Source organism: Alicyclobacillus herbarius DSM 13609, from assembly GCF_000430585.1.
Lineage (GTDB): Bacteria > Bacillota > Bacilli > Alicyclobacillales > Alicyclobacillaceae > Alicyclobacillus_G > Alicyclobacillus_G herbarius.
This window is the reverse complement of record NZ_AUMH01000006.1, coordinates 1-57,671: the sequence shown is the minus strand read 5'-3', so window position 1 is coordinate 57,671 and position 57,671 is coordinate 1. Positions and strand designations below refer to the sequence as shown.

Sequence of the window (57,671 nt, the reverse complement as noted above, 5' to 3'; positions counted from 1 at the left end):
CATGAGTCCCCCAGTTTAACGTGGGCCACGGTCATCTCGTCGAGCGTTTCGAGAATCGAAACGCCCGTTTTCGAGATCAGATATCCTACCGTGCTATACAGCAGTAAGGACAGCAGCATCAAGGACGCGAACGCATTGACATGTCTTCTTTCTCCCGCGAAGCCTGCACCTGTGCGTCTGCTACAGCTTTTCATGCGAGTTGAGTCTCAGAGAACAACGATGAAACATTTTTACCATTGACCGCATCTATCGGTGAAGAAAGGGGGTGACCGATCACTTGGACCATCGTTTGGAATTTGAGCAATGGATTCACAAGTACGTTGATCGGCTGTTGATCGGCTTACTAGATTGGCATACACCTACCTTCGAGACTGGTCTGCTTCTGAAGATGTCGTTCAAGAGGCCTTCATCAGGGCTTATGAATCTAGAAGCCAACTACGAAATGCTGAAAATCCATTTCCATGGCTCGCCCGGATTGTTGTCAACCAATGCAAGACACTTCACCGAAAAACATGGAGAGAAGTGATCACGGACCTTCTTCCAGAGCGGATGACCTTAGGCACAGAAGACACGTTGCTCACCAAGGAAAAAACGAGCACTATTCATCATGCAATCATGGCACTTCCGGAATCATTGAGAACGCCGCTGTATCTATATTACTTTGAAGAAATGCCGACTAAGGAGATTGCGCACGTAATCGGTATCAGTGACGGAGCTGTCAGAATACGCCTGACGCGCGCAAGGGAGCGCTTTGCAGCCGAACTGAAAAGGAGGGAAGAGGATGAATATCGAGGAGAAGTTAAAGCAAGCAAAATCCCAATTTCCACCCCACACCGTCGATAAGGAGAAGTTTATTGAATCGTTTTGGGCCAGGGTTGATCGACTAGAGAAAGTCCCTAGGGTTAAGCCTGCTGAATGAGGCCCGTGAGAAGTTGGAAGACATCATTGACACTCTCCATCGGCTACACAAAGGAAAGCTGAAGAAACCCAGGGACCGGCGGCAACAAGCTCGGAGAGACTATTTTCGGGGCAGCTAATGGACCCTTAGAGGGTCGCATTGGTTGGACATTCGGGAATTCATATATAATATATCTATTCCAGAATCCAGGACCGCTAGTTTCCTGCCACCGCACACTACGTATCGCCTACAAATGGCGGTGCAGCTTGTGGAGGTGATGGTGGGTGTCCCACCGAGAACTCGTCATCCACGAATCCTGGTTGCGAAGCCGGCAATATGGCGTCGATGCCGAGGTTTTGGTGGAAGATATCCTGGAACCAACGCAATTGAGGATCCTTAAGAAAGAGAACGAGTGGCTGTTGCAAGTCGCCACGCCGACTGTTGAACGACTCTACGGATGGGTACGCTCCCAACACTCGACGGTTATCATTTCTCATGCGAATGGCCACATCCTTTGCAGTATCGGCGATCCTCAGTTTATGAACGACGCGGAGAAGGTTCATCTGCGAGAAGGCGCCGGTTGGTCAGAACATTCGAGGGGAACAAATGCGATTGGCACCTCTATCGCCGTCCAGGAACCCGTTTCTGTCGTTGGTGATGAACACTTCTGCGCGGTCAATCGATTCCTGTATTGTGCCGCGTCCCCTGTCTTTGACATCTCGGGTGAGCTTGCGGCGGTCATCGATGTTAGCGGTTACTGTAAGGAATATCACCCTTCCGTGGTACATCTCGTCGATTTCGTCTCGCGACAAGTCGAGGACGAACTCCTCGTGCGGAATACGGAGCGTGCGGTCATCCTTGAACTGCGCCCTGACGAGGATCGCACGGTGCGAGGCCTCATTGCCTTCAATGAAGACTGGCAGGTGATCGGCGCCAACCGGGAAGGACGTCGTGTGTTGAACCTTATCGAGCCGACATATCCATGCGAGATACCGTACCATTTGAGAGAGCTGAAATTGATCTTTCACTCCGTTCATGGTCGAGCCATGGATTCAAAGCGCATCTATCTGGAAGCGTCTGGACGTGAACCGCAGTGGTGGACGGTTTCAGTCTTTTTGGACAATCGGCCGATGAAGCTGCCGACTGGGGTAACCGTACGGGAAAAACAGCGTAAAACCCACGCGGCTCGCCGAATGCCGTCCAAGGAACTTCATTACACATTTGCTGACATCTACTGCCGTGATCCTGCGCTGTCCGCTACTCTGGAGGCGGCGCGTAGGGTGGCTGAAACCGATTATACTGTACTCATCACTGGTGAGAGTGGCACAGGCAAGGAAATGTTAAGTCAGGCGATTCACGCGGCAAGCCTCAGGCGGCATGGGTCTTTTGTCGCCATCAACTGCGGAGGGATAGCCCCTACGCTTCTACACAGTGAGTTGTTTGGATACGAGCCTGGAGCCTTCACCGGCGCGGGCCGTTCTGGGCGACCGGGTAAATTCGAGCTCGCACATGGCGGGACCTTGTTCTTGGACGAAGTGGCGGAAATGCCGGAAGACATGCAGGTCGCGCTGCTGCGCGTCCTCCAGGAAAAAGTAATCACCCGACTCGGAGGGACCAAATCGACTCCGGTCGATGTGCGCATCATCGCCGCAACGAATCGAGACCTGTGGGAACAAGTGCAACAGGGCCGTTTCCGCGAAGATCTCTATTTCCGACTGCTCGGTGTTGAACTGAGGCTACCGGCCTTGCGAGAGCGGACGGACCGCGTGGAACTTGCGGAGCATTTTCTAGAGCGCATTGGGGACGAACGAGGAACGTCCGGTCTCAGACTTTCTTCCGAGGCTAAGCGTTGGGTTGAATCATATGCGTTCCCAGGTAACGTGCGCGAGCTCTATGCGGTGCTCCGTCAAGCTGCGTTTTTTGCGGAAGACGGCGAAATACGCCTCGAACACTTCCCAGCACACGTCGTCAACCAGCGTAAGCAGGAACTTGAACCGAAAGAGTCTGCGACCAGGCTGCCATCTTTGCAGCAGGTAGAATATGCGGCCATCTTACAAGCGCTGCGGACCACGGAGGGCAATATCAGCCGCGCCGCACGCCTTCTTGGTATCGGTCGTAATACTCTATACCGCCGATTGCGGAAGTTGGAGGGGCAACAGGCTTCAGCCGGCCTCGAGTAGGTATTGGTGGATTTCCACCTATGTTTCCCCTATAGGCCGAATGTGCCCCGCCCGGCCCGGTTCTGTTGCCGAAGCTCCCCGGGCGGGGCGCCGCGTTCTCACCCACGCCGCGAAAAAAAAAGAAGGCCCCCAGAAGGTGACTAAAAGGGGCATCGAACATACGCCGTTGGCGTGGGCCATCACTCTGCCTGGTTTCGGACAGCATCCCACTCTTCGTCAGTAAACGCTCGCGAACGGGTGATGAATCGCAAGCCTGCTGGACTCTCTAAAGAAAATCCGCTGCCTCGTCCTGGCACCACATCAATGATCAGTTGCGTGTGGCGCCAGTACATGTATTGCGCCTTGCTCATGTAAAAGGGGCAGCCACCGACGTCTCCCAGGTGCACGTCTTGGCTGCCTACCTTAAACTCTCCAAGTGGATAACACATCGGGGCACTGCCGTCGCAACACCCGCCTGACTGATGGAACATGAGCGGACCGTGGATGGATTTGAGTTTGTTGATCAGGGATAGGGCGGCGTCTGTTGCGACGACTCTCCGTGTATCCACCGCTCTTGACTCTCCTTTCTGGAGCCGGTGCCAATTCGCTGTCAGAACAGGCCGCGGCTTTTCGTGCTGTAGCTGATCAGCAAATTTTTCGTCTGCTGGTAGTGTTCCAGCATCATCTTGTGGTTTTCGCGACCGAAGCCGGAGTGTTTGTATCCACCAAAGGCGGCGTGTGCAGGATACATATGATACGTGTTCACCCATACCCGGCCTGCCTGGATGCCACGGCCCATGCGGTACGCCGTGTTGATGTTTCTCGTCCAGACGCCTGCACCGAGTCCGTATAGCGTATCGTTGGATATCTCTAGTGCATGGTCCATATCCTTGAAGGAAGTCACCGACAAGACCGGTCCGAAAATTTCTTCCTGGAAGATTCGCATCTTGTTATGACCCGCAAAAATGGTCGGCTTGACGTAATATCCGTCGGCGAGGTCTCCGGGCAGGTAATTTCGCTCGCCACCAAGAAGCAACTGTGCGCCTTCCTGTTTTCCGAGATCGATGTAGGACAGGATTTTTTCGAGCTGATCCGTCGAGGCCTGAGCGCCAACCATTGTTTCGGTATCCAACGGGTTGCCTAGCTTCACCGCCTGGGTGCGCTTGATGGCACGGTCCAGGAAATCATCGTAGATACTTTCTTGGATAAGGGCTCGAGACGGGCAGGTGCACACCTCTCCTTGGTTGAAGGCAAACATGGTGAATCCTTCAAGCGCTTTATCGAGAAACTCATCCTCCTCAGCTAAGACGTCCTCGAAGAAGACGTTCGGCGACTTACCGCCCAACTCCAATGTGACCGGAATAATGTTTTCGGAAGCATACTGCATGATCAGTCGCCCCGTGGTCGTTTCACCGGTGAAAGCCACCTTGTTAATTCGCGGATTTTGTGCCAGAGGCTTGCCTGCTTCGACTCCGAATCCGTTGACCACGTTGACAACGCCAGGCGGAAGGAGGTCGCCGATGAGTTCCATGAGAACCATGATGCTGGCGGGCGTCTGTTCCGCCGGTTTCAACACGACGCAGTTCCCCGCAGCAAGAGCGGGAGCGAGCTTCCATGCGGCCATGAGAAGAGGGAAATTCCACGGGATGATCTGGCCGACCACGCCGATAGGTTCATGAAAATGATAGGCAACAGTATCGTGGTCAATTTCGCTGATAGCCCCTTCTTGAGCGCGAATAACCCCGGCAAAATACCGGAAGTGATCAATGGCGAGCGGAATGTCAGCCCCCAATGTCTCACGAATGGGTTTTCCGTTGTCCCATACTTCCGCGACCGCCAACATCTCCAGGTTCGCTTCCATGCAATCCGCAATCTTGTTCAAAACCTCGGCCCGTTTGGCAACTGATGTCCGGCCCCACGCCTCTTTGGCCTTATGGGCAGCATCGAGAGCCAACTCGATGTCTTCCGCTGTTGACCTTGCCACCTCACAGAATGGCTTGCCGTTGACCGGAGATATATTGACAAAATAGTTCCCCTTGACTGGTGACACCCATTTTCCACCAATGTAATTGTCGTAGCGGCTCTTGAAGGTGATCTTGCTGCCTGGTTGTCCGGGTTGTTCATAAAGCACGGTTACATACCTCCTTGGGAGAATTTCACGTAGATCTGTTTATGCAAGATCCGTGCCAATGGCTGAATACGGACCGTCCAGGGGCTTCTCACTTGGATGGGGGGAGCGCTTTCAACAAGCAGTGCGCCAATCCGGTACATAAGTTCCATCTTGGAACAACAACGGGTGAACCCGTCCCCCACGGGGACCATTGATCCCCAATCGGTTCAACATCACTCTCGAAGGACGAGTTGTCCAACAGAGAGCCTGGTCCTGTCCTCTTGATCACGCTCGCCGCCGCGCTCCCTCTGCCGCGCGGATGAACTCGGTCAACTGGATCGTCAACTCGTAACGCAGAAACGGCGTAATCAGGTAAATGCCGTTGAAGTGGAGCAAGGCCTCGGCAGTCAGCGCCTCTGCGATGCGCAGCCCCTCGTCGTCGGCGGCCGCCTCTGGCGGAGCGGCGTTCATCCGTTCCTGCACGTGCTCTGGGATGCGGATTCCAGGCACGTCGTTGTGCAGGAACTGGGCGTTGCGGGCGCTCGTCAAGGGCATCACGCCAACAGACACTGGCACGCCAAACGCCTCCGTCGCCCGGGCTATGCGCTCGAACATCCTCGAATCGAACATCGGCTGCGTCATCACGAAGTCGGCGCCGGCGTCCAGTTTGCGCCGCAAGCGGTCGATGGCCTTGTCGAAGTGCAGCACGTGGGGGTTAAACGAGGTCCCGACGATAAATCGCGACGGTTGCGGTCGGCCCTCAAAGACGGCGAGGGCAGAACAGACACGGATTAAGAGACAGGACGCAGTGGAACGAAACGAAATTGAAGGGAAGTTCGGCGAAGGCAAGCGTCTGTACGGTCTAGGCTTGATTCGGGTGCGCCTGCGGGCAACGAGCGAGACGGTTATCGCGCAGCAAATGCTAGTGATGAACTTGGAGCGGCGACTCCATATGGTGATAGGTGCCAATAATTGAACACCTAGAGCGGATAGTATCAGAAACGATCGTTTTTAGAACACTATAGCATCTCTCTTCTCATGATTCTCAACGCAGACGTTTTGGTAGGCGGGCGCAGCCCGTTTATTTCACCCTTGAAATTGCCTAAGCCGAACGGCCATCTTGCCAGCTTGGTATATGTGAGCGACCGGACCGGAGACCTGCGGTCACTTCAAGCCGGCGACTGCAACACCGAAGCGGCCTTCGAACACCGTCTCTGCCAGTGGCCGCCGGTCGGACGGCTTTTCGCGTTCCCGAAACTCCTCCGGCAGGTTTTTAGCATCACCTCGATAGCCGATGGCAATCACAATCTGCGGTTCATACTCCTCGGGAATTCCCAACACTGTGCGGGCCTTGTCTGTGTCAAAGGCGCCCATCGCGTGTGTAGTCAGTCCCAGTTCCGTCGCTGCGAGTGCCAACGATGCCCAAGCCGCTCCAGCGTCAAAGGCGTGCTTGCGATTGGGGAGCCCATCCTTTATACGTGTGTACGATACGAGCAGGGCCAGTACCGGCGCGTTTTGACACCAGACGACATTACGCGGGTTGATGAACTCGCAGAACAACCTCCGGTTTTCCTCCGTGCGCGCGATGATGAAGCGCCACGGCTGTTCATTGTAGCTCGACGGCGCCCAACGCGCCGCCTCGAGAACCTGATACAGCAACTCGTCGGCCACCGGTCGTTCGGCAAACGCCCGCGGTGACCATCGGTTTAGAAAGACGGCAGGAACTTCATATGATGGCTTGCGATGTTGAGCCACCTCTTCTGTCAGACCATCCACTACTTTCTGCATCGGTCGTCCCTCCATTGACGAAGTATCTCTCTGATCGGATGAGCGGTCGAACCAACCTCAATCATACACGTAATTGCGCGTTGCTCTAAAGTAATGGAACCGTGATGAGGAATCTTTTTACTCCCGAACACTCACAACCCCATCTGTCGTAGAAGTGGACTTCTGCGCACAGCATGTTGCCTGAGGACGTAAGGAGTGCCGGCGGACGCGCCGTCAATTACTATGACAGCGTTCCCCGATACAATAGCCGAAAGGAGATCCGAAAAGTTTTGACAAACTAGCGATGCTAGATTTACCTTTACTTTTAGACCAAGAGTTAGTGGGTCAGCAATTCCGAACCTGTTTGCACTTTCACAGTAAAGCAGCGTGGAATTGCAGGAACGAGCGACCCCTATCCATCGTGTGGGGGTCATCCTGCGTGAAAGCGCTGTCAATGATCGACATGCCATTGAATGAGAAAGGAGAAACGGTATGATTGAAACCTGGGGTTTTTACTTGCCCCTTCCGCAAAGGTATGCACCAATCACTGAACTCACACCAGATGACATTCAGGTATCGTATGACCGCTACCTGGACCTCTGGGTGAATTGCGAGCGCTGGGGTTTTGACGGCCTTGCCTGGGGCGAGCACCACTTCGGCCCGGTCCTCTTGCCCTCACCACACCTGTTCGTCGCAATGGTCGCGGCGCGGACCCAGAGGCTCCGGTTCACGACGCTGGGAAGTGTGCTGTCGATGCACGACGGCAGGCGGTATGCCGAAGAGTGTGGCATGCTCAACTACCTCACTCACGGTCGCTTTGAGCCTGGGGTTTCGCCCAGGTGCCGGACCAAGCGAGGCCGTTATGGCCGGTGTTCCAGCGGAGCAGGTTCGCCCGCGCTACTACAGTGCCATTGAGGTGCTCGCCAAGGCGCTCGCAGAGCCTCTCGTCACCCATCACGACGCCTTCTCCAACCTTGAACAAGTCCCGATCGTGCCCCGCCCGCGCCTGCATCCGGGGCAGTCAGTGTGGGTGACGGTCACGTCGCCGGATTCGGCGGCCTGGTGCGGCGAACGCGGCTACAAGCTGTGTACCGCGTGGTCGCCCACGCCGGTAGCTGCCGCGCTCGCCGCCCGTTACCGCGAAGCGGCCGAGGCGGCAGGGAAGCCGACCAGTCCCTCCATGCTGGGTCTGCGACGCAGGGTCTTCGTCGCAGATTCTGACGCCGAAGCCCGGGAGAAGTACGAAGCCTCATTTGACCTGATTCGTGACGGTGCGGCTATCGCAAACCGGACGCGCAACGACGGTGCGACGGCGTTCGAGACGGCTGACCCGAATATTCAGCGCATGTTGATGCACCCGGACGACTTTGTCATCGGTTCACCTGAAACGGTTGCCGAACAACTGATTGAGCAGTGCCGCGCGGGTGGTTACGGCGTCGTCATGGCCTGGGTCGATTTCGCGATGTTTTCTCACGACGATCTCACTCACTCTCATGAACTGCTGGGCACCCGTGTTGCCCCAATCCTGCGCGCCGCAGAGGTTGGCACAACTGCCCTTTAACGACGCTCGCCACATTTGGAGCATGCACAACGAAGGAGGGTGTATTTATGAGCATTCGATTTGACGTCTTGTACGGGACCCGTAAGGATCGCGAAATGCACGTCGATATCTACCAGCCGACAGGCTCCCTGAACCACCGCACGGCCGTTCTCGTCCTTCACGGCGGTGGGTGGAGGGTAGGTGATAGAAAGTTGATGCAGTCTCGTTGCGAAGCCCTGGCCAATCGTGGGTTTAGCGTTCTGGCCGTCGAGTATCGGTTGCTCAACGAGATCCCATGGCCAGGCCAGCTCCACGATGTCAAAACGGCCATTCGCTGGACACGCGCCCATGCCAGTGAACTCGGCATTGATCCAAACAGGCTCGTGCTACAAGGCCACAGCGCAGGTGCCCACCTGGCCCTGATGGCCGCGGGCACCTCTGGCAGGCCAGAGTTCGATCCCGATTTTGCTGGCTCGCCTCCGGCTGGCCCGATCTCTGCCGTCGTCGCCTATTACCCAATAGTGCGTCTCGATGCGGGCCGGGCGATGCCCGACTTGAGCGCCGGGCATTTGGAGCCGGAGGCCCTCCAGGCGATTCGAGGGGCCGATGGTTCGATTCCTGCGGCGATGCTCTTAGGGCAAGCGGCCACAGATGAAGAGGCTGCGTCGGCAAGCCCCATCAATTATGTCACCGAGGTGTTTCCTCCCACGATCCTCTTGCACGGCACCGCTGACATGCTGGTGGCGCACGCTGGCTCTCTGAGCCTCTTCGAGAAGCTCCAGGCGGCGCAGGTACCGTCCGAACTGCACCTTTTCTCAGGGGTCAACCACGAATTCGATATCACACCGAGTTTGACCGAGGCCAGCGCCACGGTCGTCGCGTCGTTCCTCAAGCGCTACGTCGTGGACCCCGAGAAATTCGCAGAGGAGGTCGCACGGACCAATCCGCTGGCTGGCAGGGCGCACTAGGATCGATTGTTTCCTTTAATGCTCAGGCAGGCGGCTCGGCGCGGCACTCTTGGGCGCCGAAGCCTGCCTCGTGTACTCAGGTTGCAAGAGTCCGAGGATTACTACGGCTAGCAAAGCAAGACCGGAAAGGGCGACAAACGCCAATCGCCAACCCAAGCGGCTTCCCAGCCAGCCCCCAAAGGGTACCCCAAGGATCAGAGCCAACGACCATCCGGACATGACGACACCCATCACCCGCCCTCGCTGCTCAGCTGGGACGATATCCCCGACATACGCATACGTGGACGGCACGATACCGCCTGCTGCCAAGCCAGACAAGGCTCGTGCCACAAGGAACATGGCAATGCTCTGGCTCGTTACACAGCGCCAGCCGTTGCCGAGCGTGTGCGGCGTATGGAGGAAGCAGGAATCATCAAGGGGTATTGTGCGGTGGTGGATCCGTACAAAGTCGGGGCAGCAATGCTAGTCATGATACGCATGACCGCAACCAGCGGGCAGTATCAGCGACTCATCGACACCATCCAGGAGATGGAAGAGGTCCTGGAGTGCCACAGGCTCACCGGAACAGACTGCCTGCTGATGAAAGTTGCCGTCTCGTCGGTCAGGCACTTGGAGCAGGTTATCCAACAACTCTCTCCGTTCGGCACAGTGAACTCATCCGTAGTTCTGTCATCTCCGGTGTCATACCGCCCGTTCACCCGGCCTATAACTGACAGCGTCTCTTGATGCTGGAGCAGCAGTGCCACATAGCACCACCAGCGAGAAGGCCTACATCGCTATTCCGCAGGCTGTCTTGAAGGAATCTATCTCCTTCGTCTCGCTGTAGTTGTTGGCCGTGACGTAGAAGAGGCTTTCTACGCAATTACACGCCAAGCAGGCATTTAGCGCCAAGCAGGCGTATCGCCACTCTTATCTTTCGAACATGCATGCTCGTTCAACCTTACATACTCTCACGGCGTAATGTTCGTACCATATCTCCCGACCAAGTTTCTGGGCTATTCGGTGTCTCGTATGTTCTCGCCACCTACGAATGGCTAACTCCGACTCCCAGACTAACTCCAAACGAGGGTCTCCATAATCGTTGAATAGATGGCGATTATCACAATAACCAAACATCCTAACGGAATCATTCTACGTGTTAGGTCTCCTTCCTTTCCGGGTAAGTTGGCGATGGAAGCTGCAAGCGCAATACGCGAAGGAGACTCCATCGTCAAATTCGAAGCCGCCACGTTCTGTACTATCGCATACAGCAAAGGTGAGTGATGCAATTGATGCGCCATTGCATTTTGAAACGGAGCAAACATTGCGTTAGAAGCCGAGTTGCTACCGGTAATAAACCCTCCCAGTCCACCGATGACTGGTGATACGAAGAGGAATCCTTTTCCAACCCATTGTGCTAGATGATGAGAGAAAAAGTCCGTCATCCCGGCCTGTTGCATCACTGTAGACATCGCGACGAATCCAACCGTAGATAGTGCAGCCGGATACACTTGCTTGATGGTTCTGATTGCACAGTCACAGACTTGGGTCCAAGAAAGCCGATACATCACAATACCTGCAATGGACGCCAGAAGTAGAGTAAACCCTGGACTATAAAGTAGTTCAAGCTGAAACTGGAGTGATGGCACTCTCCATACAAGGACCGTATGCAGCCATCGATACAATATAGGCCACAGGTTTGCTGCTAAGCTGAACACAATCAGAATGCTATAGGGGAACACAGATTTCCAAAACGGCAAGACCGCCTTCTCTTCTTCATCACTTACTGCCATTTTCTGAATCGGTTGATTTATTTTCGGCGAAGTAAATCGAAAATAAATCAGCAACAGTACAGCCGTAACAAACCCGGAGAGTACACCAGCCAATTGTGGGGATACATAATCATTCGCGGCCCAAGTAAATACGCATAGAAACGCCCACACCAAAAGAATTATGGGCACATTCCTCCACACCGCTCCCCATCCCCCAGCTACACAAACTGCTACAATCGTATACAACAAATAAAGCGGAATTGTGACGATAGCACTTCCTACCCCTAAAGCCCTGAGCGGGACACCAGAAAGTTCAGAATTAAGAACGGTCCCGACCGCCAAGGCTCCCCACGGCACAGCTGATTGCGTAAGCAGCGAAAGGATCGCCACTTTTTGCGGCTGAAATCTCATAGCGAGGTATAATGGGGCTGCGATAACGATACCGATCCCAAAGCCCGTTGTCGCTTCAAGAAACGGCCCTAAAGCAGCAGATACGAGTAATGCTTGTTGTACAGGGCTTTGTACATAACGCGCAAATAGGTTGGAAAACGCGTCTATAGCCCGTCCTTCACGCAGAATGTTGTATAGAAACAGTCCAAATACGAGGACATATATCACAATGAGCGCAATCAACAAGCCCTTGACTGAAGCTAACATGATCCACTTTACAGATGTTTGGAATTTCCACGGAATTTCTGCAATAACAACTGCAACGACATATGCCAAGCCGGCAGTCTTAACACTGGACATTCGAAGCCCCGTTAAGCAGATCAGGGTCAAAAGAATGGGTAAAACTGCAATGACCGTATATACGGTGGACATGGACCACTCCTCCCTACCATGTGTATTGGATTCTCAGTAACTCACTTTGAACCCCTTGGATTTTTCAAGGTGTTGCTGAAGGTCCGTTGCTCTCAAGTTATCTATGCGCGTTTAATCACTATAGTGAATTTAAATCCATTATAGAATGCGTAATTCCATCGTACAAGACAAAATTCCACTATAATGGACTCAAGGGCCAAAGGTGGTGTATCTATGGAGTTTGGAACAAACGTGAAGCGAATGAGAAAACAAAAGGGACTTACGCTGGGACAGCTGTCGGAGAAAAGTGGGGTGAGTCGATCCATGCTCTCCCAAATCGAGCGAGGAGAAAAGAATCCGACCATACAGGTTGCTTGCCAAATCGCCGAAGCACTCGATACTACATTATCTGAGCTTCTTGGAGAACATGAGCGTCGGGAAACAATCGTCATTCGTAAGGGCCAGAGACTTGTGTATAGGGATGAGTCGTCTGGATTTGAACGCCATCTTCTGTCACCGGCATTTCCATCCAAAGGGGTTGAGTTCATTCTGAACATCGTTCCACCGGGTAAAGAATCGGGTACGTTCCCCGCACATCGAGCCGGTGTTAAGGAGTTTATTGTAATCGCAAAAGGGAAACTACGGGTAGTTATTGGTGACACCGAAATGACGATCGAATTGGCAGAAGGTGATTCGATGTATTTCGAAGCGGATGTATCTCACCGCTTTATCAATGTAGGTGATGAGGAATGCCAGTACTATCTGGTGATTGATTCACACGAGGCATAAATGTGTTTCGGTGTGACCACGCCCTTACCTTCGAACCGGCAAACTGCGCCGATTTTGGCGGAATGGCACCGATTTTGTTGCTGTGCTCCGGTCATCTATTCCTGTACACCCAATCTTTCGTAGAGCGGGGAGCAAAAGCAAACGCTTGACCGCCATGGTGGTGACAGCTGCTTTCCTGACAAGGTCCCTGCATCGCAGGCGCCACAGAGGGCGCCTGGACTGGGCATGAGATCAAGCATGCAGAGTTCAACACGTGAACATCAATACGGGAACGTGAATCCTAGACCTTCCAGAACGCCGCGCGGCACCTCCATGCGCGCGGTTTTGAGCGGATCGACCACTTGGCAGACGCGCAGTTGCCCAGTTGCACTGAGCAACAGGGCGGCCTCGGCCAAGTCGAGGGAAAACTCCTGAGCCAGCCAGTGCGCCATGCGCTTGGTGGCCAGGGTCGCGGCCTCGTCGAGCAGCTGGGCGGAAGCAATCGTCATCACCGTGTCGTCGTTGACGAGCATCGGCACCGGCCAAGTGCGGCCCTTGAGCACGTGCAGCTGCACCTTCACCGTACCTGCAATCTCGATGCCGCAGACGGCCACCTCACCATCACCCATGGCGGCGTGCAGGTCGCCCAGGGCAAACAGCGCTCCCGGGACGTTGACCGGGAGAATCAGCCGGGCTCCGGTGGTGATGCGGGTGCAGTCCATGTTTCCTCCGTGATCGCCAGGCGTACCGCAAGGCACTCGGTCCGTGGCCGGGGCGGTGCCGATAACCCCAATCATCGGTCGCAGAGGAAGCCGCACGCGCTCGGAAAACACGGCCTCGCCATTGACAATCGGGACCATGCGAATGACGTTCTGGCTGAGTTCGTCGCCAAAGACGCCCAAATTCGGACCTGTGGTCATGACGCCGCGGTCGGCGACGCGGATGTCCTTTATGTGAACCACCAGCAGGTCACCCGGTTCCGCCCCCTCCACGTAGATGGGACCGGTGGCCGGGTTAATGCGCTCCCAGTCGAGGGTGCCAAAATCTTGACCTTCATGCGTGATTTGATCTTCGAAACAGTCGCAGGTCGCAATCTCCACGGTCGATCCGTCCGCCACCCGAAGGGCTGGCGGGTTATCGGCGGCCATGGTGTAGATGAGGTGGTGGTTGGCTAAGCGGGTTGTCACAGGGTATCCTCCTTTTGCATTACAACTCGCGCGCGACGGCGCGTGGGCAAAAAATTATTGCTCGAGTTGCATCGGCTGCGGCGCACGGCGAAAACCACGGGTGCGGATGGCGAGTACAATCACACCAATGATGGCCCAGGCGACCCCGAGGCGCAGCGTCAACCGATCAAAGTTCAACCAGACGTACAGAAGCACCGCGAATCCCAGCAGCGGCATGACCAGGTGGGTAAACCAACGGCCGGATCGGCGTTTGATGAAATGATAAATGACCACCGTCAGATTGAGCAGTAAAAATGTGGTCAGCGCGCCGAAATTGACGAGCGAGCTGAGCGTGCCGATGGACGACGCAACGCTCACAATGACCGACACTACCGCCACCAGCAGGGTGGACGTGTAAGGGGTTTGAAAGCGCGGGTGGACCTTGGCGAGGAACCCGGGCAGGGCCCTATCCCGTCCCATGCTGAACAAGAGGCGCGAAATGGCGGCCTGGGCCGCGAGCGCGTTGGCGATGCCCCAGGCGATAACGGTGGCGGCCAGGCAGAGCACTTTCAGCCACGTTCCGCCGACCCGCTCAGCGACAAAGTAAAAGGCCACGTCTGGGTCTGGAAAGTGCATGAAGTCTGGGTATGCGCAGGCGGCCAGGTACGTGAGGACCATGAACAGCACCGCGATCACAATCAGGGCAGTGACGGTCGCACGACCCACCGTGCGCCGGCCGCCGCGGGTTTCCTCAGCCAGGGTGCTGATGCCGTCGAAGCCGAGGAAGCTGAGCACCGCAATCGACGTGGCGGCCCCAACCATGCTCCAGCTGAACGCGTGCGCTTGGTAAATGGGCGCCGCGGTGAACGTCGTGTGGCCGTGCCCGCCAGCGACGTAGGCAAACGCCATGACGCAGAACAAGATGAAGGTCACCAGTTCGAACACCAAGATAATCCAGTTGGCACGGCTGGTCAGCTGGATGCCAAGGATGTTGATGATGGTGTTGATGGCGACAAACACGACAATCCACAGCCACGTCGGGATACCGGGCACGAGCTCGGCCAGCCACGAGGCTGAGACCAAATACAGCAGCGAAGGAATCAGGATGTAGTCGAGCAGAATCATCCAACCGGCCAAAAAGCCGATGTACGGATTCCAGCCGCGTTGCACATACGCGTACGCCGATCCCGAGATCGGAAACGCCTCGGACATGCGCGCGTAGCTGTAGGCCGTGAAAATCATCCCCACCAGTCCGATGAAGTACGCGAACACGACCATCCCGTGGGCCGTCTGCACGACCTGACCGTAGATGCCCATCGGCGCGATGGGGACCATGAAAATAAGGCCATACACCACCAAATCCCAAAACGAGAGCGAACGTTTCAGTTCTTGTTTATAACCGTACTGTTCCACAGACGAAAGTGAATCGGTTGGACCTTGGACGGACGGATTCATGCTCGGAACGCCTCCTTTCGTTTAGTACAAGTCCAGATACGTGCGGGTTTCCCAGTCGGTCACCGTGTTTTGATAGGCTGTATAGTCGGCTTCCCGCAGGGAGACTAACTGGTGGACGGTGCTCTCCCCCAACACCTCCTGCAGCCAGGTGTCCGTCTGTAAAACCTCTAGGCCTTGTTCGAAGGTGCGCGGTAGCCGTGGCAGATCCGTGGCCGTATACGGATTGACCTGCACAGGCGGCGGAGGGGCCAGGCGTCGCTCGATGCCGTCGAGTCCAGCAGCCAGAATGGCCGCCAGGGTCAGGTACGGATCGGCATCCGCACCTGGGACCCGGTTCTCCAGTCGGGTGCTGTGGCCCCGCGCGCGCGGAATACGTATGAAGGCGCCACGGTGTTCATAGCCCCAACAGGCCCGGGTGGGTGCGAACGAATGGGGCTGCATGCGTTTATACGAGTTGATGGTCCCGCAGGTTATCGCGGTGATGGCCTCTGCATGCGCCAGTTGTCCAGCGATGAACCACCGGCAGAGATTGGACAAACCGTCCGGGGCCTTGGCGTCCGCGAACAAATTGGCGCCCTCCGCATCGTAGAGGGTGTGGTGCAGGTGTGCACCACTGCCGTTCATACCCGTCAGCGGCTTGCTCATGAACGTGGCCCGATACCCGTGTTTTGCCGCCACTTCGCGGATACTGGTGCGGTAGTAGAACGCCATGTCGGCGATTTCCAGGTCCCAGAAGGGGGCATTCGACACCTCAAACTGGCCCGATCCGTACTCGCTGTTGGCGACTTCCGGTCCGGCGCCTAGTTCCTGGAGCGTCTGCAGGATATCGAGTAGCACCGGTTCCATGGGTGCCTGCGCCGCCTCAGAGAAACACTGTAGACCGCTCCACGCGGGTTTCCAGCTGCCGTCCTCAAGCTGCAGCAAGTAAAACTCGTACTCGTACGATCCGCACACGCGCCAGTCCTGTTCGGCAAACCGCTCTAGTACCCGGCGCAGGACGGCCCGCGGCGCGTAGGGCAGGGGCTGGCCGTCGCTGTCGACTACGTCGGCGATGACCCGGCCTATCCCTGGCGCGTAGGGGAGCACGGAAAACGTGCTCAAGTCGGGGAACATCGGCCAACTGGGGAACCCGTCTGCGAAACTCGCGCCGCCGGGCCCGTCCACAATTTGTGCCGAAGCGGGCAACCCGAAAAGTGCAGATGGGAAGGATAGGGGGTCCCCCTCCAGGGCGTCGAGAAAATGGCGGCTGGTGACGTAGCGGGCTCGTGCGACATTGGCCAAGTCCTGCACGCAGACGCGTACAGACTGAATTTGCTCATCCCGCATCAGGGTCTGTACATGGTTACGCCATTCTTCCCGTGTAGTGGGTTTGCTCGTGGCAAATATGGAGATTCACCTCCTTCATCGTTCGTCCATTTCGTACATAAGCAAGAATCGTGCCATGAAGTGCCGCACCGGCATGTCGACGGTGTTTCGAAGCAAATGGCACATTTTTCGCGGGTGCACGGGCTTTACAAACCGGGCGCCTTATGCAATAGTTCAGGACAGTATGGTCCAAAAGTGGAGCATTTGGTGCAGTATCGCACCGTGTAGCATGCTCCGTCAGCGCGCGGCTGTCAGGCGCATCTCGGTCGTAGAGCACGCCCGGCGGACGGACGGTGCCATAGTACGTCTGGCAGACGGATGGTAACATGGGCCAACGAACGCGTTGCGGGGAGGACGCTCTGGATGGAACCTGTCGCAGTGAGTGAAGAGATGCAGTCGTTGTTTAAAACGGTCCGCCGTGTGGCTTTGTTTCCGACCACGGTGTTGATTGAAGGGGAAACGGGCAGCGGGAAAGAGGTCGTGGCCGATTACCTCCATCAGCACAGCCCCCGGCGCAACCTCCCTTTCATTAAAGTGAACTGCGCATCCATTCCGGAACAATTGTTTGAGTCGGAATTGTTCGGGTATGAACGGGGAGCCTTCACCGGTGCGAAGCGAGAGGGGCATTCCGGTCTGTTTGAGCTGGCCCATGAAGGGACGCTTTTATTAGACGAGGTAGGGGAGCTTTCCCCAACCCTGCAGGCGAAGCTGCTGCGCGTCCTGCAGGACCGGGAGATTCGACGCGTGGGAGGGAGTTGGTCGAAAGCCATTGACGTACGGGTGGTGGCCTCGACCAACCGGGACCTTCGTTCCCTTGTGGAGGCGGGGCGGTTTCGCGAAGACTTGTATTACCGCCTGGAGGTGGTGCACCTACGGGTTCCGCCGCTCCGCGCGCGCCGGGAAGACATCATTCCTCTATGCCGCGCCTTTGTGGCTGAGTTTTGCCACGCCTACGGTTTCACGCGGCGGCTTTCTGGCGCCGCCCTGCAAGCCCTGGAGGCCTATACGTGGCCAGGGAATGTTCGTCAACTGCGCAACGTGATGGAGCGGCTGTGCGTGACTGTAGAAACGGAATGGATTGACCGAGAGGACGTGTTGACCGTCTTACCGGAGCTTCCTCCGGATGCTTCTGCAGAACGGATGGATGAACGGATTGAGGTCGTCTCTATCGACGGTGGTGAGAATGCGGCGCTCGTATCGGCATCAGGGAGTGGTGTTGGTCGTGGCACGCAACCTTATTCGGTAGCCATCGCTGCCGCGGAGAAACGAATTTTACTGGAAGCGCTAGCGTCTGCAAGCAGTATCCGCCAAGCTGCTGCCGCCCTTCAGCTCAGCCACTCGACGCTGCTGCGCTAGATGGCGCGCCATGGGTTGTCTGCCCGCTCTGGCCAGGTGCGGTAGGGGATGGCGATAGAGAATGGGGAGCATGAACGAACGGATCGCCATACCCTCTAAAGTCTGCATTAACAGAATTCAATGATTGTAGGCACTTGCTGGTCATTTCTCGCCAGTGTATGATGAAGGTAAGGTGTCCCTGACGGAGTTTTCGTACATTCTCGAGTGCAGACTGCGCTCGGAGGTGAAACGGTATGCTGTCGAACATCGGATGGTCAGGGTTGGTTATCATTCTCGTCGCCTTGTTGCTGATCTTTGGCCCCAGCAAGCTTCCGGAAATCGGACGTGCATTCGGCCGTTCCCTGCGTGAGTTTCGCAACGCCACCAACGGCATGGCGGAGGGGTTTCGCGAAGGCAAGGGGGACGATGAACACGATTCGGTATCCCATCGAGACGGGCATGCTGGTTCCAGTTCGTCGATGAAGCACGTAGAACCGATTAAAGTGACCCGTCTGCCAGGCGATGGAGGAGAGACTTAGCCTTCCCTTTCGTCATCTCGGTCCTAGGGGCTTAACCCGGACAGGCCGATGCCCCTCTTACTTATGGCCTAAGTACAGCGCCGGAGGCTATGACCGTGCAAAAAATGACGTTTGTCGAACACCTGGCCGACCTGCGCAAACGACTCATATATATCCTCATCACGCTGGCTGTCATGTTTGCGGCCAGCTTGACGTTCATATCCTACATTTATCGCTATCTGACCCGGCCAGTGGCGCGTGAAGGGCTGCGTTTGATGGTGATTTCTCCGGGTGAAGTCATCGCCGTCTATTTTCTCATCAGCATTCTGGTCGCCGTCGGCTTGACGCTTCCGTTTGCCCTGTATCATGTCTGGCGTTTCGTTTCCCCAGGACTCACCCCGACCGAGCGCCGGTATACGCTGCGGCTGCTGCCGACCGCTCTGCTGATGTTTGTACTCGGCGTGCTGTTCGCCTGGTTCCTCATCTTCCCCACCATTTTCCACTTTCTAATTCACCTCAGCAAGGTCAACTTCAATGTTCAGCTGCGGGCCGAGGCGTACTTCGGGTTTATTACCGACATCTGTCTGCCGTTTGGGTTTATTTTCGAACTGCCGATTGTGGTTGTGTTCCTGACGCGCATCGGCCTCGTCAGGCCTGCCTTTTTGCGGCGCATCCGTCGCTATGCGTATTTTGTGTGTGCCGTTCTCGGTGTCCTCATCAGCCCCCCGGAACTGGTGTCGCATCTGTCCGTGGTCTTGCCGATGATTGCGTTGTATGAAGTCAGCATCGGCCTGTCTGCGTTGGTTCAACGCCGGCAGGAACACCGACGCAAGGCCGTAGAACAGGCCTGGTCGTAATCTTTTCAGCGCCATTATCATTTGGGATTCCTCCGGACACACTATGTGGGCAAAATTTGTCCGTGTTACGGGGGAGACAACATGCCACAGGTGATTGAAGTTGCTGCTCAGTCGATTGTCGCGTTCATTGTTTTGTTTATCCTCGCCCGTCTCATGGGCAAACGGCAAATTGCTCAGCTGACTTTCTTCGACTATGTCGCTGGTATAACGATTGGCAACATCGCCGCCAGTTTCTCCTTGGACGATACGAAGGTGGAGCATGCCGTCATCAGTCTCATCATCTGGACGGCTTTGACGATCTTGCTGGCCGTCGTTCAGCGCAAGTGGTACCGCGTGGGTTTACTGTTGGACGGTAAGCCCATTGTTATCATTAAGAATGGACAGGTCCAGGAGCAGAATCTAAAGAAGATTAACCTATCGCATGAAGAGATGCTGTTGCTGTTGCGGGAAAAGGACATCTTTAACCTGTCGGATGTCGAATACGCTGTAATGGAGAACAATGGAAGACTGAGTGTGATGAAAAAGCCGGATCTCAATCCGCTAACACCACGTGACCTGGGTATGATAAAGCCGCCGGAAGTTCTGCCGCAGATGGTCATCCGTAATGGTAAGGTGTTGGAGAAAACGCTCCATCATATGGGCTACAGCAAAGACTGGCTGTTGGCGGAGATTCGTAAGCAAGGGGCCAACAACTTTGCCGATGTTGCCATCGCGCAATTTGATTCGGCCGGCAATCTGGTCGTGGATTTGTACCATGACGCCGTGGCCCAACCCCAGGTCAAGGCGAAACCCCTGGTGCTCGCCAACCTGAAGAAGATACAGGCCGACCTGGAGATGTTCGCGCTGCAGACGCAAAACGAAGAGGCCAAGCAGCAGTACGCCGAGATGGCGAAAACGCTGCAGGAGACGATTGACAAACTCACGCCGCACCTACGGGAGTAATGCAGGTCCATCAACACAATGGGCCAATCTGTTGGGACGCTTGTCCTGCGCGTGGGAAATGTATCCTCCGTATGCTAAGGACAAGCAAACGCGATGGGACGGTCCGAAATGTATGGTGGACAAGATGGTTGGCTCCGTGTCATGATTGGCTTAACGTTCATCGGCTATGGGGTGTATCTTGGGCTGAAAGCGGCTGGCTGGCTTTAAGAGGTTGTCCGGAATGGGGACAGAACTCTGGGACTATTCGCCGGCCTAAACGGTCCCCGGGCTGTCGCCGGCCTATCCAGGAAAACAGTCCAGTGAACTGTTGTCCTGGCGGCCAGGCCCCACTGGCGATCAGGCCCCCTGTTTCCGGTCAAACATACTTGAATACGCTGGTCGGTCCAAAACGCTCATTTTCCCCGCTTGCATTCCCCACGTAGACCCTTTAATATAGTCAGTGGCATTAGCACTCGGATGCTTTGAGTGCTAATAAATGTGGCCGGCCAGCCTGCCCACGTCCACAGCGGCGTTCAGCCGGTCGCAGCATCCTTCATGACACTTTCAAGGAGGGTTTCACATGCTTAAACCACTCGCAGATCGCGTCGTGGTGCGCCCGCTGGAGCGGGAAGAAAAGACCGCGAGCGGCATTGTGCTGCCGGACACCGCTAAGGAGAAGCCGCAGGAAGGCGAAATCATCGCCGTTGGCCCGGGCCGCGTCGAGGACGGAAAGCGTGTTGAGCTGGAAGTCAAAGTTGGCGATCGCGTCATTTACTCGAAGTACGCGGGCACTGAGGTCAAGGTAGACAACGAAGAGCTGCTCATCCTGCGTGAGAGCGACATTCTGGCTGTCGTACAGAAGTAAGCCGGTTGGTTGAAACCTACATAGACGAACAGGAGGGTTTTCGGAATGGCAAAAGAGATCAAGTTCAGCGAAGAAGCCCGTCGCGCCATGCTGCGCGGCGTCGACGTGCTGGCTGATACCGTGAAAGTGACGCTCGGACCGAAAGGCCGTAACGTGGTGTTGGAGAAGAAGTTTGGTTCTCCGCTCATCACCAACGACGGTGTGACCATCGCGAAGGAGATTGAGCTGGAAGACCCGTACGAAAACATGGGTGCGCAGCTGGTCAAAGAGGTGGCCACGAAGACCAACGACGTCGCTGGCGACGGTACCACCACCGCGACCGTGTTGGCTCAGGCCATGGTCCGCGAGGGCTTGAAGAACGTTGCGGCTGGCGCCAACCCGATGGTGCTGCGCAAGGGCATTGAGAAGGCGGTCAACGCTGCGGTTGAGGAAATCCGCCGCATCTCCAAGACCGTCGCAGGCCGCGAGAACACCGCTCAGGTGGCCGCCATTTCTGCGGGCGACGAAGAGATTGGCGCCCTGATTGCCGATGCCATGGAGAAGGTCGGCAACGACGGCGTGGTCACCGTTGAGGAGTCCAAAGGCTTCACGACCGAATTGGAAGTCGTCGAAGGTATGCAGTTTGACCGCGGCTACATCTCCCCGTACATGGTCACTGACACGGACAAAATGGAAGCCGTTCTGGAAGATCCGTACATTCTCATCACGGACAAGAAGATCGGCAACATCCAGGAAATCTTGCCGGTTCTCGAGCGGGTTGTTCAGTCCAGCCGTCCGCTGTTGATTGTGGCTGAGGACGTCGAGGGCGAAGCGTTGGCGACCTTGGTTGTCAACCGTCTGCGCGGCACCTTCACTGCGGTTGCCGTGAAGGCTCCTGGCTTCGGGGATCGCCGCAAAGCGATGCTCGGCGACATCGCCACCCTGACCGGCGGCCAGGTGATTTCGGAAGAGCTCGGTCTGGAATTGAAGAACACCACCATCGATCAGCTCGGCCGCGCTCGCCAGGTGCGCGTCAGCAAGGAAAACACCATCATTGTGGACGGCGCCGGCGACAAGAAGGAAATCGAAGCGCGCATCCAGCAGATCAAGAACCAGATTGAGGAGACCACGTCCGACTTTGACCGTGAGAAGCTGCAGGAGCGCTTGGCCAAACTGGCTGGTGGCGTGGCAGTCATTAAGGTCGGTGCGGCGACGGAGACCGAGTTGAAAGAGAAGAAGCTGCGCATTGAGGACGCCCTCAACGCCACGCGTGCGGCGGTTGAGGAAGGGATTGTCCCGGGCGGCGGCACCGCGCTCGTCAACGCCATCAAGGCGCTGGAGGGTGTACAGGCAGAAGGTGACGAGTTGACCGGCGTCAACCTGGTCCGCAAGGCACTGGAAGCTCCGGTCCGTCAGATTGCCGAGAACGCCGGCGTCGAGGGTTCGGTCATCGTCGAACGCTTGAAGAAGGAAGCGGTCGGTATCGGATACAACGCTGCGACCGGCGAGTGGGTCGACATGATTCAGGCGGGTATTGTCGATCCGGCCAAGGTTACGCGTTCGGCTCTGCAGAACGCGGCCAGCGTTGCCGCCATGTTCCTGACCACCGAGGCGGTCGTCGCCGACAAGCCGGAGAAGGAGAAGGCGAATCCGGCAGCCGGCATGGGCGGCATGGACGGCATGATGTAATTCAAGTTCTCCTTGGGAACTGTGGCGGGCGGCTGTGTCTGCCCGCCAGCGCCCAGGTGTGGGTGGTGCTCACCCTCGCTTGGGCGTTGTTTTTTGTCGAAACGGGAAGGAATCCACCTATCCACGTCGAACTAAAGTCAGGTACGTCGACCAGACGACTGGATTGAGAGCCAGTGCGCTGGAAAGTGAGAGCGTGAGATTGGAGAGGTGGATTCGCGGCAATGGCGCGCAGCAAATGCCTATTGATGTTGACCGCCGCCGCCATGACCACGGCCCTACTGGGGTCGGCCGCGGCTCAGGCGGACGAACTGTCTGCCGCCAAGCAGAAGGCGGCAGGATTGACGCAGAAGCAACAGGAGACGAAACAGAAAATCACCAAATTGGCTTCCAAAGAACAGGCGATACAGGAACAACTGGCTTCCCTGCAAGACCAATTAGTCTCCTTGAATCATAGCATCGCCTCGCTCCAACAGGACCTCGCACAACGCAATGAGCAAATCCAAGAATTGCAAACCAAGATTGCGAAGACAAAGGCAGAACTTGAGGAGCAGTATCAGCAGCTCAAGGAACGCGTGCAGGTGATGTACGAGACCGATCATACCAGTTACCTTACGGTACTGTTTCAGTCGACCAGCTTTTCAGAGCTTGTTACCCGCTTGCAGCTGCTCTCTGGCATCGCGGAGCAAAATCAACAGATGATGGCGCAGATTCAGCAGCAAAAGGAAGAGCTGGACGCCCAGCAGGAGGACCTGCAGGCCCAACAGCGCGCGCAGCAGAAAGTCTATCAAGCCCTCCAGGAAAAACAGCAGGAACAAAAGGCCAAACAAGCGCAGGAACAAAAGCTTTTGGAGCAGGTGCACGCATCCCGCGTCGCGGCGGAGAAGGACCTCGCGGATGAGCAATCGGCTTTGGCGACCATCACCGCCGCCATTGAGAAGATGCAGCAAGAGCAAAAGCAAAAGGCGGAGGCTGAGGCGAAGGCACGGGCCGAGGCGGAACAGCGGGCACGTCAAGAAGCGGCCTCGCGTTCGTCGACTCCAGTCACCGCGCCGTCTAAGTCTGCTGCGGCAGCGAACGGACCCTCGGCGTCGAGCGGATCGTCCGCGGGAACGGGCGCATCAGCTGGGGCGTCCGCGCCGTCCACCGGGTCTGCACCGAGCGCATCCGGATGGGTGTGGCCGGTGCCAAGCTGCCACAGCATCAGCTCCAGCTACGGCTACCGCATCTTAAACGGCAAACCGGATTTTCATCCGGGAATTGACATCCCCGGCGCGTACGGGGCCCCCATTGTGGCGGCCACCAGCGGCACTGTCGTTTACGCTGGACCGGCGAGCGGCTACGGCAACTGGGTGGTTATCGAATCGGCGAAGGGACTGTATGAGATCTACGGTCACATGGCGGGGTCGTCCATTCTTGTGTCGCCGGGACAGACCGTGCACGCTGGCCAGCAAATTGCCAGCATCGGCAACGAGGGCGAATCCACCGGCCCGCACCTGCACTTTGAGGTGTCCACGAATCTGACCGGCAGTAATGGGTTGCCGGTTCCGACCAATCCTCTCAACTACGTCCATCCATAGATCTGTGATGACGCTGGGGGACGCGTGTTCGCGATTCCCCAGCCATCTCTTGGACGCGCCCCCTGTCCATGAAGGTCCCCATGTAGTATCCTGATACTTGGAAACTGGGGGATGGAGGGACGCCCTTGTCAAAACCACCCGCTCGGACATCCGTGATTCATGAGTGGAATTCAGCCTTTTTGCCTCTCTTTGAAAACATCACGAAGGTTATGGTTGGAAAAGAAGAGGTCATTCGTCTGGTCTTGGTCTCCCTGTTGGCTGGCGGTCACTGCTTGCTCGAGGACGTCCCCGGGGTCGGGAAGACGGTGCTCGTGCGAGCGGTCGCACGGACACTCGGCTGCAGCTTTCGCAGGATTCAATTCACGCCCGATCTCCTGCCCTCGGACGTAACGGGTGCCTCCATTTACAATCAAAAGACGCAAGAGTTTGAGTTTCGTCCCGGACCCGTTTTTGGCCAGGTGGTGTTGGCGGACGAAATTAACCGGACCTCTCCAAAGACCCAATCCGCCCTCCTGGAGGCGATGGAGGAGCGGGCGGTGTCGGCCGACGGGCAGCGACATGAACTGCCGCATCCGTTTTTTGTATTGGCCACCGAAAACCCCATTGATTTTGAAGGCACGTTCCCGCTCCCGGAAGCCCAGTTGGACCGGTTTCTAATGAAGTTGGCCATGGGGTATCCGAGTGTGGAGGATGAAATGGCGATTCTGGATCGGCAGCAAAAGACGCACCCGGTGGACGAGCTGGCGGCGGTTGCCGGACCAGAAGACGTCCTGGAGTGGCGGCGTCAGGCAGCCGATGTATACGTGGAAACGGCTCTGCGCGAGTACCTGGTGCGCATCGTCCAGGCCACCCGGACTCATCCGAGCGTGTACCTGGGCGCCAGCCCCCGCGCCAGTCTGGCATTATTCAAAGCCTCGCAGGCCCTGGCACTTTTGTCTGGCAGGTCGTTTGTCATCCCGGATGACATCCGTTACCTGGCCCCCTACGTCCTGGAGCACCGCTTGCTCTTAAACGCCGATGCCCGGCTGGCCGGCGTAAGCACCCAAGACGTGATTCAAGAGTGCGTCGACTCTGTACCGGTACCGATACCGAAAGGGGCCGCCTGGTGATGGGGTTTCGCCGATGGCGCCAGGTTGTCGTCTACCCTGGCGCAGTGGCTGTATTGGTCGGCCTCTTGGTGTTCGCCCGCGTGCAGGGCGGGTTTTTTCCCTGGTTCCTGTTTTCGTTTTGTCTGGCGCTGAGCCTGTATGAATGGGGTTGTTGGGCGTTGGCTCTGCACGGTTTGACGGTCTCCCGCAAACCGTCCGCAACCCGCCTCCCCGCCGGGCAGTCCCTGCGTGTAGAAGTCGTCGTGCGCCGGCATGTCCGACTCTGGCCGTTCGTCTGGATTGAAGTGGAAGACCATACGCCGAGTGCCTTGCGTGCCCGAGCGTCTGGTGCCCGTCGCCGGTTTGTCCCACTCTGGGGCTCTATGTTTGCGTTTACGTACGAGATTGCCAGACTGCCGCGCGGGTGTTATACCCTGGGGCCCACGACCGTCACCACGGTCGACCTGTTTGGTCTCGTTCGCAGGCGCTGGCAAGCATCGGAAGCCTGCGAGCTGCTCGTCTATCCCAAGCCCCTGCCGGTGCAGGGGTGGGCGGGAATGCGCCCGGAGACCTTGGGCCTGCGTGAACCGACGCGGCAGCGCAGTGAGGACTCGACCACCGTCCTCGGCGTTCGTGACTATACGCCAGGCGATAGATTCAGCCGCATTCACTGGCGCGCGAGCGCCCGCCGCGGTCACCTACAGTCTAAAGAGTTTGAACGCCACGTCAGCGAAGATATCTTGTTCATCGTCGATGTTTCAGGCGGTAGCTACGAATCCGAACTCGGCACCGTACAGTTTGAACTGGCCATGGACGTGGCCGCCTCTCTCGCCAAACACACTTACGACCTTGGGCGTGCCTTTGCTTGGGTCATGCACGGACGGGAATTCGTGGCCTTTGCGCGCAGTGGGGATGAGGCCCAGTATCGAAACTGTCTGGAGAGCTTGGCTCGCGCCAAACCAGAAGGGAGCACCCCTTTCGCCGAGAGCCTACGTCGAGTGGGACAAGCGGCGCCCAGCGGAGCGACCTTGGTCGTCATTTCCCCTGCGCTCGCCCGAGAAACGGCCATCGCCGCTGGCGTGCTGCAAGGTCGGGTGACTGTGGAATGGTTTGCCCCGCTGGCGAAAACCGTGCTCTCGGTGGCGGAGCAGGAGGGCCTACGGCTGCTCCAGCAGGCCAGCGTGCGGGTATACCTGCTTGGTTCAACCGATACGCTGAGGCATCTCGGCCGGGGAGGGTTGGCTCGTGCAAATCACCTCTAACCGGATTTTTTCGTTTACCCTGCAAGTCCTTTTGGCCGTGGCCGCTGGCGTCTGGCTGTGGCTGTTTTTGCCACCGCTGCAGGACCTGCGCCTGCTGCAGGGGGTACCAACCTTCTACCCCATTTTGGCGGCGCTGGTGATCCCCCAGTGCTTGCCTTGGAAGTGGCTCCGGTTCGTCGCCGCGCTCGTCGCCAGTACCTGGTACATGACGCACTATTTCAGTCCCGTGGCTTCTCCGCTGGCCAGCATCGCCTGGCTACTCCGTGCCGATGCGGCACAGCTGCACGCCCTGCTCTCCGGCCTCCCTGTGGCCGATCCGCTCGTCACTCACCTGTTTTTATGGGTGCTGGCGGTCTTGTACTGGCTCGTCGCGTATGCCGCTCACCGCCCGCGCCTGTGGTGGTTGTATAACGTACTCGGCCTCGCGGTGCTCGCGGTGATGGACGGAAACACAACAGTTCACCCGGACGCCGCCCTGATAGGGATCTGCCTCATCGCGCTTTTGGTGGGCGGGCTACGGCCTTTGCTGCAGAGCGCGCAGCAGAGCGCGCCCATCCTCGGGTCGCCCTTGCGGGTATTGGCCCCGCTGGCCCTCGTAACGGGGCTCTTGACGACGTTTGCCTGGGTGATTCCCAAACCGGGCGCCGTCTGGGCCAACCCGTTTCAGGCGCAGCAGGCCGGTACTAGGGGCGGATCGACAGAAAAGGTCATCGGCTATCAGACCGACAGCTCGCATTTGGGCGGATCGTTCAGCATGAACAACGCCCCCGTGCTCTCCGTTGTCACGCCCTATCCGGCTTATCTGCGCGGCCAGGTGCTGTACGACTACACGGGCAAGGGCTGGATACCGGGCGTCTCGACCCACCAACCGCTCGAGTCGGATGGTACGGTGCCACGGTTGCAGAACGCCTCTTTCTCCGCGTCCCTGCCGACGCGGACGGTCAAACAAGCTGTGCATATCCTCAGTAAGTCGTTGCATGCGGCCGTGGTCTTCGGGGCGTATCAATTGGTCCGTGTCACCGGACCGAGTCAGCGGGAGGAAGCGGCGTTCGCAGCGGCCAACCCGGAAACCGGGACGGTGGTCGGACCCTGGGATGAACCGGGCAAGACGTATACGGTGACCAGCCAGGAGTTGGTCGATCCGTCCAGCATCCTGGCGAAGCTGCCGCCTTTGCCGAGCGACCTGGGCGCGCGGGTACAGCTATGGCCTGAGGACGTGCGAACGAACGGTTTGCAACTCCCCAGCCCGTTGCCGCCGCGCGTGCAGAAGTTAACCGAGATGGTGGTTCGCAAGGATAAGAATGAGTACGACATCGTCGAGCGGTTAATCGATTATTTGCAGAACAATTATACGTACCAGATTGCGGACGTTCCGGTGCCTGGGCCCAATCACGATTATGTCGATCAGTTTCTGTTCGACTCGAAGCGGGGGTACTGTGACAACTTTGCCTCCGCCTTGGCCGTGATGCTGCGTACGGTTGGCATTCCGACGCGGTTTGTCACCGGTTTCGCCGTGGGGGATACGGACCCGAACTATTCGGGTCCGGGCTCTCGCTACATCGTTCGCAATTCGGATGCCCACTCCTGGGTTGAGGTGTACTTTCCCCGCGCCGGCTGGGTTCCGTTTGATCCCACCCCAGGGTTTGTCATGCCGTTTGCGCCCCCGAAGGCCACTCAGCCAGCGATCGGGAGCGAGAGGGCACCGAAACAGCCCGCTCCGGAGAGCAAGCCGCAGACAAAGCCGTCTACTACTGCCGACTCGGACGCCAAGAGCGGAGGGGCCGGCCGCGTCTGGACCTTTTACTGGCCGGGCTGGGCGAACCAGGTGCTCATGGCGCTCGGTGTCCTTCTCGTGTGCCTCGCTGTTTTGTTCTATCGGCGCCTGCGCCTGGCCTGGTGGCTCTGGCGCTGGCCGAAGGCGGCGCCGCTGGCCGGGTTCACTCCAGCGATGCTGAGACTGGTGCGTGCTTTGGACGCATCCGGGGCCTCGGGCATCAGGGATAACGACACAAGTTTCCTCTACCGCCAACGGACACTCCGCGACCTTGCTGTGGAGCTCGAGCGGTATCCTGTTGCGCACGAAGACGGCGTGCGCTTGCTCCGGATTGCCGAGTCCTACTGGTACGGGGGCATCACGCCAACCCAGCAAGAGTTGTCCAGAGCGCGCGCCGTATGGAAGGATTGGTTGGGGGCTATAGTCCGACAGAGAGGGGGATGGGTAACAAGAACTGCTTCATTATGGGCGCGACTTCGTTTGGCTCGGCGAAAGAAACGCTGAGATTGACGCCAAGACTATAAGGTGAAAAAGCGCTCCCGGCTCTGGCTGGCGTCATGTTATCCATCATGATTCTCTTCTGCCCACCGACTATTGCACCGCAGTGTCTATCCAAAGCAACTGGTAAGGTATCGGAAATCCATGTGGATGTACCTTGAGCCAGGACTTGCTCTGGAAAAAGAGAATATCCATATCTCCTACTATTATTGACCTGGTTTGATTCCATGAGTAGAATTGTGTCGGAGTTTGTCGTGTTCTCTCGTATCGTTTGTCTCGTATAATGCCGGGAATCGGCTCGGCAGTTTCTACCGGACGACCGGAAATCGTCCGACTACGAGGCCGATGTGTAGACATGCTGGAACGGATGCGCCGTCTTGTTTGGCGCACCCGTTTGGCTTGTTTTCCCCGTCAGCCTCACCAGGCCGACCGTGTGGCCGTGCGCGATTCGTGAGGGGACGGGGTTTTCTTTTGTCCAAACCGCGGCCTTGGTTGAAACCGTCGAGTTTGCTGAAGAATACCAGGTGGACAAAGGGGTGTGGGGGGCTTGCAGCACGAAACGGTGGTTGTGCTCGATTTTGGAAGCCAGTACAACCAATTGATTGCCCGGCGGATTCGCGAGCAGCACGTCTACTCCGAGTTATTGCCGTATAACACGCCGACAGATGAACTCCGGAAACGAAACCTCAAGGGTATCGTCTTCAGTGGCGGACCCAACAGCGTCTTTCAACCGGGAGCGCCCGACGTGGATGCAGGCATCTTTGAGCTAGGGGTGCCGGTGCTCGGCATCTGCTACGGCATGCAGCTTTTGGCCAAACGGTTTGGCGCCCGGGTGGAACGGGGGCACGTCCGCGAGTACGGACGCGCGCGCCTTGAGGTGATTAACGACAGGCAGCCGTTGTTTTCCGACCAGCCCGCCGAGCAGACGGTGTGGATGAGTCACAGCGACGCGGTCGTCCAGGTGCCGGCTGGGTTTTCCGCGGATGCGGTGACCCCAGATGGGACGATTGCGGCCATGAGCGATGCTGGCCGGCGCGTCTACGCCGTTCAGTATCATCCGGAGGTCCGGCACAGCGAACACGGTCAGGCGCTCATCGCCAACTTTCTCTTCCGCATCTGCGGTTGCCGAGGCGACTGGACGATGGATTCGATGATTGACGAGGCGGTGGCCAAGATTCGCGCCACGGTGGGCCGGGAACGGGTACTCTGCGCCCTGTCGGGCGGCGTCGACTCGTCCGTGACCGCCGCACTGATGCACCGCGCCATCGGATCGCAATTGACCGCGGTGTTTGTCGATCACGGCCTCCTGCGCAAGGGAGAAAGCGAGGCGGTGATGGATACCCTCAAGGGCCGCCTCGGCGTCGAGGTGGTGCGTATCGACGCGGCGGAGCGGTTTTTGACCCGCCTTCGTGGTGTGGTCGATCCGGAGCAGAAGCGCAAGATTATCGGTGAGGAGTTCATCCGCGTTTTCGAGTCGGCGTCGGCGGAGTTGGGCCCGTTTGCGTACCTCGCGCAGGGAACCCTGTACACGGACGTCATTGAGAGTGGGACGGCGACGGCACAGACGATTAAGTCTCACCACAATGTCGGCGGCTTGCCGGAAGACATGCAGTTCCAGGTGGTGGAGCCGCTGCGCGAGCTGTTTAAGGACGAGGTGCGGGCGCTCGGCGAGGCCTTGGGCCTGCCTCCGGAGCTCGTCTGGCGACAGCCGTTTCCAGGCCCCGGGCTGGCGATTCGCATCCTTGGCGAAGTGACGGAGGACAAGCTTTGCAAGGTGCGCGAGGCGGACGCCATCTTCCGGGAAGAGGTGGCCAAAGCCGGGCTGGAGCGGGAGATTTGGCAGTACTTTGCCGTTTTGACCAACATCCAGAGCGTCGGCGTTATGGGCGACGAGCGGACCTACTCGAACGCCATTGCCCTGCGGGCGGTGGTTTCGGAAGAAGGCATGACGGCGGACTGGGCGCGTGTGCCCTACCCGGTTCTAGAGCGGGTATCCACGCGCATCGTCAACGAAGTGCCCGGCATCAACCGGGTCGTTTACGATATCACATCGAAGCCTCCGGCGACGATTGAATGGGAGTAATGGGGGACATGGAAAACCTGTTTCGCCTAGGCCAGCATCAGACGACGGTTAGTCGTGAAATCGTGGCTGGCATTACGACGTTTGTCACGATGGCGTATATTTTGTTTGTCAATCCGCAGATTTTGAGCGGTACCGGTATGAACGCGCACGCCGTGTTTCTGGCGACGGCGCTCGGGGCGGGCATCGTCACGCTGCTGATGGGTCTATTTGTCAATTATCCGATTGCCTTGGCTCCCGGCATGGGTCTGAACGCTTACTTTGCCACCGTGGCGGCTCTGCACGGCGGGCAGATGAGCTGGCAGACCGCGCTTGGCTGCGTGTTCATCTCTGGCATCGTGTTCATTATTTTGACGGTTACAAAAATCCGCCAATTATTGGTAGTGGCGGTGCCGGATTCCCTCAAGCTGGCCATCACCGTCGGCATCGGCCTGTTTATTACCATCATCGGTCTCAAGGACGGCGGCGTGATGACCATGCAGTTTGTCGGTGCGGCACCGACCAAGTTCACCCCAGGGGCGCTTATCCAGGGAGCGGATTGGCTGCCGGGACTCGGTTCCCTGCGCAATCCGGGCGTGGATTTGACGCTGATAGGTCTTCTGTTGATTGCCGTGCTCATGGCGCTCCGGGTGCCAGGAGCCATCATCATCGGCATCCTGGTCACGACCCTCATTGGCATTCCCATGGGGGTGACCGACCTGTCCGGGCTCAGCCAGGCGTCCTGGGTGCCCGACTTCTCAAAGATGAACTTTGCCGCGTTCGACCTAGCCTCGGTCTTCCACTATGGGCTCATCAGTGCCTTGTTCACGTTTACGTTTGTCGAGCTGTTTGACACCTTTGGCACCCTGGTCGGGACCGCCAACAAGGCAGGGCTCTTGGAAGGCGAGGAGGGCGAGAAGCGGCTCGGCCGCGCTATGCTCGTCGACGCCACCGGTGTCAGCCTCGGCGCTCTGTTTGGCACCAGCACCATCACCGCCTTTGTCGAAAGCGGATCGGGCATTGCCGCTGGCGGTCGTACTGGTTTGACCGCGGTCACTACGGGCATCTTGTTCCTGTTGTCGCTGTTCATCGCGCCGATTGCGCTCGTCATTCCGGCGCAGGCGACCGCACCGGCGCTGGTGATTGTCGGCGTGTTGATGATGCAGGCGGTGCGCAACATCGATTGGGACAACATGGGGATTGCCATCCCGGCCTTCCTGACGATTGTCACGATGCCCTTGACCTACAGCATCTCGAACGGCATCGCCGTAGGTTTTACCGCGTTTGTCATCATCAACGCCATTTTGTGGCTATTTGGGCGCAGAGAGGAATACACGCGCATCCACTGGCTGATGATTATCATCGTCATTTTGGCCTTGTGGCGATACATTTTCTACGTGTAATTGCGGGACGCGCGGCCGCTTAAGCTCAGGGTTCAACCAGGTTTGCGGGGCACTCCTCAGCGGGCAACCTCTCATAGGATTGTCCTTGGCGGCTCATACTGAGGGCGAAAGGGACACGTTGGGGGGATTCGCAATGGCTCGCGGGAAATCTCCAGCAGCTGAGCGGCTGGCGGTCAGCTTCCCACTGGCCGTGGTCGTGTTTGGAGTCATCGGCTGGATTGTGACTACGTTGATTCGTTACCCACAATCTGGGGACCGTTATCGGCCTTAAAGGATTGTCAAAAAACGACCGCTCTCAGGCTACTGTCTGAGGGCGGTCGTTTTTCAAGCGCGTGTTCTTCCCTAGATTCGTCACGCCAATCCAGCGATTCGGTTGCCAAACCGACCTTCAAACACGGTTTCTGAGAGTGGTTTGCGCACGGATGGATGCTCGCGTTCCTGAAAGTCGGCCGGGAGGTCGTTGATGTCTCCCAGATACCCGAGGGCAATGACAATCTGAGGCTCAAAGCCTTCTGGAATGTTCAGCATTTCCCGCGCTTTATCCCGGTCAAAACCGCCCATGGCGTGTGTCACGAGGCCTTTCATCTGCGCGGCCAAGGCAAGCGACATCCAGGCGGCTCCGGCGTCCAAAGCGTGCGCCCGGTTATGGCGGCCGTCTGCCATCGTCGTTTCGGAAACCAGCAGCAGGAGTACGGGCGCCTTGTGGCACCACTCGACATTGCGGGCGTTAATAAACTGACAAAACAGGTCCCGCTCCACATCCGTGCGGGCGAGGATAAACCGCCACGGCTGTACGTTTGCGGCGGATGGGGCAAAACGGGCTGCTTCCAGCACGGCAAATAAGGTCTCCTCGTCGACCGGGCGCTCGGCGAAGGACCGCGGCGACCAGCGATTGACAAATACGGCCGGCACTTTATGTTGGGGCTGGCGATGGGCGGCTACCTGTTCTGTGAGTCCTTCCACAAGTGGTTCTTTCACCTTGGCTCATCCCCTTTCGCATCGACACCCATTTATCTTACCGCGCCATTCTAGCGTGGCAAAGTGGATGGCGGACAGGTTGGACTGGATTATGAACGCTGTCATCCGGGCTTGACACTCACTCCTCGAGGAGGTGCAAGCGTTTTGCCAGCGTCGGGGTGGTGCTGGCCTGAACCAGTAAGGTCGCGAGGATCATGACAAAGACGGCGGCGGATAAAAAGGAAGCCTGGGGCAAGTCTGAACTGGTCACCATGCCTACTAGCGCGGCTGCCACGACGCCGGTTTCCCGTGTCCAGCAAAAAAACAGAAGCTCGTTGCGCTGCCACTTGGCACGCCAATCCGGAAGCAGCGAACTCATGACGGTCAGCGGCCGGGCGATGAACATGAACACGATGGCGAGCACGACGGCTTGCCAGCCATACTTTTGCAGGATGCCAAAGTCCACCTGACTGCCCAGCAGGACGAAGATGAGCATCCGAAACTTTAAACCGACCGCCTCAATAAATTCATGCGCCGCCCGCTCTTGTTCCGGCAGAATGGTCAACCGGAAGGACTTCGCGTTGCCGACCGCCAAGCCGGCTGTGAAGACGCTCATAAAGCCGCTGGCGTGCAGGTGTTCGGCAATCAGATAGCTGGCCAGGACACTGATGACCACCGCCATCGGAGTGAACTCCCGCAGCAGTCCTCGGTCGTTTTCGGAAATCAGAAACGCCGTGACGCCGCCAATCACGCCTCCCACGACGATGCCACCCACCGCCAGCTGGAGAAACTCAAGCAGGATAGACCCAGCGCTGGCCTTTGTGGTGTGCGAGAGAATGCCGAAGACCACTGTGGTTAGGATGGCCCCAGTGGCGTCCGTGAAGGCAGACTCCGAGATGACCGTCTGTGCTACGCGCGGGCGGATCGGAAACCGCCCGAAAATCGGCACCAATGAGGCGGGATCGGTCGAGGCGACAATTGCGCCCAGGAGCAGGGCCAGCAAAAACGGCACGTGAACCATCCAGTGCGTCGCAGCCGCTACTATCAGGGCGGTCACCACTACTCCGGCGGTGGACAGAAGCCCAATACTGGGCCACACACGCCCCAGGACGCGAAGTTCCGTGACCATGCCGCCGTGAAACAGAATAAACGAAGCGCCTGCCAACAGGATGACTGGGTTGATAAGGGACTGCGGTTCAATATCAATCCAATGCAGAGCCGAGGGCCCAAGGAGCATACCAAGCAGGACGAACACAACCACATCGGGAATGTGTAGTCTTTGCGCCAGCTTGCCACCCGCTGTGCCGACGACAAAGATGAGCAGCAGCGTTGTCAACAAGTCTTGGGCGAATTCTACGGCGTGTGAGTGCATGGCAGAACCTCCTGCAATAGAAGCTGTAAGCGTCAACCGGCGCGGCGCCGGGCGAAAACGCAAAAGACGCAAAAGAGGAGCCTGGGTGACAGGCTCCTCCTCGACAAAACCCCGTATGCAATTCGCTTCTCAGGATATCAGGAATCGTGCCGATGGGCAAGGGATTCGGCCTACGCATGCGAACATTCTATGCGAACTTTATTCCATCGTTCGGGATTTTGGTTGACACCCTAGCGGGTCGGGGGTACACTGGCAACGGATACAGGTGGACGTACGCTGTCCACCGCTGGCTGGAGGAGGAGCGAACCCCGTGATTGACCGCTATACCCGCCCGGAGATGGGCAGGCTTTGGACGCTGGAACAGCGGTACCACTGGTGGCTACAGGTAGAGATTTTGGCTTGTGAAGCGTGGGCTCAGCTCGGCGTTATTCCAGAGGAAGACGCGGCGGCCATCCGCGAGAAGGCGCGCTTTTCCGTCGAACGGGTGCTGGAGATTGAGGAGACCACCCGCCATGACGTGGTAGCCTTCACGCGCGCTGTGTCTGAGTCCCTCGGCCCGGAACGCAAGTGGGTCCACTATGGTTTAACGTCGACCGATGTCGTCGACACCGCACTGTCGGCGCAGTTGCAGCAGGCCATCGCCATCATCCGGAATGACCTCCAGGTGATGCTCGATACCCTGCGGACCCTGGCGGATAAATATCGGCACACCATCATGATGGGCCGGACGCACGGGGTGCATGCGGAGCCGACCACGTTCGGACTCAAGGCGGCGCTCTGGTACGCCGAGATGGAGCGCAACCTGGAGCGCTTTGAAGCGGCCGCTGAGCGCGTACGCTATGGCAAGATCTCCGGGGCCGTCGGCACCTACGCCAATGTCGATCCGTTTGTCGAACGCTACGTTTGCCAACGCCTGGGGTTAAAGCCGGCGCCCATCAGCACGCAGACCCTACAGCGGGATCGGCACGCCGAGTTTATCTTCGTGCTCAGCCTTATCGGGACCACCTTGGATAAAATCGCGACGGAAATCCGCGGTCTGCAAAAGTCGGAGATCCGCGAGGTCGAGGAGCCATTCTACAAAGGTCAAAAAGGATCGTCCGCCATGCCGCACAAGCGCAATCCTGTAGGTTGCGAACAAATCAGCGGCCTCGCCCGTGTCCTGCGTGGGTTTGTCGTACCGGCGCTGGAAGACGTGCCCTTGTGGCATGAGCGGGACATCAGCCACTCGTCCGTCGAGCGCGTTGTGCTGCCGGATGCGACGATTCTGGTGGACTACCTGCTGCACCGTATGAATCGCATCCTAAAAGACCTGAACGTCTATCCGGAAAACATGAAGCGCAACATGGAGCGTACGCACGGCCTGACGTTCTCCCAGCGCGTCCTGACCGCCCTCATCGACAAAGGGGTAGCGCGCGAAGAGGCGTATGACACCGTCCAACCGGCCGCGATGCGGGCCTGGGAAGAGGAACGCCCGTTCTACGAGATCATTCGCGAGGCGCCGCTCGTCAAGGAAAAGCTCAGCGAAGACGAACTGAAGGCCTGCTTCGATCCGTCCTGGCACCTGCGCCGGGTGGACGAGATTTTGGCCCGCCTGGGCATCTGAGGCTTCGGCGTCCGGAGACGTTCGCCACGGCCGTATAAGTTGCCACGGCAAAATGGAATACTGCTCACTCTCGTATATCCTCAGGAATACGGCCTGAGAGTTTCTACCCGGACCCCGGAAAGGTCCGGACTACGAGGGGAATCCGAGGCACCGGAAGAACTGTCTCGGGACCAGACCGATGGCTTGGACCGCTCCGGCAACCGAGATTCGGAATCGGTAGGCCGACACCCGTAGAACCAGGGTCGGCCTTCACCGGACCGTATCCGCGCCGGAGGGTTGCTCGGTCCAAAGGCCAGTCCGGTGCCGCCAGCCAGCACGGCTCGCATTCCCCGCGTAGGTCGGGGGTGCGGGCCGTTATTGTACCGGCCCTCGACACATCAAGCAGAGGGAGAGAAAACCATGGTCGCCAAACTTGAGCTGCTCTATGAAGGCAAGGCGAAAAAGGTCTATCGAACCGAGAATCCACGCCAATACATTGTCGAGTACAAGGATGACGCGACCGCGTTCAACGGCCAGAAGCGCGGTTCCATCGCCGGCAAGGGCATCGTGAATAACCGCCTCTCCAATCTGTTCATGCAGCTTTTAGCCGCGCATGGGGTTCCCACTCACCTGGTGGAGCCCCTGAGCGACCGCGAGACGCTGGTTGAGGCGGTGCGCATTGTGCCCTTGGAGGTCGTCGTCCGCAACCTGGCCGCCGGGAGTATGGCGAAGCGGCTCGGGCTCACGGAAGGAACACCGCTCGCCCGGCCGATTGTGGAGTTCTACTATAAAAACGACGACCTGGGCGATCCGCTCGTCACCGATGACCACGTGGAGGTGCTGGGCTTGGCCCCCGTTTCGGTCCGGGACGAGATGCGTGAGTTAGCCCTGCGCGTCAACGACACCCTGTCCGCGTTTTTACGCCAGATTGGCGTCACGCTGGTCGACTTTAAGTTGGAGTTCGGTTTGGACGCGGATAACCGCCTGCTCTTGGCGGATGAGATTTCTCCGGATACCTGTCGGTTTTGGGACGCGAAGACGCAGAAGAAGCTGGACAAAGACCGGTTCCGCCGGGACCTGGGCGATATCGAGGCGGCGTATCAAGAAATCCTAAGCCGCGTAGAAGAGGGGATGCAGGTATGACGAAGTGGCGCGCCACGGTACGGGTATGGTTGAAGCCAAGCGTGTTCGATCCGCAGGGCCACGCGGTCTTGCAGGCACTCACCAGCCTCGGTCACGACGGAGTGGAGAACGTGCGCATCGGCAAGTCGATGGAGTTGACGGTCACGGCGAAAGACAAAGCGGAGGCGGAGGCCAAGGTGCGTCGCGCCTGTGACGAGCTGCTCTGCAACCCGGTGATGGAGACGTACGCGTATCAAGTCGAGGAGGGAGCCTGATGAAGTGGGCGGTCATCGTCTTTCCAGGCTCTAACTGCGACCAGGACGCGGCGCTGGCGATTGACCGGGTGCTGGGGGATGAAGTCGACCTGGTCTGGTACGACCAGGACAACCTCGCGGCCTACGACGCCATTATCTTGCCTGGCGGGTTCTCGTACGGCGACTACCTGCGCAGCGGCGCGATTGCCCGTTTCGCCCCAGCCTTGAACGGGGTGCGCGAGGCCGTGCAGCGAGGGGCGTTGGTGCTCGGTATCTGCAACGGGTTTCAGGTGCTGACCGAGGCGGGGCTCCTGCCCGGCGCCTTGCTTGTCAACGACCACCTGCAGTTTCGCTGTGAAATGACGAAGCTGCGTGTGGTCAACAACCAGACCCCGTTCACCCTCGACTATCAGGCTGGCGAGAAGATTCGTATCCCTATCGCGCACCGGGACGGGCGCTATTACGCCGACGCCGGGACGCTGGCAGAGCTGCATGCAGAACAGCGCATTGCTTTCACTTATGAGCAGAACCCGAACGGATCGAAAGACGATATCGCGGGCGTACTCGGGATAAACGGCCGCGTTCTCGGCCTGATGCCCCATCCGGAGCGGGCGGTCGCAGAATGGATGCGGTCAACGGACGGATCGCGCATGTTTACCTCCATGCACCGGTATGTAAAGGAGCAGAAATCGCTCGTGGGTGTGGCCACGGAAGGAGGGGATGGGCGTGGCTGAGCAGCGCGTAGCGACGAAAGCGGCCGGGCAGCCGACGCCCGAGGAGATTCGTGATGAGCGCCGGTATCTCGAATTGGGCCTGTCCGAGGTCGAGTACCAGCGCGTCTGTGATCGCCTGGGGCGCCTGCCCAACTACGTCGAAGCCGGTTTATTTGGCGTCCTTTGGTCGGAACACTGCAGCTATAAGAGCTCGAAAATCCACCTACGCAAGTTTCCTACCAGCGGGCCGCAGGTTTTGCAGGGGCCGGGAGAAAACGCGGGCGTGGTCGATGTCGGCGGCGGGCTTGGCGTGGCGTTCAAGATGGAGAGCCATAATCACCCCTCCGCGGTGGAGCCCTACCAGGGGGCGGCCACGGGCGTCGGCGGCATCCTGCGCGACGTGTTCACGATGGGGGCGCGTCCGATTGCCTTCCTCGACAGCTTGCGCTTTGGCCCCTTGAGCGATGAGCGGACGCGCTACCTGTTCGCGGGCGTAGTCGCAGGTATCGGCGGCTATGGCAACTGCGTCGGCATCCCAACCGTCGGCGGCGAGACGGTGTTTGACGAGCGCTATCGGCACAATCCGCTCGTCAACGCCATGTGCGTCGGAGTCCTCGAGGCGGACAAGATGGCAAAAGGCGTAGCCAAAGGCGTCGGCAATCCGGTGTTTGTGGTCGGCGCCCGCACCGGTCGCGACGGTATCCACGGCGCCACGTTTGCATCGGCCGAAGACCCGACGGAGAAAGAACGCTCCGCCGTGCAGGTGGGCGATCCGTTCCTCGGCAAGCTCTTGATGGAGGCTTGCCTGGAACTTATCGGCACGGGTGCCGTGGTTGGCATCCAGGACATGGGCGCGGCCGGGCTGACTTCGTCGTCGGCCGAGATGGCGGCCCGCGCCGGCGGCGGATTGGAGCTGTTCCTCGACAAGGTGCCGGTCCGCGAGGAGGGCATGACCCCGTACGAGATGATGCTCTCCGAGTCGCAGGAGCGGATGCTGGTCGTGATGGAAAAGGGGAAAGAGGACCTCGCGTTCTCTATCCTTCGCAAGTGGGGCCTGGAGGTGGCGGAAATCGGCCGCGTCACCGATGATGGCCAACTGCGGTTGTTCTTCGCGGGGGAAGTGGTGGCGGACGTGCCGGTGGCCGCCTTGGTCGACGAGGCGCCGGTCTATGACCGCCCGGCGGACCCTGAGTACCCATCGCCCGGCCTGGCGGTGACCCTGCCGACGGCGGAACAGGTTGCGGCTAAAGACTGGGAGCAGCACCTGCTGGACTTGCTCACGCACCCGTCCATCGCCGACAAGCGTTGGGTCTATCGGCAGTATGACACCAGTGTCCGCGCGTCCACCCAGGTCGGGCCGGGAAGCGATGCGGCCGTGGTGCGGCTGCCGGGTGTAGAGCGGGCTGTCGCGCTTACGACCGATGGCAACGGACGGTACGTCTACCTCAACCCGCGCCAGGGCGGCGCGATTGCGGTGGCGGAAGCGGCACGCAACCTGGTTGTGAGCGGGGCCAAGCCGCTCGCCATCACCGACTGCCTGAACTTTGGCAACCCAGAGAAGCCGTTTGTGATGCGCCAGTTCATCGACGCGGTGGAGGGGATGGCCGAGGCCTGCCGCACCCTCGACACGCCGGTCGTCAGCGGCAACGTCAGCTTCTACAATGAAAGCCAAGGTCAAGACATCTTCCCGACCCCGGTCGTGGGCGCCGTCGGCCTGATTGAAGACCTGGCGCACGTCACCGAGGCCGCGTTTACAAAGGCCGATTCGGCGGTCATCCTGTTGGGCCCCATCGACGACTCGCTCGACGGCAGCCTGTTTGCCCAAGTGCTTGCCGGGCAGCCGGCGGGCGATGCGCCAAGCCTTGATTTGGCGTTGGAGCAGCGAGTGCAGGACCTCGTGCTGCGGTTGATTCACAGCGGTCAGGTCCGCTCCGCCCACGACGTCTCCGAAGGCGGCCTCGCTGTCGCCCTGGCGGAAATGGCCATCGCGGGGAACGTCGGCGTGATTGCGGTCCTGCCGGAGACAGTGACGGATGCGCCGCGCAGGGCCGGTGTGTTGTTCTCAGAGGCGCAGAGTCGCGTCCTGCTCGAGGTCGACCGAGACCAAGCCGAGAGCGTGCTCCTGGCCGCCCGTAAGGCTCAGGTGCCGGCCGTTCGCCTCGGCCACACAGGCGGGGATGCGGTGACCATCGGGGACCCGAACGGCACCTGGTTGTCGGTGACCGTGGCGGCGGCCCGCGATGCGTATGAAACGGCGCTGCCTAAGAGCATGCAGACACCCAGTGGACGCGGGGAGGTCGACGGAGAATGAGGCTGGAACGGACGGATCACCCCCAGGAAGAGTGCGGTGTCTTCGGCATCTTCGGGCACCCGAGCGCGGCGCAAATCACGCACATCGCTCTGATTGCCCTCCAGCATCGCGGACAGGAGGCGGCGGGCATCGCCAGCGTGGACGGGGAGCGAATGTACAACCACCGGGGACTGGGCCTGGTCTCCGACGTGTTTTCCCGGGAGGACCTAGAGCGCCTCAAGGGCCACGCGGCGATTGGTCATGTGCGCTATTCGACCGCCGGCCACAACACGGTGGAAAACGCCCAGCCTCTCACCTTCCGCACGCACCGCGGCAGCCTGGCCCTGGCGCACAACGGGAATCTAGTCAACGCGCCCGCCCTGCGCGTGCTGCTCGAGCGTCAGGGGAGCCTGTTTCAGTCCACCAGCGACACCGAGGTGGTGGCGCACCTGATTGTCCGTTCCGTACAGACCGATTTCATCGAGGCGGTACGCACCAGTGTCAGCATGGTCAAGGGCGGCTACGCGTTTGTGTTTTTGACCGATGATCGGCTCATCGCCCTGCGCGATCCGTTCGGGCTTCGCCCTTTGGCGCTGGGCCGCTTGGGGGAGGCCTACGTGGTGGCGTCCGAGTCGTGCGCGTTTGAGACGATTGGCGCTGAGTTCATCCGCGATGTGCAGCCCGGGGAGGCGCTGGTCATCGATGCGGAGGGGCTTACGGCCATTCCGCCGGCCCAGCCGACGCGGCGGGCCATGTGCACCTTTGAGCACATCTACTTTGCCCGCCCGGACAGCGACATCGACGGTTGGAACGTGCACGCGGTACGGAAGAAGTTAGGCCGCATCCTGGCCGCGCGACACCCGGCGGTCGGGGACATCGTCATCGGGGTCCCTGACTCCAGCGTCTCGGCCGCGACCGGCTTTGCCGAGGCCAGCGGCATTCCGTTGGAGATGGGGCTGGTGAAGAACAAGTACGTGGCGCGCACCTTCATCCAGCCGTCCCAAGAGCTGCGCGACCTGGGGGTGCGGCTGAAACTGAACGCGGTCCGCTCAGTCGTGGAAGGCCGGCGCGTGGTGCTCATCGACGACTCGATTGTCCGCGGCACCACCAGCCGTCGCCTGGTGCAGCTGCTGCGTGAGGCGGGGGCCACCGAGGTGCACCTGCGCATCTCCAGTCCGCCGTACAAACACGCTTGCCACTACGGCATCGATACCTCGTCCAAAGGGCAGCTGATTGCAGCGGATTACTCCCCAGAAGAGATTTGCCGTTTGATTGAAGCGGATTCGCTCGAGTTTTTGACCGTCGAGGAGTTGATGGAGGCGTTCGGTGTGGCCAAAGACGGGCCGTACCCGTTCTGCAACGCCTGTTTCACCGGGCGCTACCCAACCGAGGTGTACGCCGTCAGCAAAGAGCAGTATGACGTCAGTCGGCAGGGGGTTGAAGTCAGATGAGCGATTGGTACCGCGAGGCGGGGGTGGACATCGCGGCGGGGAATGAGGCGGCCCGCCGTTACGCGCGCCTTGCCCAGGCCACTCGCCGGCCGGAGGTGATGGCCGCCATCGGCGGTTTTTCCGGCGGTTTTCGTCTGGATACGGCCCGATTCCCCCAGCCGGTCCTGCTCTCGGGCGCGGACGGAGTCGGCACGAAGCTGAAGCTGGCTTTTGCCAGTGGGCGTCACGATACGGTGGGTATCGACTGCGTGGCGATGTGTGTCAACGATATCCTCACCTCCGGGGCGGAGCCGCTGTTCTTCCTCGACTACTTGGCGACCGGCAAACTGGACGTGAGCGTCGCCGAGACGGTCGTGGCCGGGGTCGCTGCGGGCTGTGCCGAGGCCGGGTGTGCGCTGATTGGCGGCGAGACGGCGGAGATGCCCGGGATGTACGAGGACGGGGAGTACGACCTGGCTGGCTTTGCGGTCGGTGTAGCGAATCAGCCGGACCTAATCGACGGCCGCCGCGCTCAGGTTGGGGACGTGCTCATCGGGCTCGGCAGCGATGGCCTGCATTCCAACGGCTACTCGCTGGTGCGCAAGCTGATTGCCGAGGCCGGGGTCAAGCTGACGGACGAGACGCCGTTTGCAGCGCCAGGCGGATCGACCCATGCGGGGCGTGCCTGGACGTGGGCGGATGAGCTCCTTAGACCCACGCGCATCTATGTGCGGCCGGTGTTGACGGCATTGGCGGCGGGTCTGGACATCCGGGCGATGGCGCACATCACCGGCGGAGGCCTGGTGGAAAACGTGCCGCGCTCCCTGCCGGACGGCCTGACGGCGGAGATTACCCTCGGCGCCTGGCCCAAGCCGCCCGTTTTTTCGTGGTTGCTCCAGCAGAGTGGCATGGACGTAATCGAAGCGGCGCGCGTCTGGAATCTGGGCATCGGCTTTACGCTGGTGGTGCCGGCAGAGCGGACGGAAGAGACGCTTGCCTGGTTGACGACGCAAGGTGAGCGCGCGTATCGAATTGGCCGAATCGTGCCGGGCACGGGAGACGCGCGGCTGGTGGAGGCGGGGGCGTGATGGAGCCGGTGCGTCTGGCCGTTTTCGCTTCCGGGCACGGCAGTAACCTGCAGGCGTTGTTGGATGAGCCCAGGCGCAACCCGGACTGGCCGGCACGGGTGGTGGCGGTCGTTTCGGATAAACCCGGGGCGTTGGCCGCCACGCGCGCCGAAAAGGCCGGGGTGCCGGTGTTTGCCAAAAGTCCCCGTACGTATCCGGACAAGCCGGCGTTTGAACGGGACGTCTTGCGGTTTTTGCACGAGCACGGCGTGCAGTGGATTGCCTTGGCTGGTTATATGCGCCTGGTCGGGGACGTGCTGCTGACGGCCTATCCCAACCGCATCCTCAACATCCATCCGTCCCTGTTGCCGCACTTTCCGGGTCGCCACGCGGTGCAGGACGCGCTGGCCGCGGGGGCGAAAGAGACGGGCGTCACCGTGCACCTGGTGGACGACGGCATCGACACCGGACCGATTCTGCTCCAGGCGCGCGTCGCCATCCCAGACGGCATCACAGAAGAGGACTTACTCGCGCGCATTCACAAGGTGGAGCACAAATTGTATCCGTTGGCGGTGAGTTTGGCGGTCGCTGGATGGCTTCGCGAAGAATAGATAATTTGTACCACGAAAGGAGAGAAGGCGCAGTCCTCCCCATGCCGAAAGGCAGGGGCTTTATGCGCCGGAGTTGGGTGAACAAGTGGGCACTGGTCAGCGTTTTTAAGAAGGAAGGCGTGGCCGACTTCTGCCGCCGTTTGGTCGCGGCCGGCTACGGCATCCTGTCCACCGGGGGAACCGCCCGGCACCTGCGGGAGGCCGGCATTGCGGTCACCGAGGTGTCCGATTATACCGGGTTTCCGGAGATGCTTGAGGGACGGGTGAAGACCCTACACCCGCGCATCCACGCCGGGGTACTGGCGCGTCGGGAGGATGAAAGTCACATGGCGACGATTGCCGAACACGGCATCGACCGCATTGACGTGGTGGTGGTCAACCTGTACCCGTTCCGCGAGACCATCGCCCGCCCGGGCGTCACGTTTGCCGAAGCAATTGAGATGATTGACATCGGTGGGCCGTCTCTGCTGCGGGCAGCAGCCAAGAACCATCGTGGCTGTCTGCCGGTGGTCGATCCGGCCGACTACGCCTGGTTGGGCGATGCGCTCGCGAGTGGGCGCGAGTTGACGGCTGCTGAACGGACCCGCCTCGCGGCCAAGGTGTTCGCCGAGACTTCGGCCTACGACGCGGCCATCGCGGCCTACCTAGAGGCGGCCGCCACGCGGGCCGCTACGGAAGCGGGAAAAGCTCAGGCCGGTGGCGCTCAGGCCGAGACAGCGGCGAAGGCCGACACACCGGCTCAGGCCGAGGCTTCGGTCACATGGCCGCCTCTTTACCAGGTCTCGTTTGTCCACAAGCAGGCCCTGCGTTACGGCGAGAACCCGCATCAGCAGGCGCACTTTTACGCGGATGCGGACGCCAGCCCGGCGACGATTGCCGGCGCCCGCCAACTGCAGGGGAAAGAGCTGTCCTACAACAACATCCAGGATGCGGACGCGGCACTGCAGATTCTGCGCGCCCTGGACGATTTGGAGCGTCCAGCGGCGGTCGCGGTCAAGCACATGAACCCGTGCGGCGTCGGCTTGGGCGCGACTTTGGACGAGGCGTTTGCGCGCGCCTTTGAGGCGGATTCTGTATCCATCTTTGGCGGTATCATCGCTCTCAACCGGACGGTGGAAGCGGAACTGGCTGAACGGCTGGCAGGGATGTTCCTGGAGATCATCTTGGCCCCAGGGTTTACTGCCCAGGCGCTCGAACGGCTGGCGCGCAAGAAGAATCTGCGCCTGTTGGAAGTGGACATGGAGCAGCCGTTATGGCGGCCCGGAGACCATCTGCTGCGGCGGGTGTCGGGCGGACTGTTGGTGCAGGAGGTCAACGTCGGGGACATCGGTGCGGACGAGTGGCAGGTGGTCACGCGCCGGCAGCCGACCGAGGCCGAGTGGGAGGCCCTCCGCTTTGGCTGGCGGATTGTCCGCTTCGTGAAGTCGAACGCAATTGTCCTGGCCAATTCGGAAATGACCCTGGGCATCGGCGCGGGGCAGATGAACCGCGTCGGTGCCGCCAAGATTGCCATTGAACAGGCGGGATCGCGCGCGAAGGGGAGCGTCCTGGCGTCGGACGCGTTCTTCCCGATGCGCGACACGGTCGACACCGCCGCCGCAGCCGGCGTCACCGCCATCGTGCAGCCGGGCGGATCGATTAAAGACAAAGAAAGCATTGAGGCGGCGGATGAGCACGGCATTGCCATGGTGTTCACCGGCCGGCGCCACTTCTTGCACTGAGAGGAGAGTCACGATGGCTTTCGAGATTCCCAACAAGCCCCGGGTCTTAGTCGTGGGCTCGGGCGCCCGCGAGCACGTCCTGGCCTGGAAACTGGCGCAAAGCCCACATCGCCCAGAGCTGTTTGCGGCACCCGGCAACCCAGGGCTGGCGCAGGTTGCGGAATGTGTGCCGCTGGCAGCGGATGATGTGGACGGATTGGTCTCGTTTTGCCGCACGCACGCCATTGAGCTGGTCGTGGTGGGGCCGGAGCAACCGCTGTCCGTCGGGTTGGTGGACGCCTTGACGCAAGCGGGCATCCGCGCCTTTGGGCCGACAGAGGCAGCGGCCCAGCTGGAGACCTCGAAGGCGTTCGCCAAGTCACTGATGCAGAAAGCAGGGGTGCCCACGGCGGCGCACCGGACGTTTACCGATGCAAAGGCGGCCAAGGCCTACATCCGCGAGCAGGGCGCGCCGATTGTCGTCAAGGCGGACGGTTTAGCGGCCGGCAAGGGGGTTACCGTTGCAAAGACGGTAGCGGAAGCCTGCCGCGCGGTGGACGAGATGATGGAAGGCGGCCGCTTCGGCGCGGCCGGGCGGCGTGTCGTGGTCGAATCGTTCCTTGCGGGACGCGAGGCGTCACTGATGTTTTTCATTGACGAGAGCGCCGTCGTGCCGATGATCCCCGCGCGGGATCACAAGCGGATTGGCGAAGGGGACACGGGCCCGAACACAGGCGGTATGGGCGCCTACGCGCCGCTGCCGGACGCAGACAGCAGGGCTCTGGCGGAAGAGGTGGAGCGGCGTATCGTGCGCCCCACGTTGGATGGCCTAGCTAAGCAGGGCATTCAGTATCGTGGGGTGCTTTACGTCGGCCTGATGCTGACGGCCGAGGGCCCGCAGGTGGTCGAGTTCAACGTCCGCTTTGGCGATCCGGAGGCGGAGGTGGTTCTGCCGTTGCTGGCCTCCGACCTGCTGGAGATTGCCTGGGCGGTCAGCGAAGGCCGGCTGGCGGACACCAACATCGCTTGGCACTCGGAGCAAGCCGCGGTGTGCGTGGTGCTGGCCGCCGCAGGATATCCGGACTCTCCCCGCAAGGGGGATGTGATTGAGTTGCCGGGGGCGGCAGGCCGCCCTCGCGCGGGGGTTCTGGACGCTTCGGCGAACGCGGAGACTACTTTGGCCGGCTTAGTCGGGGCATCGGCAGGAGTTTCCTACACCATTTTCCACGCCGGAACCCGGCAAGACGGGGACACCCTGAAAACCGCCGGGGGCCGGGTGTTGACCGTGACCGGCGTCGGCAAGACGCTGGCAGAGGCGCGCGACGCCGCCTACGCGGGCGCCGACGGGGTGCAGTTTGCCGGCAAGTACTTGCGCCGGGACATTGCTCGCGGACTGTAAGTGAACGGAGAACCTCTAGAGAATTTGCGCCAGGGTTTGCACCTAGGGGAAAAGGGCAGTATACTACGGGACCGGGTTTTGCCCGGTCTTTTTGCATGCCATAGGACCGCGTGGGCAACGGCACGAAAGTCGGAAGAACATGGGAATCTCTCAATAAGAAACGTATCCAGACAGGGGGCCAGAAAAAATTGGTGCAACAGACTGTGTTTGTCGTTCTCATGCTGGTTGCGGGCAGCTGTTTTGGCGTCATCTCTCCCCTGATGAAGTTGTCGTACGCGCACGGGTTTACGGCCCAGCAAGTGACGGACGCGCAATACGGGTTTGCCGTCGTCCTCCTCTGGGCACTGGGCGTTTGGCAGGCACATCGCCTGCGTCTGCCGCTGCGTCAATGGCTGCTTTTGGCGGTACTCGGCGCCAGTGGGGCGGGTACGAGCTTGTGTTACTATTTGTCCCTTACACGTCTCCCGGCGTCTCTCGGCATTATCATGCTCTTTCAATTTGCCTGGATGGTCATGGTCATCGACATTCTTGTCACACACCGTTTACCGGCCACACAAAAGTGGCTCGGCCTGCTGATGATTGTTCTGGGCACCATCTTGGCGGTCGGCATCCTCGGTGAGCGGCTGCCGCGATTTCCAATGTGGGCCGTCGGATTAGGTCTCTTGGGTGGGTTGTTCTACGCCCTGACCCTTTACCTGTCGGGCTATGTTGATGAAGCCACACCTCCAGTGACCCGATCCGCTGTGACGGTGACCTTTTCCGGTTTGGTCATCCTGCCGTTTTTTCCACCCAGCTTTCTCTGGGACGGATCGATTCCGCGCGGGCTCTGGCTTTGGGGCGGCCTGGTGGCCTTATTCGGCCAAGTCCTGCCTATGTTGTGCATGCTGTTGTCGATTCCTCGGATTGGTGGCCGTATGGCCGGAGTGCTGGCTTCCGTGGAACTGCCTGTAGCCGTTCTGTCTGCCCACCTTGTTCTCGGTGAGCCGGTTAGCTGGCTGCGCTGGCTTGGCGTGGTTCTGATTTTGCTGGGAATCTGCGTGAGCGAGTGGCCTGGCGGAGGGCGACGCAGAACGAAATCAAAGACCCCGGCACTGGAGCCTTAATGGCCTTTTCGACTACACAGAATATTTGACGAGACAGAGTATTGACAATCGGGGGTGCGGGGTTATATATTACAGATAAAATAAAACAGAATAAAAAACGTAATACGATAAGGCGGGACATCGAGACACCATACAAGTGAGGTGAGATTCGTGGCAACGAGCACCCTTGCTGTGGACCCTTTGGCAGAAAAGATTCAGCGGGGTTTTATTGTCGAAACTCCGGAGGACATGACAGAGGAGTACCGACAGGCGTTGGTGCAAACGCTTACGATTACAGGGGACACGGAGTTGATGAGTGTTCCGGCGTTGCTGACGGCGTATAAGCAAGCGCCTACACTGAATCGCAAAATCACCATCTTGGCCATTATGCAGGATGAACTGGGTCACGCCCACATTGCCTACATTCTATTACGCGAACTTGGTATGGACCTGGAAACGCTGTTATATGAGCGCCCGCCGGAGAAGTGGAAGAACCCGTATGCCTTCGACTTTGACCTGGACAACTTTGTGGAAATCGGCCTGTTCAACGCACTGTATGACCGCGCCGGATATACATTGTTGTCCGACATTGGCCAGAACACTTCGTATGGACCGTGGCGGCGTGCCCTCGTAAAAGTCGATAAGGAAGAATTGTTTCACTTGCGCAACGGAGAATCGATTCTGCGCGAGGCCGTCAAAAACGAGGTGCAAAAGAAACAACTGGAGCGCGCGCTGCTCAGGATGTTCATCATGGGACTCGAGTTTTTCGGCGTGGCCGATGAGGTGAAGTCCCGTACGCGGCAGCTTGACTATCGTCTCAAGGGTAAGACCAATGACGAGCTGCGGCAGACGTGGCTTTCGAAAGTGGTTCCTTTCTTCGAATCGATTGGTATAGCGGTTCCTGCGCATTATGACGACGAAACGAATCGGTATGTCCTGGACATTCCCTTCCCTTGTAAGTTCGATGTCGAGAAACGGGAGTGGCTGTTGGACCAGCCTGACACGTGGGAAAATGTGATTCGTCGCTTCAAGGCGCGGGGACCACGGAACCAAGAATTCGTCAAACGTTTGCAAAAAGGATATCACGACTATCAAGAACTCCGCAAGACGTCGTAAGGTTGCCGGTGTCAAGGCCGTGAAGAAGGTGAATCGCGATGGCAGTGGAGCCGTACTGGACAGCCTTGGACCAGGTGATTGACCCTGAGTTTCCGATTTCGGTGGTGGACATGGGACTCATTTATGACATCACAGAAGCAGCGGATGGCTCCGTCACCGTGACCATGACCTACACGTCGGTTGGATGCGCTTGTATGCAGTGGATAGAAGAAGACATTTGCAATGCCATTCTTGCGGCTGGAGCGAAGCGGGTGGACATTAACGTCGTTTGGGATCCGCCATGGACCGTGCAACGCCTGACGAGTAAAGGGAGGTCCATGCTGGCCCAGTGGGGGGTATCCAGTCGATGAGTACGAATCTGAAGCGTTACGAAGTGTTTGCGCGCGGGCGTCGAGGCGAGCCATTCTATCACATCGGAGTCGTGGAGGCGTTTTCCGACAATCTAGCGCAGATTTTGGCGAGCCACATTTATGACGAAGAAAACTGGTTCGACTTTGCAGTAGTGCGTGCCGAGAACATTCGTTGGGTGACCCGCAACGGGCGAGATGACGTACCCGCGGTGGAGGGGGCGTGAAATGGATAAGACCGTCTTGATTGAGGTCCTACAGTTTCTCGCAGACTCAAAGATTTCGCTTGGGGATCAGTTGGTCGAGGAAGGGGTCAGCGCTCCCGAACTCACCTCAGCCCTGTCCGCGGTCGCCATGGCGCAGGCTGAACTGGGGCACGCGCGGCACTTGTACAATTGGTCGGCTTCTCTATCCAACCAGGAGGTTGAAATTCCTCAGGAAGCCACAACGGGTTTGCAAGCGATGCGCGAGAACCGTAATTGGATTGATTTGATGGTATCTGTCTTCATGGTAAACACCACAGCCCGGCTGATCCTCCAAGCGCTGCGGGATCGCGATGTCCCGGAAGTGTTGGCGAAGACGGGAAAGATGCTGCGCGAGGTGGAGGAACACATCACCTTTGCAAGTGAATGGTGCAAGCGTTTTGCGCTGGAGACGGGAGCCATTCCGCGGTTGTTTCGGGAGTCCGTACAAAGGCAGGGTCAAGAGGCTTTGGATTGGCTCGCAGGGGTCGATCAGCGTGGATTCGGTGGCTCGTCGCTCGAACTGGCCAGCGCGTGTCAGAAGGAGATGGATCTCCTATGCGTAACTCCGGTGGCGGAACAGGTATAGACCCCAATTCGCGCAAGGACGGACCGGCCGTCTGTCCGTTTTGCGGATCGAAGGACGTACGGATCCAATCACCGGTAGGGCGAGCGCAGCTGGTGCGACAGTACTACTGCAACACCTGTCGGAGCGTGTTTGAACGGGTCCGCTGGTAACAACCAGCCGGGCCGCTAGCGACTGATTCTCGCAGTCCCACATCCATGCCAATTGGTCCAGTTGCCTTGAGATGCTAGTATGAGGACATCATATGCAGCCATGTGGATTGAGGGGATTGCGTATGCGGCCGGCTTCCTTAAGCTTCACGCTATTTGGCGATTACTTTCGTGACTTGAACGTGGAGGTATGGGTGGGCAGCCTGATCAAATACCTCGGGGCGCTCGGCATTACCGAAAACGCGGCACGGGTCACCTTTTCCCGTATGATGCAGCAGGGGTGGTTGCACTCGCGTCGAGTGGGTCAAAAAAGTTACTACGCCTTATCGAGTGAAGGCAAGCGGCGGATTATTGATGGAGTCATGCGGGTCTACGATTGGGACGTCGTTTCAACCTGGGACCGACAGTGGCAAATCGTCTGTTGCGACTTGACAAGCATCCAAAAGGACCGTCGGGAACGGTTTCGGCGCGAGCTGCAGTGGATGGGGTTTGGTCAGATAAACCGCACGACTTGGATTAGTCCGCATCAGCGCTTTGCCTCATTGAAGCCGATGATTGAGGAGTATCAGATTGCCGCCGATGTTCACGTCTTTACTGGGACGTACGAAGGGATGCTGTCGGTTCTGGACCTGGTTTCCGCTGCCTGGAACTTAGAAGAAATTCAAAGGAAGTATGAAGGGTTTATCAACGAGTTCGGCACCAAGTATCAGAAGGCGCACCAACTCTACGTCCTGGGACAGTTGACAGAAGAGCAGGCGTTTGTCGAACGAACGTTGCTCGTGCACGAATACCGCAAGTTTCTTTTTGTCGATCCGCGTCTACCAAAGGAGCTGCTACCCGACCAGTGGATTGGCGATCAGGCTCGGAAGTTGTTCCGTGAGTACCACCAACTGTTGTCACCTTTGGCGGAAAAGTATTTCTATCAACATCTGGAGATATTGGACGAGGCGTAGTTGACTCTGGCCGTGGAGGTGCACAAGTGACGGAACGGGTAGTAACACAGGTCGAAGACAAGGTGTACGGGCTGTTCATCGGCGGAGAGTTTGTACCGGCCGACCAGGAAAGGTACTTTGAGGTCTATAACCCAGCCACGGGGCAGCCGATTGCGAAGGTAGCCAAGGCCACCAAGGCCGATGTGGACAAGGCTGTTCAGGCCGCTCGTCAAGCCTTTGAAGATGGAAATTGGTCCCGCTTTACGGTGGCCAAACGGGCTCGCGTCTTGAATGAAGTGGCGCGCCTGATGAGGGAAAGGCTCAATGATTTGGTCGAGCTGGAAGTGCTCAATACAGGCAAAACCGTCAACACGGCGAAGGGGCAAATTCTTCAGGCGATTGAGGATTTCGAGTTTTACGCTTCGGCTTCGGTCACGCTGGCGGGGCAAACGGTTCCCATGCCCAATGGGTTTTTCACTTACACCCTGCGGGAGCCGGTAGGGGTCTGTGCGCAGATCATCCCGTGGAACTACCCGCTGATGATGGCAGCGTGGAAATTGGCCCCCGCCTTAGCGGCAGGCTGCACCGTGATTCTTAAGCCAGCCAGTTACACGCCGCTGACCGCTTTGGAACTGGCTCGCATCTGCAAGGAAGCGGGAGTACCGGACGGAGTGGTTAACGTCATCACTGGAAGTGGGGCGGAGGTCGGTGCCTACATGTGTGAGCACCCTGGCATCGATAAGGTCGCCTTTACCGGGGACACGGAAACCGGCCGTGGGATTATGAGCATGGCCGCTGGCACCGTCAAACGTGTGTCCTTGGAACTTGGAGGGAAATCCGCCAATCTTATCTTTTCGGATGCGGACCTGGACGCTGCAGTCGACGGATCGCTACATGGCATTTTCTATAACTCGGGTCAGTCCTGTGAAGCGAGGTCGCGTCTGTTCGTCCACGAAGACGTTTATGAAGAGTTTATGTCGCGGTTCTTGGATAAGGTGAAACGAATTCAGGTCGGAGACCCGTTTGATCCGGCGGTGCACATGGGAGCTATCATCTCCGAGTCGCAGCTTGAAGTGATCGACGGATATGTCCGGCTGGCGGAGCAAGAAGGAGCCAAGGTCACCTATGGTGGAAGACGGCCTGAAGGCACCGCGTATGAAAACGGATACTGGTATCTGCCGACTGTTATTGAAGGTGTTAGGAACGAGATGCGCGTGGCTCAGGAGGAAATTTTCGGGCCTGTTGTGGTCGTGATGAAGTTCTCCAGCGAGGAGGAAGCGATTCAACTGGCCAACGACAGCATGTATGGATTGGCTGGTGCCGTTTGGACGACCAATCACGCACGTGCGCATCGCGTTGCCAGTCGGATTCGGTCGGGGATAGTCATGGTGAACTCGCCGATTTCCGCTTTCCCAGGAGTAGCCTTTGGAGGTTTCAAACAATCTGGTTTTGGCCGTGAATTGGCGGTGGAAACGCTGAACTTGTACACAGAGACCAAGAGTGTGGTCTCCTACATCGGCACCCAACCGTTGAATCCGCTCGGCGTGAGGTGAGTGCATTTCCCTTCGCGGAAAGGGAGGTGGTGCTCGGGTTGGCTGCCTAGGTGGCGCCTCGTCAGACCCATATCGTGACGAACACGGATTGTAGCGTCTGCTGCGTCCAGCGACTGTATTACGCATTCCATAGAAATCCAATCTATGGATAATATAAATCGTACAGGAGATGATAGGAATGCAATACGTGACGGTTAACACTGGTGACGGTGTGGCAGAAATTCATCTACATGCTGGGAAAGGGAATTCGTACGACTTTGATGTCTATCGTGAGTTGAACGCGGCCATTGACGAGATTCGTATCAATCACGATATCCACGCGGTCGTATTAATGAGCGATGTCCCCAAGTTTTTCTCCGTCGGTGCCAACATTGACTTCCTGCGCAGTGCAGATCCGCGGTTTAAAACGCAGTTTTGTCTCTTCTGTAATGAGACGCTGGACAAAATCGCTCGTTCTCCTCAGGTTTACATCGCCATGCTGGAAGGCCACACGGTTGGTGGCGGACTTGAGATGGCGATGGCCTGCGACTTGCGGTTTGCTGCGGACGGGGACTACCAGATTGGTTTGCCGGAAGTTACCTTGGGCGTGTTGCCAGGAACCGGTGGTACGCAGCGTATGGCGCGTTTAATTGGCCCATCGAAGGCGCTGGACCTTTGCATCACTGGACGTACCTTGAAGCCAAAAGAAGCACTTGACTACGGTTTGGTGGACAAGGTATTCCCGGCTGAGGAAATTCGCGAGCAGACGTTTGCGTACGCACAGAAGCTGGCGAGTGGTGCCACCTACGCGGTTTCCAACATCAAATTGTCCATCATGAACGGCAAAGAGATGCCGCTGAACGTGGCCATTCGTTATGAAGGTGAGCTGCAAAACCTGTTGTTCCGTTCTCAGGACGCAAAAGAAGGGTTATCTGCGTTCCTGGAGAAACGGCAGCCCTCGTTCCAGGGAGTTTAATCGATTCGATGTACAGGCGGGACATAACGGTGACAGTGCGAGAGTCCCGCCTGTTTTTGGGTGGGACATATCCGGAGTCATGCCCACCAAAGGGGAGTGAGGGAAGGATGTCCATCAACGTGCCTGATGAACCGCAGCTGCTTCCGCGCAGTCGTTACAATGCGACGGTTCGATTCATCGATAGGAACATGGAACTCGGACTGGGCAACAAAGTCGCCATCTACCACGATGATGGGGAGACTACTTATGAACAGTTGTACCAATGGGTGAATCGGGTCGGCAACGGTTTGCGTGCGTTAGGGGTACAGGTCGAGAACCGGATTGCGCTGGTATGTGAAGATTCGGTCGAATTTGTTGCTAGTTTCTTTGGGGCCATCAAAATTGGAGCAGTGCCTGTGCCACTGAATACGATGTGGAGTCCGGCCGACTATATCTATGTATTAAACGACAGCCGCGCTCAGGTGCTGATTATTGAAGCTCAATTATGGCGTCAGATTGCAAGGCAGCGTGCGGCGTTGCCCTACCTGAAACACGTGCTGTACTTGGAACGCGAAGGCGAACTTGCAGCAGTTGACAGTATGGAAAATGCGGGCATCCGCATCGGAAACTTTTATGAAATAATGAAAGCGCAACCATGCGAATTGGAACCTGTAGCCACCATCTATGACGATACGGCCTTCTGGTTATATACATCTGGAAGCACCGGTAAACCTAAAGGCGTTGTTCATCTGCAGCACGATATGGAGGTGGCTTTTCACAACTATGCGCGGAGCGTGCTAAACATCAATGAACACGACCGAACATTTTCCGCCTCCAAGTTGTTCTTTGCCTATGGCATGGGGAATGGTATGTACTTTGCCTTAGGCACCGGGGGTTCTACGGTCCTTCGGCGTCGACGGGTTTCTCCCGAGAACGTCTGCGATACGGTGGAAAGATATAGGCCGACGCTGTTCTTTGGTGTTCCAACCTTATATGCTGCCATGTTAGATTGGATGGACAAGACGGGCAAGAATCCCGACTTTTCATCCGTACGGTTATGCGTTTCGGCTGGAGAGCCACTACCTGCGGCCATTTATCGGCGGTTTCGGGAGAGGTTTGGCGTAGATATCCTGGATGGCATAGGCTCGACAGAAGCCTTGCATATCTACCTGTCCAACCGTCCTGGAGATATCCGTCCTGGAAGCACGGGTAAAGTGGTGCCGGGGTTTGACGTGAAAATCGTGAATGAGTATGGAGAAACAGTGGCTGCCAACGAACCGGGGCAGCTGCTCCTGAAGGGAGATTGCTTAGCGCAAGGCTACTGGAACCTGCATGTGCAGTCCAAATCCAGATTTAACGGCGAATGGTACTGCACGGGCGATCGGTACTACCAGGATGAAGATGGGTTCTTCTTCTATTGTGGCCGTGAAGATGACATGTTGAAGTCGGGCGGAATTTGGGTCTCACCCATTGAAGTGGAAAGTGTCATTTTGGACCATGAGGCGGTATTGGAAGCCGCGGTCGTAGGGGAAAAAGATGAAAATGGGATTCAAAAACCGGTCGCTTACGTGGTACTGCGTTTCGAGCCAGACTCTGTAGAAGAAATGGAAGCAGAGTTGCGTGCGTACGTTCGAGCCCGTTTAGCTCACTTTAAATGTCCAAAACGGTTCATCTTCATGGATGACCTGCCAAAGACCGCGACTGGGAAAATCCAGCGATTCAAGCTTCGAGAACGCAGTTACTCACCGACCGTCAATTAAGGCAGGGAGGGTTACAATGTGGGACGACGGAATTGGCTTCCCTTCGCGGCGACTCGAGAAGAATTGATTGAAGTGTCGAAAGGTAAGCGAAAGGCAGATTTATATATTCGCGACGGCCGCGTTTTGAACGTATATTCTGGGGAAATTTTGAATACCAACGTCGCTGTGTATAAGGACCGCATTGCGTACGTGGGCCAACGCGAGGACTGTATTGGTGAGCGCACAGAGGTTCTGGATGCGGATGGATGCTATATTTCCCCCGGTTGGATTGAGACCCACTCCCACCCGTGGGTCTTGTACAACCCGGTGAGTTTGACGGAGAAGGTCCTGCCCCTGGGCACGACCACGTTTGCCCATGATGACCTTTTTTTCTTCATGCATATGGGCGTGGAAGGATTCGCGCGCATGGTCAAAGACCTGCGTGTTTTACCCGGTTTGCATTTATGGCTGGCGCGAATCGTATCGCAAGCTGCCTATCCGGGCGAGTACGAGGATTTTCATCCTGATAAGCTGCGCGTCCTCCTTGATATGTGGGATGTGATTGGAACCGCCGAGGTTACGCGTTGGCCAATTATCTATGATGCCGATTCACGCGTCTTAGAAGTCATTGAAGAAGCGAAGCGACGCGGTAAAGTTTCGGATGGTCATACGTCCGGGTGTTCCTATGAGCGCCTGAATGCTATCGCGGCGGCGGGCATAAGTGCATGCCACGAGGCCATCACGGCGCAGGAAGTTTTGGATCGTTTGCGACTGGGCTTGTGGACGGTTTTGCGAAACAGTTCCCTGCGGCCGGACATGGATGAGGTGATTCGGGCTGTTACGGAGCATGGAATCGATACCCGGCGCGTTATGATGACTGTCGATGGCCCCAATCCCGGCTTTATTGATACGGAAGGGTTTATCGATGGGCTTTTGCGTAAGGCGGTAATGGCCGGAGTAAGCCCGATGACGGCGATACAAATGGTAACCCTAAACGCGGCCACTTACCTTGGCCTGGACGATTTTATTGGTGGCATTGCGCCCGGGCGCCGTGCAGACTTGTTGCTTTTACCAGACCTGGAGCACTTCGTTCCTGATCTGGTCGTGACGGGGGGAGAGGTAGCTGCACGAGGAGGCCGCTTGACCCGTCCGCTGCCGAATCCTGAGTGGAGTTCCTATCTGACAAAGAGACCGCTGGCGGAGACTTCCTTGGGCATTGACTTTACACCAGATTTGTTTCGCTACCCGGCTTCTGCAGGAGCGTCCGAAGTGACCGTGCCCGCAATCCGCTTTCGTCTGGCTGCAATCACTGAGCGGAAAGACTATACGCTCCCTGTGACAAACGGCTACGCGGTAATCGACAAGCACCCGAATTTATCCTACGCCACTTTGATTCACCGCCATGGGGAGTGGATTGTACACGCCATCCTGGACGACTTCATGCCGGGTGTCGAGGGGTTGGCTTCCACGTATAACACCACGACCGACTTGCTAGTAATTGGTCGTAATCCTCAGGCCATGGCGCAGGCGGCTCAGCGAGTTCGAGTATTGGGCGGCGGAGTGGTGCTTGTGGAACAGGGCAAGGCAGTTGTGGAAATCCCGCTGCCGTTTACCGGAATGATGACGACCAGTCCCTCGTTTGCTCAGGCGGTTACCTACTACAATCAACTGGCCACGGCCGTACGGGCGCGTGGGTACGCGTTTCATGACATCCTGTATTCGTTTTTATTTCTAGCCTGTGATTTTCTGCCCGGCTTGCGTTTGACACCGCTCGGGGTGATAGACGTGAAATCAAAGGAGGTACTTGGTAAGCCAGCCGCGCTTCTGAGCCGTGTCTGAAGGCTTGTCCGTATACTTGCCCCAGAGTCAACCCAGACAGAAGGGATGGGTTAAGATGAAGTAGAGGTGTTTGTGATGCCGG

The 57,671-nt window shown here is 58.3% G+C and carries 50 protein-coding genes, 3 pseudogenes and 2 riboswitches; of the genes and pseudogenes, 42 read left to right on the top strand and 11 right to left on the bottom strand.

Annotated features, from left to right (window positions below):
- Positions 1 to 345 precede the first annotated feature (345 nt).
- Together H522_RS20965 and H522_RS0105475 are read left to right on the top strand one after the other, a co-directional pair.
- Positions 346 to 843: pseudogene (locus H522_RS20965) on the top strand (RNA polymerase sigma factor); the annotation flags it as partial.
- Positions 844 to 1,182: 339 nt separating this feature from the next.
- On the top strand, positions 1,183 to 3,078 hold the full coding sequence (locus H522_RS0105475; protein WP_026961536.1) for a sigma-54-dependent Fis family transcriptional regulator: 1,896 nt from the start codon (positions 1,183 to 1,185) through the stop codon (positions 3,076 to 3,078).
- Positions 3,079 to 3,257: 179 nt separating this feature from the next.
- Here the strand turns inward: H522_RS0105475 and H522_RS0105470 are convergent, their stop codons facing one another.
- From H522_RS0105470 to H522_RS20380, 3 genes are all read right to left on the bottom strand, one after another.
- On the bottom strand, positions 3,258 to 3,626 hold the full coding sequence (locus tag H522_RS0105470) for a DUF779 domain-containing protein (protein ID WP_026961535.1): 369 nt from the start codon (positions 3,624 to 3,626) through the stop codon (positions 3,258 to 3,260).
- Positions 3,627 to 3,667: 41 nt separating this feature from the next.
- A complete protein-coding gene (exaC, locus tag H522_RS0105465) occupies positions 3,668 to 5,188 on the bottom strand; it encodes an acetaldehyde dehydrogenase ExaC (RefSeq protein WP_026961534.1) in 1,521 nt (506 codons plus the stop codon).
- A gap of 264 nt (positions 5,189 to 5,452) precedes the next feature.
- Complete coding sequence (locus tag H522_RS20380; RefSeq protein WP_026961533.1) at positions 5,453 to 5,875, bottom strand: methylenetetrahydrofolate reductase; 423 nt, start codon at positions 5,873 to 5,875, stop codon at positions 5,453 to 5,455.
- Between the two features lie 91 nt (positions 5,876 to 5,966).
- Here H522_RS20380 and H522_RS21435 point away from each other — a divergent pair.
- Positions 5,967 to 6,143: pseudogene (locus tag H522_RS21435) on the top strand (transposase); the annotation flags it as partial.
- Between the two features lie 188 nt (positions 6,144 to 6,331).
- On the opposite strand, the gene H522_RS0105450 reads toward H522_RS21435, so the two are convergent.
- Positions 6,332 to 6,955 (bottom strand): nitroreductase family protein, encoded by a 624-nt coding sequence (locus H522_RS0105450; protein ID WP_026961532.1) that lies wholly within the window; start codon positions 6,953 to 6,955, stop codon positions 6,332 to 6,334.
- 471 nt (positions 6,956 to 7,426) lie between these two features.
- On the opposite strand from H522_RS0105450, the pseudogene H522_RS22480 reads away from it, so the two are divergent.
- From H522_RS22480 to H522_RS17810, 3 genes and pseudogenes are all read left to right on the top strand, one after another.
- A pseudogene (locus tag H522_RS22480) lies at positions 7,427 to 7,705 on the top strand (LLM class flavin-dependent oxidoreductase); the annotation flags it as partial.
- A gap of 1 nt (position 7,706) precedes the next feature.
- The gene (locus H522_RS0105440; RefSeq protein WP_081411899.1) at positions 7,707 to 8,495 is read left to right on the top strand and encodes an LLM class flavin-dependent oxidoreductase; all 789 of its coding nucleotides are present in this window, start codon (positions 7,707 to 7,709) and stop codon (positions 8,493 to 8,495) included.
- Between the two features lie 47 nt (positions 8,496 to 8,542).
- Positions 8,543 to 9,442, top strand: coding sequence for an alpha/beta hydrolase (locus tag H522_RS17810; RefSeq protein WP_051343938.1), 900 nt, complete (start codon positions 8,543 to 8,545; stop codon positions 9,440 to 9,442).
- A gap of 15 nt (positions 9,443 to 9,457) precedes the next feature.
- Here H522_RS17810 and H522_RS20375 read toward each other — a convergent pair whose 3' ends face one another.
- Positions 9,458 to 9,787, bottom strand: a complete 330-nt coding sequence (locus H522_RS20375; RefSeq protein WP_281173077.1) for an MFS transporter — start codon at positions 9,785 to 9,787, stop codon at positions 9,458 to 9,460.
- 48 nt (positions 9,788 to 9,835) lie between these two features.
- Between H522_RS20375 and H522_RS17800 the strand changes: the two genes are divergently transcribed.
- Positions 9,836 to 10,168, top strand: a complete 333-nt coding sequence (locus tag H522_RS17800; protein WP_081411897.1) for an Lrp/AsnC family transcriptional regulator — start codon at positions 9,836 to 9,838, stop codon at positions 10,166 to 10,168.
- Between the two features lie 326 nt (positions 10,169 to 10,494).
- Here the strand turns inward: H522_RS17800 and H522_RS0105420 are convergent, their stop codons facing one another.
- The gene (locus H522_RS0105420) at positions 10,495 to 12,015 is read right to left on the bottom strand and encodes an L-lactate permease (protein ID WP_026961528.1); all 1,521 of its coding nucleotides are present in this window, start codon (positions 12,013 to 12,015) and stop codon (positions 10,495 to 10,497) included.
- Positions 12,016 to 12,228: 213 nt separating this feature from the next.
- Between H522_RS0105420 and H522_RS0105415 the strand changes: the two genes are divergently transcribed.
- Positions 12,229 to 12,783 carry a helix-turn-helix domain-containing protein gene (locus tag H522_RS0105415; protein WP_026961527.1) on the top strand — a complete coding sequence of 185 codons (555 nt, stop codon included), beginning with the start codon at positions 12,229 to 12,231 and terminating at the stop codon, positions 12,781 to 12,783.
- A 260-nt stretch (positions 12,784 to 13,043) separates the two neighbouring features.
- Here the strand turns inward: H522_RS0105415 and H522_RS0105410 are convergent, their stop codons facing one another.
- From H522_RS0105410 to H522_RS0105400, 3 genes are all read right to left on the bottom strand, one after another.
- A complete protein-coding gene (locus H522_RS0105410; RefSeq protein ID WP_051343954.1) occupies positions 13,044 to 13,910 on the bottom strand; it encodes an acetamidase/formamidase family protein in 867 nt (288 codons plus the stop codon).
- A gap of 93 nt (positions 13,911 to 14,003) precedes the next feature.
- Positions 14,004 to 15,383, bottom strand: coding sequence for an APC family permease (locus H522_RS0105405; protein WP_035452781.1), 1,380 nt, complete (start codon positions 15,381 to 15,383; stop codon positions 14,004 to 14,006).
- A gap of 21 nt (positions 15,384 to 15,404) precedes the next feature.
- Entirely contained in the window at positions 15,405 to 16,709 is a 1,305-nt protein-coding gene (locus tag H522_RS0105400; protein ID WP_051343936.1) for a glutamine synthetase family protein, read from the bottom strand.
- A gap of 402 nt (positions 16,710 to 17,111) precedes the next feature.
- Here H522_RS0105400 and H522_RS17795 point away from each other — a divergent pair, with 402 nt between their 5' ends.
- The 13 genes from H522_RS17795 (at position 17,112) to H522_RS21430 (ending at position 32,844) form a co-directional block, all read left to right on the top strand.
- Positions 17,112 to 18,104, top strand: a complete 993-nt coding sequence (locus tag H522_RS17795; RefSeq protein WP_081411896.1) for a sigma-54 interaction domain-containing protein — start codon at positions 17,112 to 17,114, stop codon at positions 18,102 to 18,104.
- A gap of 233 nt (positions 18,105 to 18,337) precedes the next feature.
- Positions 18,338 to 18,622: a twin-arginine translocase TatA/TatE family subunit gene (tatA, locus tag H522_RS17790; protein WP_035452777.1), complete on the top strand. Its 285-nt coding sequence runs from the start codon at positions 18,338 to 18,340 to the stop codon at positions 18,620 to 18,622.
- Between the two features lie 104 nt (positions 18,623 to 18,726).
- A complete protein-coding gene (gene tatC / locus H522_RS0105385; protein ID WP_245578033.1) occupies positions 18,727 to 19,458 on the top strand; it encodes a twin-arginine translocase subunit TatC in 732 nt (243 codons plus the stop codon).
- Between the two features lie 81 nt (positions 19,459 to 19,539).
- Positions 19,540 to 20,400 carry a DUF421 domain-containing protein gene (locus H522_RS0105380; RefSeq protein ID WP_026961522.1) on the top strand — a complete coding sequence of 287 codons (861 nt, stop codon included), beginning with the start codon at positions 19,540 to 19,542 and terminating at the stop codon, positions 20,398 to 20,400.
- A 559-nt stretch (positions 20,401 to 20,959) separates the two neighbouring features.
- Positions 20,960 to 21,244, top strand: coding sequence for a co-chaperone GroES (gene groES, locus H522_RS0105370; protein WP_026961521.1), 285 nt, complete (start codon positions 20,960 to 20,962; stop codon positions 21,242 to 21,244).
- A gap of 45 nt (positions 21,245 to 21,289) precedes the next feature.
- Entirely contained in the window at positions 21,290 to 22,912 is a 1,623-nt protein-coding gene (groL, locus tag H522_RS0105365; protein WP_026961520.1) for a chaperonin GroEL, read from the top strand.
- Between the two features lie 221 nt (positions 22,913 to 23,133).
- A complete protein-coding gene (locus H522_RS20370; RefSeq protein ID WP_051343934.1) occupies positions 23,134 to 24,489 on the top strand; it encodes a murein hydrolase activator EnvC family protein in 1,356 nt (451 codons plus the stop codon).
- A 125-nt stretch (positions 24,490 to 24,614) separates the two neighbouring features.
- Entirely contained in the window at positions 24,615 to 25,598 is a 984-nt protein-coding gene (locus tag H522_RS17780) for an AAA family ATPase (RefSeq protein WP_245578022.1), read from the top strand.
- Positions 25,598 to 26,839, top strand: a complete 1,242-nt coding sequence (locus tag H522_RS0105350) for a DUF58 domain-containing protein (protein ID WP_026961519.1) — start codon at positions 25,598 to 25,600, stop codon at positions 26,837 to 26,839. Before H522_RS17780 ends, H522_RS0105350 begins: the two co-directional genes overlap by 1 nt.
- Positions 26,823 to 29,117 (top strand): transglutaminase TgpA family protein, encoded by a 2,295-nt coding sequence (locus H522_RS0105345; protein WP_026961518.1) that lies wholly within the window; start codon positions 26,823 to 26,825, stop codon positions 29,115 to 29,117. The genes H522_RS0105350 and H522_RS0105345 overlap by 17 nt, the downstream gene beginning before the upstream one ends.
- A gap of 250 nt (positions 29,118 to 29,367) precedes the next feature.
- Positions 29,368 to 29,468: riboswitch (purine riboswitch) on the top strand.
- A 190-nt stretch (positions 29,469 to 29,658) separates the two neighbouring features.
- Positions 29,659 to 31,194 (top strand): glutamine-hydrolyzing GMP synthase, encoded by a 1,536-nt coding sequence (guaA, locus tag H522_RS0105340; RefSeq protein WP_035452820.1) that lies wholly within the window; start codon positions 29,659 to 29,661, stop codon positions 31,192 to 31,194.
- An 8-nt stretch (positions 31,195 to 31,202) separates the two neighbouring features.
- Complete coding sequence (locus H522_RS0105335; protein ID WP_026961516.1) at positions 31,203 to 32,573, top strand: NCS2 family permease; 1,371 nt, start codon at positions 31,203 to 31,205, stop codon at positions 32,571 to 32,573.
- A gap of 133 nt (positions 32,574 to 32,706) precedes the next feature.
- Positions 32,707 to 32,844 carry a hypothetical protein gene (locus H522_RS21430; protein ID WP_155836213.1) on the top strand — a complete coding sequence of 46 codons (138 nt, stop codon included), beginning with the start codon at positions 32,707 to 32,709 and terminating at the stop codon, positions 32,842 to 32,844.
- 80 nt (positions 32,845 to 32,924) lie between these two features.
- Here H522_RS21430 and H522_RS0105325 read toward each other — a convergent pair whose 3' ends face one another.
- On the bottom strand, positions 32,925 to 33,551 hold the full coding sequence (locus tag H522_RS0105325; RefSeq protein WP_051343932.1) for a nitroreductase family protein: 627 nt from the start codon (positions 33,549 to 33,551) through the stop codon (positions 32,925 to 32,927).
- Between the two features lie 118 nt (positions 33,552 to 33,669).
- Positions 33,670 to 34,902 (bottom strand): cation:proton antiporter, encoded by a 1,233-nt coding sequence (locus H522_RS0105320; RefSeq protein ID WP_026961514.1) that lies wholly within the window; start codon positions 34,900 to 34,902, stop codon positions 33,670 to 33,672.
- Between the two features lie 310 nt (positions 34,903 to 35,212).
- Here H522_RS0105320 and purB point away from each other — a divergent pair, with 310 nt between their 5' ends.
- The 21 genes from purB (at position 35,213) to H522_RS0105215 (ending at position 57,589) form a co-directional block, all read left to right on the top strand.
- A complete protein-coding gene (gene purB / locus H522_RS0105310) occupies positions 35,213 to 36,505 on the top strand; it encodes an adenylosuccinate lyase (protein WP_026961513.1) in 1,293 nt (430 codons plus the stop codon).
- Between the two features lie 50 nt (positions 36,506 to 36,555).
- Positions 36,556 to 36,657: riboswitch (purine riboswitch) on the top strand.
- A gap of 247 nt (positions 36,658 to 36,904) precedes the next feature.
- Complete coding sequence (gene purC, locus H522_RS0105305) at positions 36,905 to 37,627, top strand: phosphoribosylaminoimidazolesuccinocarboxamide synthase (protein ID WP_026961512.1); 723 nt, start codon at positions 36,905 to 36,907, stop codon at positions 37,625 to 37,627.
- Positions 37,624 to 37,881, top strand: a complete 258-nt coding sequence (gene purS / locus H522_RS0105300) for a phosphoribosylformylglycinamidine synthase subunit PurS (RefSeq protein WP_026961511.1) — start codon at positions 37,624 to 37,626, stop codon at positions 37,879 to 37,881. Before purC ends, purS begins: the two co-directional genes overlap by 4 nt.
- Positions 37,881 to 38,594: a phosphoribosylformylglycinamidine synthase subunit PurQ gene (purQ, locus tag H522_RS0105295; protein WP_026961510.1), complete on the top strand. Its 714-nt coding sequence runs from the start codon at positions 37,881 to 37,883 to the stop codon at positions 38,592 to 38,594. The genes purS and purQ overlap by 1 nt, the downstream gene beginning before the upstream one ends.
- Positions 38,587 to 40,884, top strand: coding sequence for a phosphoribosylformylglycinamidine synthase subunit PurL (gene purL / locus H522_RS0105290; protein ID WP_245578021.1), 2,298 nt, complete (start codon positions 38,587 to 38,589; stop codon positions 40,882 to 40,884). The genes purQ and purL overlap by 8 nt, the downstream gene beginning before the upstream one ends.
- Positions 40,881 to 42,314 carry an amidophosphoribosyltransferase gene (gene purF / locus H522_RS0105285; RefSeq protein ID WP_026961508.1) on the top strand — a complete coding sequence of 478 codons (1,434 nt, stop codon included), beginning with the start codon at positions 40,881 to 40,883 and terminating at the stop codon, positions 42,312 to 42,314. The genes purL and purF overlap by 4 nt, the downstream gene beginning before the upstream one ends.
- Positions 42,311 to 43,381 (top strand): phosphoribosylformylglycinamidine cyclo-ligase, encoded by a 1,071-nt coding sequence (gene purM / locus H522_RS0105280; protein WP_026961507.1) that lies wholly within the window; start codon positions 42,311 to 42,313, stop codon positions 43,379 to 43,381. Before purF ends, purM begins: the two co-directional genes overlap by 4 nt.
- Positions 43,381 to 43,971, top strand: a complete 591-nt coding sequence (gene purN, locus H522_RS17775; protein WP_035452818.1) for a phosphoribosylglycinamide formyltransferase — start codon at positions 43,381 to 43,383, stop codon at positions 43,969 to 43,971. Before purM ends, purN begins: the two co-directional genes overlap by 1 nt.
- 41 nt (positions 43,972 to 44,012) lie before the next feature.
- Positions 44,013 to 45,692 (top strand): bifunctional phosphoribosylaminoimidazolecarboxamide formyltransferase/IMP cyclohydrolase, encoded by a 1,680-nt coding sequence (purH, locus tag H522_RS0105270; RefSeq protein WP_245578020.1) that lies wholly within the window; start codon positions 44,013 to 44,015, stop codon positions 45,690 to 45,692.
- A gap of 13 nt (positions 45,693 to 45,705) precedes the next feature.
- Positions 45,706 to 47,070, top strand: a complete 1,365-nt coding sequence (purD, locus tag H522_RS0105265) for a phosphoribosylamine--glycine ligase (protein ID WP_026961505.1) — start codon at positions 45,706 to 45,708, stop codon at positions 47,068 to 47,070.
- A gap of 191 nt (positions 47,071 to 47,261) precedes the next feature.
- The gene (locus tag H522_RS17770; protein WP_245578032.1) at positions 47,262 to 48,173 is read left to right on the top strand and encodes an EamA family transporter; all 912 of its coding nucleotides are present in this window, start codon (positions 47,262 to 47,264) and stop codon (positions 48,171 to 48,173) included.
- Positions 48,174 to 48,323: 150 nt separating this feature from the next.
- The gene (locus tag H522_RS0105255) at positions 48,324 to 49,268 is read left to right on the top strand and encodes a Phenylacetic acid catabolic protein (RefSeq protein WP_026961504.1); all 945 of its coding nucleotides are present in this window, start codon (positions 48,324 to 48,326) and stop codon (positions 49,266 to 49,268) included.
- A 38-nt stretch (positions 49,269 to 49,306) separates the two neighbouring features.
- The gene (locus H522_RS0105250) at positions 49,307 to 49,618 is read left to right on the top strand and encodes a metal-sulfur cluster assembly factor (protein WP_026961503.1); all 312 of its coding nucleotides are present in this window, start codon (positions 49,307 to 49,309) and stop codon (positions 49,616 to 49,618) included.
- On the top strand, positions 49,615 to 49,842 hold the full coding sequence (locus tag H522_RS0105245) for a hypothetical protein (protein WP_026961502.1): 228 nt from the start codon (positions 49,615 to 49,617) through the stop codon (positions 49,840 to 49,842). The genes H522_RS0105250 and H522_RS0105245 overlap by 4 nt, the downstream gene beginning before the upstream one ends.
- A 1-nt stretch (position 49,843) precedes the next feature.
- The gene (locus tag H522_RS0105240) at positions 49,844 to 50,446 is read left to right on the top strand and encodes a Phenylacetic acid catabolic protein (protein ID WP_026961501.1); all 603 of its coding nucleotides are present in this window, start codon (positions 49,844 to 49,846) and stop codon (positions 50,444 to 50,446) included.
- Complete coding sequence (locus H522_RS20950) at positions 50,416 to 50,595, top strand: PaaD-like zinc ribbon domain-containing protein (protein WP_081411894.1); 180 nt, start codon at positions 50,416 to 50,418, stop codon at positions 50,593 to 50,595. Before H522_RS0105240 ends, H522_RS20950 begins: the two co-directional genes overlap by 31 nt.
- 92 nt (positions 50,596 to 50,687) lie before the next feature.
- Positions 50,688 to 51,545 (top strand): PaaX family transcriptional regulator, encoded by an 858-nt coding sequence (locus H522_RS0105235; protein WP_081411893.1) that lies wholly within the window; start codon positions 50,688 to 50,690, stop codon positions 51,543 to 51,545.
- Positions 51,546 to 51,571: 26 nt separating this feature from the next.
- Complete coding sequence (locus tag H522_RS0105230; RefSeq protein WP_026961499.1) at positions 51,572 to 53,077, top strand: aldehyde dehydrogenase family protein; 1,506 nt, start codon at positions 51,572 to 51,574, stop codon at positions 53,075 to 53,077.
- Positions 53,078 to 53,255: 178 nt separating this feature from the next.
- A complete protein-coding gene (locus tag H522_RS0105225; RefSeq protein ID WP_420535272.1) occupies positions 53,256 to 54,032 on the top strand; it encodes an enoyl-CoA hydratase/isomerase family protein in 777 nt (258 codons plus the stop codon).
- 107 nt (positions 54,033 to 54,139) lie between these two features.
- Positions 54,140 to 55,771, top strand: coding sequence for a benzoate-CoA ligase family protein (locus tag H522_RS0105220; protein ID WP_051343929.1), 1,632 nt, complete (start codon positions 54,140 to 54,142; stop codon positions 55,769 to 55,771).
- Positions 55,772 to 55,789: 18 nt separating this feature from the next.
- Positions 55,790 to 57,589: an adenine deaminase C-terminal domain-containing protein gene (locus tag H522_RS0105215; RefSeq protein ID WP_026961496.1), complete on the top strand. Its 1,800-nt coding sequence runs from the start codon at positions 55,790 to 55,792 to the stop codon at positions 57,587 to 57,589.
- The last annotated feature ends 82 nt before the right edge of the window (positions 57,590 to 57,671 follow it).

Bases quoted from the DNA above. Each gene is read 5' to 3' on its own strand.
- H522_RS0105450 (WP_026961532.1), bottom strand. From the start codon at position 6,955: ATGCAGAAAGTAGTGGATGGTCTGACAGAAGAGGTGGCTCAACATCGC.
- H522_RS0105440 (WP_081411899.1), top strand. From the start codon at position 7,707: ATGCCGAAGAGTGTGGCATGCTCAACTACCTCACTCACGGTCGCTTTG.
- H522_RS17810 (WP_051343938.1), top strand. From the start codon at position 8,543: ATGAGCATTCGATTTGACGTCTTGTACGGGACCCGTAAGGATCGCGAA.
- H522_RS17800 (WP_081411897.1), top strand. From the start codon at position 9,836: ATGGAGGAAGCAGGAATCATCAAGGGGTATTGTGCGGTGGTGGATCCG.
- H522_RS0105420 (WP_026961528.1), bottom strand. From the start codon at position 12,015: ATGTCCACCGTATATACGGTCATTGCAGTTTTACCCATTCTTTTGACC.
- H522_RS0105415 (WP_026961527.1), top strand. From the start codon at position 12,229: ATGGAGTTTGGAACAAACGTGAAGCGAATGAGAAAACAAAAGGGACTT.
- H522_RS0105410 (WP_051343954.1), bottom strand. From the start codon at position 13,910: ATGGCCGCCGATAACCCGCCAGCCCTTCGGGTGGCGGACGGATCGACC.
- H522_RS0105405 (WP_035452781.1), bottom strand. From the start codon at position 15,383: ATGAATCCGTCCGTCCAAGGTCCAACCGATTCACTTTCGTCTGTGGAA.
- H522_RS0105400 (WP_051343936.1), bottom strand. From the start codon at position 16,709: ATGCGGGATGAGCAAATTCAGTCTGTACGCGTCTGCGTGCAGGACTTG.
- H522_RS17795 (WP_081411896.1), top strand. From the start codon at position 17,112: ATGGAACCTGTCGCAGTGAGTGAAGAGATGCAGTCGTTGTTTAAAACG.
- tatA (WP_035452777.1), top strand. From the start codon at position 18,338: ATGCTGTCGAACATCGGATGGTCAGGGTTGGTTATCATTCTCGTCGCC.
- tatC (WP_245578033.1), top strand. From the start codon at position 18,727: ATGACGTTTGTCGAACACCTGGCCGACCTGCGCAAACGACTCATATAT.
- H522_RS0105380 (WP_026961522.1), top strand. From the start codon at position 19,540: ATGCCACAGGTGATTGAAGTTGCTGCTCAGTCGATTGTCGCGTTCATT.
- groES (WP_026961521.1), top strand. From the start codon at position 20,960: ATGCTTAAACCACTCGCAGATCGCGTCGTGGTGCGCCCGCTGGAGCGG.
- groL (WP_026961520.1), top strand. From the start codon at position 21,290: ATGGCAAAAGAGATCAAGTTCAGCGAAGAAGCCCGTCGCGCCATGCTG.
- H522_RS20370 (WP_051343934.1), top strand. From the start codon at position 23,134: ATGGCGCGCAGCAAATGCCTATTGATGTTGACCGCCGCCGCCATGACC.
- H522_RS0105350 (WP_026961519.1), top strand. From the start codon at position 25,598: ATGGGGTTTCGCCGATGGCGCCAGGTTGTCGTCTACCCTGGCGCAGTG.
- H522_RS0105335 (WP_026961516.1), top strand. From the start codon at position 31,203: ATGGAAAACCTGTTTCGCCTAGGCCAGCATCAGACGACGGTTAGTCGT.
- H522_RS21430 (WP_155836213.1), top strand. From the start codon at position 32,707: ATGGCTCGCGGGAAATCTCCAGCAGCTGAGCGGCTGGCGGTCAGCTTC.
- H522_RS0105320 (WP_026961514.1), bottom strand. From the start codon at position 34,902: ATGCACTCACACGCCGTAGAATTCGCCCAAGACTTGTTGACAACGCTG.
- purC (WP_026961512.1), top strand. From the start codon at position 36,905: ATGGTCGCCAAACTTGAGCTGCTCTATGAAGGCAAGGCGAAAAAGGTC.
- purS (WP_026961511.1), top strand. From the start codon at position 37,624: ATGACGAAGTGGCGCGCCACGGTACGGGTATGGTTGAAGCCAAGCGTG.
- purQ (WP_026961510.1), top strand. From the start codon at position 37,881: ATGAAGTGGGCGGTCATCGTCTTTCCAGGCTCTAACTGCGACCAGGAC.
- purF (WP_026961508.1), top strand. From the start codon at position 40,881: ATGAGGCTGGAACGGACGGATCACCCCCAGGAAGAGTGCGGTGTCTTC.
- purM (WP_026961507.1), top strand. From the start codon at position 42,311: ATGAGCGATTGGTACCGCGAGGCGGGGGTGGACATCGCGGCGGGGAAT.
- purN (WP_035452818.1), top strand. From the start codon at position 43,381: ATGGAGCCGGTGCGTCTGGCCGTTTTCGCTTCCGGGCACGGCAGTAAC.
- purH (WP_245578020.1), top strand. From the start codon at position 44,013: ATGCCGAAAGGCAGGGGCTTTATGCGCCGGAGTTGGGTGAACAAGTGG.
- purD (WP_026961505.1), top strand. From the start codon at position 45,706: ATGGCTTTCGAGATTCCCAACAAGCCCCGGGTCTTAGTCGTGGGCTCG.
- H522_RS0105250 (WP_026961503.1), top strand. From the start codon at position 49,307: ATGGCAGTGGAGCCGTACTGGACAGCCTTGGACCAGGTGATTGACCCT.
- H522_RS0105245 (WP_026961502.1), top strand. From the start codon at position 49,615: ATGAGTACGAATCTGAAGCGTTACGAAGTGTTTGCGCGCGGGCGTCGA.
- H522_RS0105240 (WP_026961501.1), top strand. From the start codon at position 49,844: ATGGATAAGACCGTCTTGATTGAGGTCCTACAGTTTCTCGCAGACTCA.
- H522_RS20950 (WP_081411894.1), top strand. From the start codon at position 50,416: ATGCGTAACTCCGGTGGCGGAACAGGTATAGACCCCAATTCGCGCAAG.
- H522_RS0105235 (WP_081411893.1), top strand. From the start codon at position 50,688: ATGCAGCCATGTGGATTGAGGGGATTGCGTATGCGGCCGGCTTCCTTA.
- H522_RS0105225 (WP_420535272.1), top strand. From the start codon at position 53,256: ATGCAATACGTGACGGTTAACACTGGTGACGGTGTGGCAGAAATTCAT.
- H522_RS0105220 (WP_051343929.1), top strand. From the start codon at position 54,140: ATGTCCATCAACGTGCCTGATGAACCGCAGCTGCTTCCGCGCAGTCGT.